The organism is Streptomyces sp. NPDC020597 (assembly GCF_044335095.1).
GTDB lineage: Bacteria > Actinomycetota > Actinomycetes > Streptomycetales > Streptomycetaceae > Streptomyces.
Genome location: NZ_JBIRUL010000003.1, coordinates 55,298 through 109,858 on the forward strand (window position 1 = coordinate 55,298; position 54,561 = coordinate 109,858).

56 protein-coding genes and 1 tRNA gene (2 of these 57 only partly in view) are annotated in these 54,561 nt (G+C 72.0%); 34 read left to right on the forward strand and 23 right to left on the reverse strand.

Annotation, left to right across the window (positions count from 1 at the left end):
- On the forward strand, positions 1-929 hold the 3' portion of the coding sequence (locus tag ACH4ZA_RS06375; RefSeq protein ID WP_319277954.1) for a folate-binding protein. It extends 37 nt beyond the left edge of the window; 929 of the gene's 966 nt are visible here — the last part of the coding sequence; the start codon falls outside the window, past its left edge; its stop codon occupies positions 927-929.
- 114 nt (positions 930-1,043) lie between these two features.
- On the opposite strand, the gene dtd is transcribed toward ACH4ZA_RS06375, so the two are convergent.
- On the reverse strand, positions 1,044-1,469 hold the full coding sequence (dtd, locus tag ACH4ZA_RS06380) for a D-aminoacyl-tRNA deacylase (protein WP_319277956.1): 426 nt from the start codon (positions 1,467-1,469) through the stop codon (positions 1,044-1,046).
- A gap of 156 nt (positions 1,470-1,625) precedes the next feature.
- Here dtd and ACH4ZA_RS06385 point away from each other — a divergent pair, with 156 nt between their 5' ends.
- The 3 genes from ACH4ZA_RS06385 (at position 1,626) to ACH4ZA_RS06395 (ending at position 4,874) form a co-directional block, all read left to right on the forward strand.
- The gene (locus ACH4ZA_RS06385; RefSeq protein ID WP_319277958.1) at positions 1,626-2,192 is read left to right on the forward strand and encodes an aerial mycelium formation protein; all 567 of its coding nucleotides are present in this window, start codon (positions 1,626-1,628) and stop codon (positions 2,190-2,192) included.
- A 178-nt stretch (positions 2,193-2,370) separates the two neighbouring features.
- On the forward strand, positions 2,371-3,633 hold the full coding sequence (locus ACH4ZA_RS06390) for a GNAT family N-acetyltransferase (protein ID WP_319277960.1): 1,263 nt from the start codon (positions 2,371-2,373) through the stop codon (positions 3,631-3,633).
- A 332-nt stretch (positions 3,634-3,965) separates the two neighbouring features.
- Positions 3,966-4,874, forward strand: a complete 909-nt coding sequence (locus ACH4ZA_RS06395; protein ID WP_398428294.1) for a winged helix-turn-helix domain-containing protein — start codon at positions 3,966-3,968, stop codon at positions 4,872-4,874.
- Here ACH4ZA_RS06395 and ACH4ZA_RS06400 read toward each other — a convergent pair.
- Positions 4,864-5,058, reverse strand: coding sequence for a hypothetical protein (locus ACH4ZA_RS06400; RefSeq protein ID WP_319277963.1), 195 nt, complete (start codon positions 5,056-5,058; stop codon positions 4,864-4,866). The genes ACH4ZA_RS06395 and ACH4ZA_RS06400 overlap by 11 nt on opposite strands.
- Before the next feature lie 208 nt (positions 5,059-5,266).
- Between ACH4ZA_RS06400 and ACH4ZA_RS06405 the strand changes: the two genes are divergently transcribed.
- The 7 genes from ACH4ZA_RS06405 to ACH4ZA_RS06435 all read left to right on the forward strand — a co-directional run bounded on the left by ACH4ZA_RS06405 (position 5,267) and on the right by ACH4ZA_RS06435 (position 14,015).
- On the forward strand, positions 5,267-6,145 hold the full coding sequence (locus ACH4ZA_RS06405; RefSeq protein ID WP_319277966.1) for a winged helix-turn-helix domain-containing protein: 879 nt from the start codon (positions 5,267-5,269) through the stop codon (positions 6,143-6,145).
- Entirely contained in the window at positions 6,145-6,891 is a 747-nt protein-coding gene (locus ACH4ZA_RS06410) for an HAD family hydrolase (protein WP_398428295.1), read from the forward strand. Before ACH4ZA_RS06405 ends, ACH4ZA_RS06410 begins: the two co-directional genes overlap by 1 nt.
- A gap of 50 nt (positions 6,892-6,941) precedes the next feature.
- Positions 6,942-7,814, forward strand: coding sequence for a winged helix-turn-helix domain-containing protein (locus tag ACH4ZA_RS06415; protein WP_398428296.1), 873 nt, complete (start codon positions 6,942-6,944; stop codon positions 7,812-7,814).
- A gap of 273 nt (positions 7,815-8,087) precedes the next feature.
- Positions 8,088-10,220 (forward strand): aminoglycoside phosphotransferase family protein, encoded by a 2,133-nt coding sequence (locus ACH4ZA_RS06420; protein ID WP_319278105.1) that lies wholly within the window; start codon positions 8,088-8,090, stop codon positions 10,218-10,220.
- A 126-nt stretch (positions 10,221-10,346) separates the two neighbouring features.
- Positions 10,347-11,195, forward strand: coding sequence for a hypothetical protein (locus ACH4ZA_RS06425; RefSeq protein ID WP_319277969.1), 849 nt, complete (start codon positions 10,347-10,349; stop codon positions 11,193-11,195).
- 43 nt (positions 11,196-11,238) lie between these two features.
- The gene (locus ACH4ZA_RS06430) at positions 11,239-11,871 is read left to right on the forward strand and encodes a helix-turn-helix domain-containing protein (protein ID WP_398428297.1); all 633 of its coding nucleotides are present in this window, start codon (positions 11,239-11,241) and stop codon (positions 11,869-11,871) included.
- 71 nt (positions 11,872-11,942) lie between these two features.
- The gene (locus ACH4ZA_RS06435; protein ID WP_398428298.1) at positions 11,943-14,015 is read left to right on the forward strand and encodes a HelD family protein; all 2,073 of its coding nucleotides are present in this window, start codon (positions 11,943-11,945) and stop codon (positions 14,013-14,015) included.
- A gap of 25 nt (positions 14,016-14,040) precedes the next feature.
- Here the strand turns inward: ACH4ZA_RS06435 and ACH4ZA_RS06440 are convergent, their stop codons facing one another.
- On the reverse strand, positions 14,041-14,517 hold the full coding sequence (locus ACH4ZA_RS06440; protein ID WP_319277976.1) for an SRPBCC family protein: 477 nt from the start codon (positions 14,515-14,517) through the stop codon (positions 14,041-14,043).
- 46 nt (positions 14,518-14,563) lie between these two features.
- Positions 14,564-15,256 carry a TetR/AcrR family transcriptional regulator gene (locus ACH4ZA_RS06445; RefSeq protein ID WP_319277978.1) on the reverse strand — a complete coding sequence of 231 codons (693 nt, stop codon included), beginning with the start codon at positions 15,254-15,256 and terminating at the stop codon, positions 14,564-14,566.
- 53 nt (positions 15,257-15,309) lie between these two features.
- Between ACH4ZA_RS06445 and ACH4ZA_RS06450 the strand changes: the two genes are divergently transcribed.
- Positions 15,310-16,428 (forward strand): NAD(P)/FAD-dependent oxidoreductase, encoded by a 1,119-nt coding sequence (locus ACH4ZA_RS06450; protein WP_319277979.1) that lies wholly within the window; start codon positions 15,310-15,312, stop codon positions 16,426-16,428.
- A 36-nt stretch (positions 16,429-16,464) separates the two neighbouring features.
- Here the strand turns inward: ACH4ZA_RS06450 and ACH4ZA_RS06455 are convergent, their stop codons facing one another.
- Positions 16,465-16,980 (reverse strand): GNAT family N-acetyltransferase, encoded by a 516-nt coding sequence (locus ACH4ZA_RS06455; protein WP_398428300.1) that lies wholly within the window; start codon positions 16,978-16,980, stop codon positions 16,465-16,467.
- A 145-nt stretch (positions 16,981-17,125) separates the two neighbouring features.
- Here ACH4ZA_RS06455 and ACH4ZA_RS06460 point away from each other — a divergent pair, with 145 nt between their 5' ends.
- From ACH4ZA_RS06460 to ACH4ZA_RS06470, 3 genes are all read left to right on the forward strand, one after another.
- Positions 17,126-17,554 carry a helix-turn-helix transcriptional regulator gene (locus ACH4ZA_RS06460; RefSeq protein WP_319277982.1) on the forward strand — a complete coding sequence of 143 codons (429 nt, stop codon included), beginning with the start codon at positions 17,126-17,128 and terminating at the stop codon, positions 17,552-17,554.
- A 131-nt stretch (positions 17,555-17,685) separates the two neighbouring features.
- Positions 17,686-18,384: a hypothetical protein gene (locus tag ACH4ZA_RS06465; protein WP_319277983.1), complete on the forward strand. Its 699-nt coding sequence runs from the start codon at positions 17,686-17,688 to the stop codon at positions 18,382-18,384.
- A gap of 181 nt (positions 18,385-18,565) precedes the next feature.
- Positions 18,566-18,901: a DUF2516 family protein gene (locus tag ACH4ZA_RS06470; protein ID WP_373430479.1), complete on the forward strand. Its 336-nt coding sequence runs from the start codon at positions 18,566-18,568 to the stop codon at positions 18,899-18,901.
- Between the two features lie 107 nt (positions 18,902-19,008).
- On the opposite strand, the gene ACH4ZA_RS06475 is transcribed toward ACH4ZA_RS06470, so the two are convergent.
- The 3 genes from ACH4ZA_RS06475 to ACH4ZA_RS06485 form a co-directional block, all read right to left on the reverse strand.
- Positions 19,009-20,574, reverse strand: a complete 1,566-nt coding sequence (locus ACH4ZA_RS06475) for a PP2C family protein-serine/threonine phosphatase (protein WP_398428302.1) — start codon at positions 20,572-20,574, stop codon at positions 19,009-19,011.
- A gap of 283 nt (positions 20,575-20,857) precedes the next feature.
- Positions 20,858-21,955, reverse strand: coding sequence for an NlpC/P60 family protein (locus tag ACH4ZA_RS06480; protein ID WP_398428303.1), 1,098 nt, complete (start codon positions 21,953-21,955; stop codon positions 20,858-20,860).
- 292 nt (positions 21,956-22,247) lie between these two features.
- Positions 22,248-23,066 (reverse strand): class I SAM-dependent methyltransferase, encoded by an 819-nt coding sequence (locus ACH4ZA_RS06485; RefSeq protein ID WP_398428305.1) that lies wholly within the window; start codon positions 23,064-23,066, stop codon positions 22,248-22,250.
- Between the two features lie 203 nt (positions 23,067-23,269).
- Between ACH4ZA_RS06485 and mshA the strand changes: the two genes are divergently transcribed.
- Together mshA and ACH4ZA_RS06495 are read left to right on the forward strand one after the other, a co-directional pair.
- Entirely contained in the window at positions 23,270-24,604 is a 1,335-nt protein-coding gene (gene mshA, locus ACH4ZA_RS06490; RefSeq protein WP_319277991.1) for a D-inositol-3-phosphate glycosyltransferase, read from the forward strand.
- Positions 24,597-25,112, forward strand: a complete 516-nt coding sequence (locus ACH4ZA_RS06495) for a YbjN domain-containing protein (protein WP_398428307.1) — start codon at positions 24,597-24,599, stop codon at positions 25,110-25,112. The genes mshA and ACH4ZA_RS06495 overlap by 8 nt, the downstream gene beginning before the upstream one ends.
- An 84-nt stretch (positions 25,113-25,196) precedes the next feature.
- On the opposite strand, the gene ACH4ZA_RS06500 is transcribed toward ACH4ZA_RS06495, so the two are convergent.
- The gene (locus ACH4ZA_RS06500) at positions 25,197-26,006 is read right to left on the reverse strand and encodes an AraC family transcriptional regulator (RefSeq protein WP_398428309.1); all 810 of its coding nucleotides are present in this window, start codon (positions 26,004-26,006) and stop codon (positions 25,197-25,199) included.
- Positions 26,007-26,055: 49 nt separating this feature from the next.
- On the opposite strand from ACH4ZA_RS06500, the gene ACH4ZA_RS06505 reads away from it, so the two are divergent.
- Positions 26,056-26,481, forward strand: coding sequence for a DUF2000 domain-containing protein (locus tag ACH4ZA_RS06505; protein WP_319277996.1), 426 nt, complete (start codon positions 26,056-26,058; stop codon positions 26,479-26,481).
- A 64-nt stretch (positions 26,482-26,545) separates the two neighbouring features.
- Here the strand turns inward: ACH4ZA_RS06505 and ACH4ZA_RS06510 are convergent, their stop codons facing one another.
- Complete coding sequence (locus ACH4ZA_RS06510) at positions 26,546-27,886, reverse strand: MDR family MFS transporter (protein WP_398428311.1); 1,341 nt, start codon at positions 27,884-27,886, stop codon at positions 26,546-26,548.
- Between the two features lie 173 nt (positions 27,887-28,059).
- Here ACH4ZA_RS06510 and ACH4ZA_RS06515 point away from each other — a divergent pair, with 173 nt between their 5' ends.
- Positions 28,060-28,821 carry a phosphoglyceromutase gene (locus ACH4ZA_RS06515; protein WP_107443310.1) on the forward strand — a complete coding sequence of 254 codons (762 nt, stop codon included), beginning with the start codon at positions 28,060-28,062 and terminating at the stop codon, positions 28,819-28,821.
- Positions 28,822-29,225: 404 nt separating this feature from the next.
- Here the strand turns inward: ACH4ZA_RS06515 and ACH4ZA_RS06520 are convergent, their stop codons facing one another.
- Positions 29,226-29,642, reverse strand: coding sequence for a hypothetical protein (locus tag ACH4ZA_RS06520; RefSeq protein ID WP_319278009.1), 417 nt, complete (start codon positions 29,640-29,642; stop codon positions 29,226-29,228).
- A gap of 472 nt (positions 29,643-30,114) precedes the next feature.
- Between ACH4ZA_RS06520 and ACH4ZA_RS06525 the strand changes: the two genes are divergently transcribed.
- On the forward strand, positions 30,115-30,282 hold the full coding sequence (locus ACH4ZA_RS06525; RefSeq protein ID WP_319278015.1) for a hypothetical protein: 168 nt from the start codon (positions 30,115-30,117) through the stop codon (positions 30,280-30,282).
- A gap of 137 nt (positions 30,283-30,419) precedes the next feature.
- Complete coding sequence (locus tag ACH4ZA_RS06530) at positions 30,420-30,608, forward strand: hypothetical protein (RefSeq protein ID WP_319278017.1); 189 nt, start codon at positions 30,420-30,422, stop codon at positions 30,606-30,608.
- A gap of 40 nt (positions 30,609-30,648) precedes the next feature.
- On the opposite strand, the gene ACH4ZA_RS06535 is transcribed toward ACH4ZA_RS06530, so the two are convergent.
- A complete protein-coding gene (locus ACH4ZA_RS06535; RefSeq protein WP_398428313.1) occupies positions 30,649-32,415 on the reverse strand; it encodes an FAD-dependent monooxygenase in 1,767 nt (588 codons plus the stop codon).
- Between the two features lie 240 nt (positions 32,416-32,655).
- Here ACH4ZA_RS06535 and ACH4ZA_RS06540 point away from each other — a divergent pair, with 240 nt between their 5' ends.
- Positions 32,656-33,501: a DUF4232 domain-containing protein gene (locus ACH4ZA_RS06540; protein ID WP_398428315.1), complete on the forward strand. Its 846-nt coding sequence runs from the start codon at positions 32,656-32,658 to the stop codon at positions 33,499-33,501.
- 22 nt (positions 33,502-33,523) lie between these two features.
- On the opposite strand, the gene ACH4ZA_RS06545 is transcribed toward ACH4ZA_RS06540, so the two are convergent.
- The 3 genes from ACH4ZA_RS06545 to phoU form a co-directional block, all read right to left on the reverse strand.
- Positions 33,524-33,772, reverse strand: coding sequence for an SCO4226 family nickel-binding protein (locus ACH4ZA_RS06545; RefSeq protein ID WP_319278021.1), 249 nt, complete (start codon positions 33,770-33,772; stop codon positions 33,524-33,526).
- 193 nt (positions 33,773-33,965) lie between these two features.
- Positions 33,966-34,124, reverse strand: coding sequence for a hypothetical protein (locus ACH4ZA_RS06550; RefSeq protein WP_199863797.1), 159 nt, complete (start codon positions 34,122-34,124; stop codon positions 33,966-33,968).
- Positions 34,125-34,301: 177 nt separating this feature from the next.
- Positions 34,302-35,015 carry a phosphate signaling complex protein PhoU gene (gene phoU / locus ACH4ZA_RS06555; protein ID WP_319278022.1) on the reverse strand — a complete coding sequence of 238 codons (714 nt, stop codon included), beginning with the start codon at positions 35,013-35,015 and terminating at the stop codon, positions 34,302-34,304.
- 255 nt (positions 35,016-35,270) lie between these two features.
- On the opposite strand from phoU, the gene ACH4ZA_RS06560 reads away from it, so the two are divergent.
- Together ACH4ZA_RS06560 and ACH4ZA_RS06565 are read left to right on the forward strand one after the other, a co-directional pair.
- Positions 35,271-36,638, forward strand: a complete 1,368-nt coding sequence (locus ACH4ZA_RS06560; protein WP_319278024.1) for an ATP-binding protein — start codon at positions 35,271-35,273, stop codon at positions 36,636-36,638.
- Positions 36,635-37,315, forward strand: a complete 681-nt coding sequence (locus ACH4ZA_RS06565) for a response regulator transcription factor (RefSeq protein ID WP_015659563.1) — start codon at positions 36,635-36,637, stop codon at positions 37,313-37,315. The genes ACH4ZA_RS06560 and ACH4ZA_RS06565 overlap by 4 nt, the downstream gene beginning before the upstream one ends.
- A 131-nt stretch (positions 37,316-37,446) precedes the next feature.
- On the opposite strand, the gene ACH4ZA_RS06570 is transcribed toward ACH4ZA_RS06565, so the two are convergent.
- Entirely contained in the window at positions 37,447-38,106 is a 660-nt protein-coding gene (locus ACH4ZA_RS06570; protein WP_398428318.1) for a DUF461 domain-containing protein, read from the reverse strand.
- 695 nt (positions 38,107-38,801) lie between these two features.
- Here ACH4ZA_RS06570 and ACH4ZA_RS06575 point away from each other — a divergent pair.
- From ACH4ZA_RS06575 to ACH4ZA_RS06600, 6 genes are all read left to right on the forward strand, one after another.
- The gene (locus ACH4ZA_RS06575; RefSeq protein ID WP_003953493.1) at positions 38,802-39,284 is read left to right on the forward strand and encodes a CarD family transcriptional regulator; all 483 of its coding nucleotides are present in this window, start codon (positions 38,802-38,804) and stop codon (positions 39,282-39,284) included.
- A gap of 327 nt (positions 39,285-39,611) precedes the next feature.
- Complete coding sequence (gene ispD / locus ACH4ZA_RS06580; RefSeq protein ID WP_319278029.1) at positions 39,612-40,364, forward strand: 2-C-methyl-D-erythritol 4-phosphate cytidylyltransferase; 753 nt, start codon at positions 39,612-39,614, stop codon at positions 40,362-40,364.
- On the forward strand, positions 40,354-40,860 hold the full coding sequence (gene ispF, locus ACH4ZA_RS06585) for a 2-C-methyl-D-erythritol 2,4-cyclodiphosphate synthase (protein WP_319278030.1): 507 nt from the start codon (positions 40,354-40,356) through the stop codon (positions 40,858-40,860). The genes ispD and ispF overlap by 11 nt, the downstream gene beginning before the upstream one ends.
- 156 nt (positions 40,861-41,016) lie before the next feature.
- Complete coding sequence (gene cysS, locus ACH4ZA_RS06590) at positions 41,017-42,417, forward strand: cysteine--tRNA ligase (RefSeq protein WP_319278032.1); 1,401 nt, start codon at positions 41,017-41,019, stop codon at positions 42,415-42,417.
- Between the two features lie 115 nt (positions 42,418-42,532).
- Positions 42,533-43,474, forward strand: coding sequence for a 23S rRNA (guanosine(2251)-2'-O)-methyltransferase RlmB (gene rlmB, locus ACH4ZA_RS06595; RefSeq protein WP_319278034.1), 942 nt, complete (start codon positions 42,533-42,535; stop codon positions 43,472-43,474).
- A gap of 160 nt (positions 43,475-43,634) precedes the next feature.
- The gene (locus ACH4ZA_RS06600) at positions 43,635-45,308 is read left to right on the forward strand and encodes a DoxX family membrane protein (protein ID WP_319278036.1); all 1,674 of its coding nucleotides are present in this window, start codon (positions 43,635-43,637) and stop codon (positions 45,306-45,308) included.
- 131 nt (positions 45,309-45,439) lie between these two features.
- On the opposite strand, the gene ACH4ZA_RS06605 is transcribed toward ACH4ZA_RS06600, so the two are convergent.
- The 3 genes from ACH4ZA_RS06605 to ACH4ZA_RS06615 all read right to left on the reverse strand — a co-directional run bounded on the left by ACH4ZA_RS06605 (position 45,440) and on the right by ACH4ZA_RS06615 (position 48,107).
- Positions 45,440-46,171, reverse strand: coding sequence for a nucleotidyltransferase family protein (locus ACH4ZA_RS06605; protein ID WP_319278038.1), 732 nt, complete (start codon positions 46,169-46,171; stop codon positions 45,440-45,442).
- A gap of 102 nt (positions 46,172-46,273) precedes the next feature.
- On the reverse strand, positions 46,274-46,744 hold the full coding sequence (locus tag ACH4ZA_RS06610) for a hypothetical protein (RefSeq protein WP_307044004.1): 471 nt from the start codon (positions 46,742-46,744) through the stop codon (positions 46,274-46,276).
- 277 nt (positions 46,745-47,021) lie between these two features.
- Positions 47,022-48,107, reverse strand: coding sequence for an ABC transporter ATP-binding protein (locus ACH4ZA_RS06615; RefSeq protein ID WP_306951086.1), 1,086 nt, complete (start codon positions 48,105-48,107; stop codon positions 47,022-47,024).
- Between the two features lie 264 nt (positions 48,108-48,371).
- Here ACH4ZA_RS06615 and ACH4ZA_RS06620 point away from each other — a divergent pair.
- A tRNA-Thr gene (locus ACH4ZA_RS06620) sits at positions 48,372-48,445 on the forward strand.
- A gap of 72 nt (positions 48,446-48,517) precedes the next feature.
- On the opposite strand, the gene ACH4ZA_RS06625 is transcribed toward ACH4ZA_RS06620, so the two are convergent.
- On the reverse strand, positions 48,518-49,408 hold the full coding sequence (locus ACH4ZA_RS06625; RefSeq protein ID WP_398428558.1) for an aminoglycoside phosphotransferase family protein: 891 nt from the start codon (positions 49,406-49,408) through the stop codon (positions 48,518-48,520).
- 10 nt (positions 49,409-49,418) lie between these two features.
- Between ACH4ZA_RS06625 and ACH4ZA_RS06630 the strand changes: the two genes are divergently transcribed.
- Positions 49,419-50,099, forward strand: coding sequence for a rhomboid-like protein (locus ACH4ZA_RS06630; protein WP_398428322.1), 681 nt, complete (start codon positions 49,419-49,421; stop codon positions 50,097-50,099).
- Positions 50,100-50,185: 86 nt separating this feature from the next.
- Positions 50,186-50,920, forward strand: coding sequence for a pentapeptide repeat-containing protein (locus ACH4ZA_RS06635; RefSeq protein WP_398428324.1), 735 nt, complete (start codon positions 50,186-50,188; stop codon positions 50,918-50,920).
- An 18-nt stretch (positions 50,921-50,938) separates the two neighbouring features.
- Here the strand turns inward: ACH4ZA_RS06635 and ACH4ZA_RS06640 are convergent, their stop codons facing one another.
- The gene (locus ACH4ZA_RS06640) at positions 50,939-51,439 is read right to left on the reverse strand and encodes a hypothetical protein (RefSeq protein ID WP_319278108.1); all 501 of its coding nucleotides are present in this window, start codon (positions 51,437-51,439) and stop codon (positions 50,939-50,941) included.
- A gap of 58 nt (positions 51,440-51,497) precedes the next feature.
- Here ACH4ZA_RS06640 and ACH4ZA_RS06645 point away from each other — a divergent pair, with 58 nt between their 5' ends.
- Positions 51,498-52,907, forward strand: a complete 1,410-nt coding sequence (locus ACH4ZA_RS06645; protein WP_398428325.1) for a M1 family metallopeptidase — start codon at positions 51,498-51,500, stop codon at positions 52,905-52,907.
- Positions 52,908-52,956: 49 nt separating this feature from the next.
- Here the strand turns inward: ACH4ZA_RS06645 and ACH4ZA_RS06650 are convergent, their stop codons facing one another.
- Both ACH4ZA_RS06650 and ACH4ZA_RS06655 read right to left on the reverse strand, forming a co-directional pair.
- Positions 52,957-53,916 (reverse strand): bifunctional GNAT family N-acetyltransferase/NUDIX hydrolase, encoded by a 960-nt coding sequence (locus ACH4ZA_RS06650; protein WP_319278047.1) that lies wholly within the window; start codon positions 53,914-53,916, stop codon positions 52,957-52,959.
- A 112-nt stretch (positions 53,917-54,028) separates the two neighbouring features.
- On the reverse strand, positions 54,029-54,561 hold the end of the coding sequence (locus ACH4ZA_RS06655) for a N,N-dimethylformamidase beta subunit family domain-containing protein (protein ID WP_319278049.1). Its footprint extends 1,063 nt past the window's final position; only the last 533 of its 1,596 coding nucleotides appear in the window; its start codon lies off the right edge, out of view — the gene reads right to left on this strand; the stop codon is at positions 54,029-54,031.

Below are 54,561 nucleotides of genomic sequence, written 5' to 3' on the forward strand. Positions count from 1 at the left end.
CCGCCGAGGGTGTGGACGAAGACGTCGCCGGTCACTACGGCGACCTGTTCCGCGAGCAGCGCGCCCTCGCCGACGGCGCCGGTTTCGTCGACCTCTCGCACCGCGGAGTCGTCGCCGTCACCGGCGAGGACCGGCTGAGCTGGCTGCACCTCCTGCTCACCCAGCACGTCACCGACCTGCCGGTCGGCCAGGCCGCCGAGGCGCTGATCCTCTCCGCGCACGGTCACATCGAGCACGCGCTGTACCTGGTCGACGACGGCACGACGGTCTGGGCGCACGTGGAGCCCGGCACCCGGGAGGCGCTGATCGCGTACCTGGAGTCGATGAAGTTCTTCTACCGCGTGGAGGTCGCCGACCGCACCGCGGACACCGCGGTCGTCCACCTGCCCGCGGGGTCGATCGCACCCGTGCCGCCGGGCGTCGTGGTCCGTGAGACCGCGTACGGCCGCGACCTCTTCCTGCCCCGGGCCGACCTGGAGTCCTACGCCGCGCAGGCCGGTCCGCCCGCCGGGATCCTGGCCCTCGAGGCGCTCCGCGTCGAACAGCACCGCCCGCGCCTCGGCTTCGAGACCGACCACCGCACCATCCCGCACGAGCTCGGCTGGATCGGAACCGCCGTGCATCTGCAGAAGGGCTGCTACCGGGGTCAGGAGACGGTCGCCCGGGTCCAGAACCTCGGCAAGCCGCCCCGCCGTCTGGTCTTCCTCCACCTCGACGGCAGCGAGGTCCACCTGCCCGCCGCGGGCACCGAACTCCGTGTCGCCGACGAGGCGCCCGACGGCCGCAAGATCGGCTTCATCACCACGTCCGCGCGCCACCACGAACTCGGGCCGGTGGCCCTGGCGCTGGTGAAGCGCAACGTCCCGGTGGACGCGCCGCTGCTGGCCGGCGCCACGGCGGCGGCACAGGAGCTCGTCGTCGAGCCGTAGGGACGACCTGCCCGACCTGCCGACCCGCCAGAATGCCCCACCGGGCCTTCCCGTCCCGGGCCTTCCCGTCCCGGACCTTCCCGTCCCGGATGTCCCCGCCCCGGAACTCCCGCCCTAGACCTCGATCAGGACCGTGAACGGGCCGTCGTTCGTCAGCGACACGCGCATCCCGGCGCCGAACCGGCCCGTCGCCACGGTGGCCCCGAGCGCGCGCAGCTGCGCCACGACCTCGTCGACGAGCGGTTCGGCGACGGGGCCCGGCGCGGCCGCGTTCCAGGTGGGCCGACGGCCCTTGCGCGCATCGCCGTACAGCGTGAACTGGCTGATCACCAGCAGCGGTGCGGCGATGTCGCTGCAGGACTTCTCGTCGTGCAGCATGCGCACCGACCAGAGCTTGCGGGCGAGCTGGGCCGCCTTCTGCGCGGTGTCGTCGTGCGTGACGCCGACCAGGACGCACAGGCCCTCGCCGCTGATCTCGCCGACCGTCTCGCCGTCCACGACGACGCTCGCGCCGTCCACCCTCTGCACCACCGCTCGCATGCGGACCATGATGCCGGGTCCCGGGCGCGGACCGGCGACTGGCCCATTTTTGATCCTTAAGCCCCTGTCTGGGGCCGTTCGGGGGGACTCGGTCACAAAGCGGCCACTTGGGGTGGCACGATGCTTTCCAAACGGTCGAGGGGACGGTTGAGGCACATGAGCACACCGAGTACCGAGCGGGCGGCGACGCAGCGTCCGCCCGCACAGCGCAGCGACAGCCCCGTGCTGCCCGTCGAACCGCCCGAGCGGAAGCTGGCCGGGCTGAGCCTGCCCGAGCTGCGCACCCTGCGCCGGGACGCCCAGCGCGACGAGGCCGACCTCAGTTACGTACGGCGGCTGTTGCAGGGCCGGATCGACATCCTGCGCGCCGAGCTGGCCCGGCGTTCGCCGACGGGCGCGGCCTCCGTGGTGGACCGGCTGCCGGAGATCCTCACCGACGCCCCGGCCCGGCACCGTTCCTCGGCGCGTCACGTCACCCTGGGCACCCCGCACAGCGAGGAGGGACGGCGGCTGGCCGCGGACATGCTGGCCGACGTCGAGCTGTCCGACCTCGACGCGCGCACGGACCTCGAGCTGGACGAGGCGATGGCCCGGCTGGTGCGCTACGAGCAGCGGGTCTCCAGCCGCCGTCAGCACCTCCAGCGGACGGCCGACGAGTCCGGCGCGGAGATCACCAGGCGGTACCGGGAAGGGGAAGCGCAGGTCGAGGACCTGCTGGTGTGAGCCCGGCGGGACGCCGCGGCGGCCCGGCGGCCGACCCCGACGGCGGTGACCGGTGGCCCGGGAGCGGTGGCCCGGTGGCGGTGCACCGGGAGCCGGCGGTGGTGCGGGAGGCGGCGGTGGTGCGGGGGCGGAGAGAAAATGCCCGCGGCGTCCGACCGTGCCTGCCTACGGTGATGTCATGACCAGCCGAGCCAACTCCTCCGTCGACACCCGTCCGATCACCGACCCCGAACTCGCCGACTGGATACGCGCCCTGAACACGGGCTTCCTGCGCCCGCCGCGCGTCACCGACCAGTTGCTGGCGGAGCGCCGCGCGGCCATCTCGGAATCCCGCACCTCGGGGGCCTTCGACGCCGGCCGCTGCGTCGCCACGTTCCGCTCCTTCCCGCAGGAGCTCACCGCCGTCGGCGGCGCCGCCGTCCCCGCCGACGCGATCTCCAACGTCACCGTCTCGCCCACGCACCGCCGCCGCGGCCTGCTCACGCGGCTGATGACCGACGACCTCGCGGCCGCGAAGGAGCGCGGGGACGTCGTGGCCACGCTCATCGCGGCCGAGTACCGCATCTACGGCCGCTACGGCTTCGGCCCGGCCACCACGACGACCGAGTGGTCGATCGACGTGCAGCGCGCCGGCCTCGACCCGCGCCGGTCGGGTCAGCCGCAGGAGGGCCGGGTCGACCTCGTCGACGGCGACGAGGTCCGCAAGACGGGCCCCGGACTGCACGAGCGGCTGCGGCGCGCCCAGCCCGGCGCCGTCAGCAGGACCGACCAGTGGTGGGACGTCCAGACCGGGGCGGCGAATCCGGCCGGCGAACCCTGGACCGAGCCCTTCTACGCGGTGTACCGCTCCCCGGACGGCGAGGTGGAGGGAATGGTCTCCTACCAGGCCGACGAGAAGTGGAGCGACGCCAAGCAGCCGCTGAACACGGCGTCGGTGAAGTGGCTGATCGCGGTGAACCCGGCCGCGGAGCGCGCCCTGTGGCACTACCTCTGCTCCATCGACTGGATCACCCGGGTGAAGTCGGGCTGGCGCTCCCCGGACGATCTGCTGCCGCTCTACCTGCCGGACCCGCGCGCGGCGGCCGTCACCACGCAGGCGGACTGGCTGTGGGTGCGCGTCCTGGACGTCGTACGGGCCCTGGAGGCGCGCACCTACGACACGGCGGGCGCGCTGGTGCTGGAGGTCGTCGACGGGGCCGGCCTGGCCGGCGGCCGCTTCCTGCTGGACGCGACCCCCGACGGGGCCTCCTGTGTGCCGACGACCCGCAGCGCCGACCTCGTTCTCGACGTCCGCGAGCTGGCGACGCTGTGGCTGGGCGACCAGTCCGCGGTGCGGCTGGCGGCCCTCGGCCGGCTCCGGGAAGAACGAGCGGGCGCCGCCCGGGGGGCCGACGCCCTGCTGCGTGCGTCCGGGCGGCCTTGGTGCCCGGACGTGTTCTGACGGCTCCTCTCGTGGGCGGTCGGTGCGGTGTGGAGCGGATCCATGGACCTGAACCCCTGGATCCGCTCATCCGTAGCTGTTCAGTTGTGGCTGTGCGTCGTTCTGAAGTTGTGGCTGAGCGGGTGCTGTTCAGTTGTGGCTGTACGTCGGCGCCGGCCGCGCGGGCTCCCGGCTCCCCTCCGGAAGGGGGCCCACCGGCCAACCGTCTAGAAGCTTGACCATGTCGATAAAGTTGGCTGCCAACTTCACTGTACTTATGTCCGCTTGGAAGCGTCCTATAACCATCTCTCTTTGAACTGCCGAAAGATGGCGAGAAGTTGTACTGTGCGGACGTGGAGCCGGAACATGCCTCCGTCAAGAGGCGCGGGGAGGCGGAGCGGCCGCAGCCGTCACACCGTGAGGTGGCCGACGAGCTGCGCACCCGGATCAGAACCGGAGTGCTGCGGCCGGGTCAGCGCATGCCCACGCAGGCCAAGCTGGCGAAGGAGTTCGGCATCGAGCGGGGCGCCGTGCGGCAGGCCCTGCGCATCCTGCAGTCGGAACGGCTCCTCACCAACGTCTCCAAGGGGAGCCCGGCGACGGTCGCGGCGCCGTCCGCCGCGGCCGGTCTCCCGGGCGGGCCCGCACCGGCGCCGCAGCCCTCGATGGTGGGGCTGCCGCCCCGCGTCACCGCGGCCTTCGCGGCGGAGCACGTCGAGGTCGACGCCCTGTGTCTGACCGCGGTCTCGCTGACGGCCGCGATCGGCGAACCGCTGCGGCAGATCCACGCGGGGCAGTTGAAACCGGCCAAGATCGACGTCCGGGTCCTGCTGCCGTCACGGGACATCGACCTCGCCTTCCCCACGCCGGTGGACGGCTCGCCCAGCGGACGCCTGCAGCGCCGCTGGCTCGCCCACCGCAACGCCCAGGGCCAGGTGCTGCGGCACAACCTGCTCACCCTGCGTTCCACGCACGGCATCGACGTGCACGTGACCTTTCGCGCGCTGCCCTTCACCCCGCCCGTCAAGCTGTACCTGCTCAACGGGACGGAGGCGTTGTTCGCGTACTACACGGTCACCCGGGGCGAGCAGACGATCGACCAGGAGCACCTGGAGCTGTACGACGCCGAGGGCACCCGGTCGCTGCTGTTCGCCTTCGAGGAGGGCGCCGGCCCGCGGGACACGACGCTGGTGGAGCAGTCCCGCCGGTGGTTCGACGCGCTGTGGGACACCATCAGCTCGGAGCTGGTGCTCACGAGCTGACGGCGGGTCCGGTGGCGAGGAGGGCGAGGATCACCGCGCCGACGGAGCTGATGGCAGGGCTCTTGGCCTTGACGCCGACGCTGAGCAGGAGCAGGCCGACGGCGCCGGTGCTGCCGTACTTCCACTGGATGATCTGTTCGACGCCGACGACGAAGGCGGCGCAGAGGAGGATGCGGACGGGCATGGGCGGGTTCCCCCCTTCGGAGGCTGGGAGACGGGGTCCCGGTTCGAGGGCCGGGATCAGGTCCGGGACCGAAGTCCGGAAGCGGGAGGCAAACCTTCCGCCAACTCGCTTGAGTTGGCAACCAACTGTGACTAGGTTGTCCCCACTTGGTGGCAACCCCTAAACAACTTTCAAACAACTCCCGTCAGATGGATGCAAGTTGTAGCGTTTGGTCGTGACCCAGGAGAACGTGGCAGTGAACGGCAGCAGCAGGCTTTCGCCGCAGGAGATCGCCGACGTCCTGCGCGAACGCATCCGCGCCGGCGAGCTCAAGGCCGGTGACCGGCTGCCCACGCAGGCCGAACTCGCTGACGAGTTCGGCGTGGAGCGCGGCGCCGTCCGCCAGGCCCTGAAGTCACTGCAGGACGACGGGCTGCTCACCAACGTGAGCAAGGGCAGCCCGCCCCGCATCGCCCAGCGGCCGTCGCCGGGCCGCGAGGAGCCCCAGCCCACGATGGTCGGTCTGGCCCCCCGGCTCACCGCCGCGTTCTCCGCGCGCCACGTGCGCGTCGACGCCGCCTGCCTGACCGCCGAGAGCCTCATCCCGGCCCTGGGCGAACCCCTGCGGCTGATCCACGGGGGGCAGCTGAAGCCCGCCCGGATCGACGTGCGCATCCTGCTGCCGTCCCGGGACATCAGCCTCGCCTTCCCGGTCCCGGTCGACGGCCGCGGGGACGACGACCCGGTCCACCAGCGCTGGCTGGCCATGCGCAACGCCCAGGGCCATGTGCTCCGGCACAACCTGCAGACCCTGCGCTCGCACGGCATCGACGTCAACATCACGTTCCGTGCGCTGCCGTTCACCCCGCCGGTCAAGCTGTACCTCCTCAACGAGGAGGAGGCGCTGATGGCGTACTACATGGTCACCCGCCGCGAGGAGGCCACCGACAGCGGAACCCTGGACATGTACGACGTGTTGGGCACCGAGTCGCTCCTCTTCTCCTTCGAGAAGGCCGCCGGTCAGCGCGACGCCGCGTTCGTGGAGGAATCCCAGAAGTGGTTCGACGCCCTCTGGGAAACCATCACGACGGACCTGACACTCTCCTAGTGACCTCTGATACGCAGCAGACTCAACAGGTGACCCCCGACACCGACGCCGAGACCGCTGATCTGCGGGAAGTGATCAGACGCGCGCGCGTCGTCCTCTGGGACTTCGACGGACCCATCTGCCGTCTCTTCGCCGGCCACTCGGCGGACGTCGTGGCCGATGGCCTGGTGGAATGGCTCGAAGGGCGGGGCCTGCACCACCTGCTGACGGACTCCGAGCGGGAGTCGCTGGACCCGCACGTCGTGCTGCGCGCCGTGGACCGCCGGCACCCCGGCAGCGACCTGGTCACCGAACTGGAGGAACGCCTCACCCAGGAAGAGCTGAAGGCCACGGCCACGGCGATGCCCACCCCCTACGCCGACCCGCTGATACGCACCCTGACGGCCCGCGGTCTGCGGTTGGCGATCACCACGAACAACTCTCCCAGAGTGGTCGCCGCCTACCTCGCGACCCGGGGTCTCACCTCGTGCTTCGCCCCCCATGTCTACGGCCGCACCCAGGAGTTGCGCCACCTCAAGCCCCACCCGCACTGCCTGAACCTCGCGCTGCGCGCCATGGGCTCGGCTCCCGGCACCGCGCTGATGATCGGCGACACCCCCTCCGACTTCCTGGCCGCGAGGGAGGCGGGCGTCCCCTTCCTCGGCTACGCGCGTAACGAACGCAAGGAGAAACTGCTCACGGGCGCGGGCGCGACACTGGTGGTGCCGTCCCTGGAACCGGTGCTGGAGGCGGTCAGGAGCGCCTGAGCCCGCTCTCCGGGAGTTTGCCGGGCGGCGGGCGGCGGTACAGGCGCGGTGTGGACACGAAGCGGGGCAGTGACGGTGGAGGCAGGGAGTTCCATCGGGTGGCCTACGACCTGCGTGCCCGCATGACGGACGGCACCTACTCGCTGCGTTCCTTCCTGCCCTCCCAGCGGGACCTGGCCGAGGAGTACGGGGTCTCCCGCGACACCGTGCAGCGCGTGCTGCGGGAACTGGCCGACGAGGGCTGGATCGAGTCCCGCCCGGGCAGCGGCTCCCGGGTGATCAAGACTCAGCGGATCCAGTCGTCGACGCCCCGAGCCACCCGGTCGCGTCATGGCGTGACACTGGGTCCGCTGCTCAGCGAGGCCTTCGAGCAGCGCCACGTCACCCTGGACGTCTACACGCTGACGTCCGAATCGCTGGACGCGCACATCAGGCTGCAGGCCGAGCGGATCCGCGGCGGCTCGATCGCCCCCGAGCGCATCGGCCTGCGCATGATCCTTCCCTCCCGCGACCTCGACCTGCCCTATCCGCGGGTCAAGGACGACAGGAACGACTACCGCCTGCGCAACCGGCTGCACGACATCACCGACCGTCACACCGACTCGCTGTGCGGGGTGCTGAGGGACCTGGCGACGGAGCGGTTCGTGCCCTCCGTCGACGTCCGGATCCGGCACGCGCCGCTGACGCCGGCCTTCAAGCTGTACCTGCTGAACGGCACGGAGGCGCTGCACGGCCCCTACGAGGTGATCCAGCGCCAGATCGAACTGGAATGCGATGAAGAGATCACCGCCCTGGACGTTCTGGGTCTCGGCGCCACCCTCACCCACCAGGTGAAAGACGCCGATCCGGATTCATCGGGCACCGTTTTCGTCGAGATGTGGCGGTCGTGGTTCGAGTCCTGGTGGAGCTTCCTCGCCGAATGACCAAGCCGCCGAACAGGGGGGTTGGGTTGCGCTAGCATGCCCGAACCGCGCGAGCAATCGCTCCCGTCCGCACGTATGAGAGGGCGAACAAGCCAGTCTCGAACGGCCTGACGCGGATGAGTGGCAACCACCCATTGTGCTCACTCGATCATCGCTCCGGCCGTGCGGCGCATCTACCGTTTGCCCTACCCATCCCTGCGCGAGTATCCGGAGCGGCCAGTGGTCGACCACCTTGTTCCCCGTCGTCGCCCAGGGGAACGAGCCGCCGTGAAGGTGCGCGGGGCTCTGTCGGAGTTTCTCGAAGCCGCCGAAGCGACCAAGGAGTCCAGCGGCCACCACAACCGCAACTACGTGCTGCCGCTGACGGAGGGTGTCGCAGCCCGGGCGGGCCGTGCCGCGGGCACACAGGTGACCGTACGCATCAGGCGCGCAGACGCGCTGCCCGTGGTGATCAGGACCTGGCAGGACGAGGGCCTGATCCTCGACGCCGTGCAGGGAGTCCTGCCCCACGCACCCGCGTGCCTGGTCAAGACGCCGGACTACTCCATCCACAGCTATGTGGAAGGCGTGCCGCTCTCGACGATCTGCGGAAACGGTAAGCCTGTCGACGCGCTGCTGATGAAGGCGCTGGCAGAGCTGCTGGCCCAGATGACCCAGGTGCGCCTGTCGGCGCTCCCGCCCCTGCCGAAATCCTGGCCCGCCAACCACAGTGACAGCCAGGCCTTCCTCAGGACTCTGGCGCGTCTCGCCGACGCGGAGATCCGCAAGCCCAACTGGCCCGAGTTCGGCGGTCTGTTCAAGGCGCTCGGCATCTCCGACGGAGCCCTGCTCCAGCTGGCCGAGCGAGTGCCGCCGATGACGCGCCGGCCGTACAGCCTGCTCCACGCGGATCTGCACCGGGACAACCTGATCGTCTCGTACGACGGCGACCCGCCGCTGGTCTGCGTCGACTGGGAGCTGGCGACCTACGGCGACCCCCTGCACGACCTGGCCACCCACCTGGTGCGCATGCAGTACCCGGATCACCAGTGGGACGAGGTGGTCGGCGCGTGGGCGGACGCCATGAGGGAATGCCGGCCCAGCGCGGTCAAGGGGCTGGCCAGGGATCTGGAGCACTACGTCGACTTCGAGCGGGCGCAGTCGGTCTACCCGGACGTGATGCGTGCCGCGCGTTCGCTGCAGGAGTCGTTCACGCAGAAGAAGCTCGACGAGGCGACCACCGAGGTACGCAGGGCTCTGCTGGCGGCGGAGAAGCCTTTGAGTCTGCGCGACGTCCCGGCGGAGAACGAGATCGAGCGGGCGCTCTTCCGGTGGCTGGCCTCGCGTGGCGCGGGGGAGGGCCTGGGGCGGAGCTGGATGCAGGCGTTCGGCTGGGCGCCGGATCCACGGCTGCCCGCGAACGCGGCCTTCCCACCGTCCGCCGTGCGGGAGGCCCTGCTCGCGGAAGGAGCCGCCCCGGCGCACCAGGTGTTCAAGGGCACCGCCCATCTCAACTCGGTGGTGCGCATCGCGGGCGCCCCGTTTCCCGTCGTCGTGCGGCGAAAACTGCGTGACGTCGAACGCCGTGAAGCGTGCTACCTGAGTGAGCACGCCGTGCTGCGCATGATCGAGGAGTCCGACGTACAGGTCGCGGCGCCGCGGGTGCTGGCTCTCGGCGAGAGCTTCTCGGGCGACCTCTTCACCATCCAGACGTACGTCGGAACCCACATCGGCCGGCCTCCCGCCCACCCGGTGAACGGTCTGCTCCCGCACGAGGCGGATGCCCTCATCGACCAGCTGGGCGAACTGGCCCGTGTGGACCACAGGTCGATGGATCCGGCTCAGGGGGACTTCGATTTCCTCGAGTGGCTGAAGGAACAACTGTGCGGCATAGTGCGGGATCTGCCGAAGGAGTCGCTGCAGCTGGCCCGCATGCTGGGGCTGCCCGACGAGCGGCGTCTGCGCGAACTGCTGTCCCGGTACCGCGTGAGCCGCAGAGACCCGGCCCTGCTGCACGGCGACCTCAACCCGTGGAACCTGGTGCGTCGTGAGGACGCCCTGGCGCTGACGATCATCGATTGGGAGATGGCCCTGGTCGGCGACCCGCTCTACGACCTGGTGAGGCACATGCATCTGACGCCCACCCGGTCGGAGATCCGCACCCGGATGTTCGGGCGGTGGGTGGCGAAACTGCCGACGCGGCACACGCGGGACTGGGAGAAGGACTGGTTGGTCTACCGCTGGGTCGAGGTCGTCCGCTCCGCGTACATCGACCTCGACCGGCTGGCGACCGGCGTGAGCCTGGACGCTCCGAACGTCCGCCGGGCCGTCGACTCCTATCCCGCCACTCTCGCGGCCGCCACCGCAATTCTCGGCCTCCCCGTCCCGGCGACCGCGAACCCCTATCTTGCCCGGGCCCTGGCCTAAGGCGACCATGGTCTGATCGAACGTCGAACACAGGTCGGACCAGGGTCAGTTGACGCCCGTCGGGCGTGAGGCGCGAGGGGGTCGGACATGTCCGCGCGGGGGAGCCGAACGACGGGTGGGGGCGGCGTGGGGGACACGCTGCGGCGCTACCAGGAACGCTTCGAGCCGACGGTCACCCGGATCCTGCTGCTCGGGATCTTCGTCACCGGCCTGACGGCCCAGTTCGTCAAGCCGGTCGGTGACGCCCTGGAGGGCAAGGCCTTTCTCGGCGGCGCCCTCCTCAGCCTGGTCGGGTACGTGCTCTACGACGCGGTGAAGGACCTGTCGACCGCGCTGCGCGTGCCCGTGCGCGGGCAGGTGAACTCGCGCGAGCTCGGCCTCTTCGTGAGCGAGGCCTTCCGCGCCCGCACGGTGGACATCGCGTTCCTCGGCTACACGGGGGAGACGCTCTACAACGAGCTGTACCACCGCCTGGAGGGGCTGCTGGAGGACCCCGGTCCCACGCGCAACGTCACCATCCGGGTGCTCATCCCCGACTTCGGGCAGTCGATGACGGTGCCGTCGAGGGTCGGGGCGCAGGGGCTCCCGGTGGACGACCCCGACTTCCGCAAACGCCTGGAAGCCAAGTGCCGCGAGTTCGACGAGACGCTGTACGGGATCGCCGAGCGACTGACGGTCCGCGGCCGCGTCACGGCCCGCTGCGAGTACCGGCTCTATCCCGGCATACCGCGGGACAAGATCTGCGTGTTCAACCGGGCGCTGGTGCTGCACGGGCTCTACGACGTCGTGGCCCGCACGGTGCTCAGCAGCGCATCCCCGGAGTACTACGACCCCAAGGGCTACCGCACGGACCTCAACGTCTGGTCCCAGGAGGGGACGGACGACGCGCGGGCCGCGATCGCCGCGTGGAACAAGCACCTCGACGACCTGTGGAGTCTGGCCGCGCCGCCCCCGTGGCGCGGTCCGGGCTCGTGACCGGCGTTCCGCACGCCGCTTCCACGCCCCGTACGCTCACGTCATGAGTGCGACCGGGCTGCGTGAGCGCAAGAGGCAGCGGATGTACAAGGCCGTGTCGGAGGTCGCCGTCCGGCTCTTCCTCGAGCGCGGTTTCGACGCGGTGTCCGTCGCCGAGGTGGCCGCCGCGGCCGAGATCTCCAAGCCGACGCTGTTCCGGTACTTCCCGACCAAGGAGGATCTGGTGTTGCACCGGATCGCCGACCACGAGGGGGAGGCGGCACGCGTCGTCGCCGCGGCGCGCGGTGAGGGGATCGCGCCGCTGGCCGCCCTGCGCCGGCACTTCCTCGACGGGCTGGCCGCCGGGGACCCCGTCACCGGCCTCAACGACCACCCGCAGGTGCGGGCCTTCTACGACCTCCTCTACGGCACCCCCTCCCTGGTCGCCAGGCTGTACGGCTACCTGGAGCGTTCCGAGGCCGCCCTCGCCGAGGCCCTGGCCGACGACCTGCCCACCGCCCTCGACGCCCGGCTGGCGGCCGGCCAGATCATCGCCGTCCGGCGGATCCTCGCCGAGGACACCTGGCGGCGGGTCGCGGCGGGCGAGCGGCTTCAGGACGTGCGGGGCGACGCGGTGGCCGCGGCGGAACGCGCCTTCGACACGCTGGAGACGGGGCTGCCGCGGCTCGCCCGGTGACCCGTGGCCGCTCAATGATCATTACCAGGTAAGAAATGTAACCGGGTAACGGTATTCGGTATCCTCGCCGTATGACGGCACCCGACCTCGACACCGCCCTGCACGCCGAACGCGCCCACCACGACGCCTGCCGTGCCGCCTTCGCCGCGATGGTCGAAGGCGCCGACCTCCAGGTCGTCACCGGCGAGGACGTCTCCGCCTCCGGCGCCGACGCCGAAGTCCTCGGCTACCGACTGCGCAGCCATGCCAAAGCCCTGCACGAACTGCCCGAAGGCCCGCTGTTCTTCGGCCGGCTCGACTTCGCGCCCGGCACGGGAGGCGCGCACGAGGGCCTCGCCCACCACATCGGGCGGCTCCGCGTCAGCGAGCACCCGGCCGCCCCGCCGCTCGTCGTCGACTGGCGCGCCCCCGTGTCCCGCGCCTTCTACCAGGCGAGCGTGCGCGACCCGCAGGGCGTGGCCGTACGGCGGCGGTTCGGCTGGGCCCTGGGCAGCCGGGGCGACTCCGCCGACCTCACGGGCCTGGAGGACGAGCGGCTTGACGGGGGCGGCGACGGCGTCGCCGGTGCCGCCGTCGGCGGGCCGGACGGCGGCATCGTCGCGCGCGAGATCGAACGCCCCCGGGTGGGCCCGATGCGGGACATCGCCGCGACCATCCAGCCCGAGCAGGACGACCTCGTACGCGGGGACCTCGCCGTATCGGTGTGCGTGCAGGGCGCACCCGGCACCGGCAAGACCGCGGTCGGCCTGCACCGGGCCGCCTACCTCCTCTACACGCACCCGCGGCGCATCCAGCGCGGCGGGCTGCTGATCCTCGGCCCCCACCGCGCCTTCCTCTCCTACATCGCCGAGGTGCTCCCCTCCCTCGGCGAGACCGGCGTCCGGCAGTCGACGCTCCAGGACGAGATCGCCGCCGGCCACCGGGCGACCGGCACGGACTCCGAGCGGACCGCCGCCGTCAAACACGACCCGCGGATGGCCGAGGTGCTGCGCCGGGCCGTGTACGGACGGGTGGCGGCCGACCGCGCCGAGGACCTGCACGTCCCCGAGGGCTCGGGCCACTGGCGGATCGCCGGCCCGGCGCTGACGGAGATCGTCGCCACCGTGCTGGCCGAGGCGCCGCCCTACGACACCGGCCGCGAGCGGGTGCGGGCCCGGATCGTGCGCCTGCTCCAGACGCAGGTGGAACGCCGCAGCGGCCCCCGCCCGGCCTCCTGGACACGCCGGATCGAACGAGCCGCGCCGGTGAGCGCCTGCGTGGAGGCGGTGTGGCCGAAGGCGCGGCCCGCGGAGGTGCTGGCCCGGCTCCTGAGCGACCCGCGGGAACTGGCCCGCGCCGCGGACGGCGTCCTGGACGCCGAGGAGCAGCGGGCCCTGCTCTGGGCGCGCCCGCCCCGCACGCCCAGGTCGGCACGCTGGTCGGCCGCCGACCTCGTCCTCCTCGACGAGATCGCCGGACTGCTGGACCATCCTCGGGGATACGGCCATGTCGTCGTCGACGAGGCGCAGGACCTCTCGCCGATGCAGTGCCGGGCCGTCGCCCGCCGGGTCCGCTTCGGCTCGCTCACGGTCCTCGGCGATCTGGCCCAGGGCACCACGGAGTGGGCCGCGTCCTCGTGGCGGGTCCAGTTGACCCACCTGGGCAAGCCGGATGCCACGATCGTGCCGCTGACCACGGGTTTCCGCGTTCCGGCCGCCGTGCTCGCCCTCGCGGGCCGGCTCCTCGACCGCCTCGGCGCCGACGTGCCCAGGGCCCGCTCGCTGCGCCGGGACGGCGAACTGCGCGTCCGGCGGGCCGACGGCGACCTTCCGGCGGCGGTCGTCGCCGCCGTCCGCGACGCGCTCGCCCGCGAGGGCTCGGTCGGCGTCATCGCCGCGGACTCCCAGGCCGACCGGATCCGCGAGGCCCTCCTCGCGTCCGGCGTCCCGGCCGCCGGCCCCGAGGACCCGCCCGCCCGGGTGACGGTGGTCCCCGCGACCGTCGTCAAGGGCCTGGAGTACGACCACGTCGTCGCCGTCGAACCGGCGGCCGTCGCGGAGTCGGAGCGCCGCGGCCTGAACCGCCTCTACGTGGTCCTCACCCGGGCGGTCTCCCGTCTGGACGTGGTGCACGAACGCGCCCTGCCGTGGGACACGGAGGAGTGATGCAGGGGTGGGGCGGGTGTGTTCGTCAGGCCGTCACGGCTCGGCTCAGCCGTAGCAGTGTGGTGCGCATGCCGGCCCGGTTGGCCGCCGCCCGGGCCTCGGGGCGGGTGCCCGTGAACAGCAGTCCGAGCAGCTCCGTGAGGCGCGCGCCGACCCCGCTGCGCAGGTCCTGCCAGTACTCGGTGACGAGGGTCCCCTCGCCCTCGGGCTCGAGGCGGTAGCCCCACAGGGCCACGGGCAGGCCGAAGGAGCTCACCCGGAACGCGAACTCGTGGGGAGCGTCGGCCACGGTGACCCGGCAGGTCGTGAACCACACCAGGGGGCCCTTGCGGTTGAACCCCACGAATCGGGTCCCTTCGCGTGCCGTCGTGCCGCGGTGCCACACGTAGAAGCATTCCGGGCTCCATCTGCCCATGTTCCGCAGACGGGACAGCGCCGCGTAGACCTTCGCGCCGGGAGCGTCGACGACGATGCTCTCCTGTATCTCCCACAGGCGTTCCACTGGGTTCCTCCGTAGAAGTGGTCGGGCCGGGGGCCGGGGCTGGGCGTCATGCCGGGGGCAGGGTGAGCTTGGCGGCCACGGCGTCGAGGACCCAGTCCAGGCCGGTCGCGAAGGACGTCCCGGCGTCCACGTCCGTGCCGTCGTGCACGGCTCTGGCCAGCGCCGGGAAGCGGCCGGTGGCCAGCATGCGCGTCACATGCGGGCCGAAGGCGCGCTGCCAGTCGTGCTTGGACAGGCCCGTGGCGCGCTCGGCCCGCAGGTTCGCGATCTCGCGCCTGATCGCGCCGGTGAAGTAGGCGCTGACGGTCTCCACGGCACGCATGACGGTGTCGACGTCGGCGAGGCCGTCGAGGGCGGCGAGCGTGGCCTCGGTCAGGGCGAGACCGTTCGGGCCGAGGGCCGGGCGGCCGCCGAGCAGGTCGGCCAGCCATTCGTGGCGCAGAGCGGCCCGCCGGGTGCGGTGGGCGAGGTCGGCCAGCGTCTCCCGCCAGTCACCGGGCTGCCCGTCGGGGAGGATCTCGGCCTGCACCGCGTCCACCATGAGGTCGAACAGCTCCTCCTTGGTGGAGATGTACCCGTACAGCCGCATCGGGCCGGCGTTCAGCCGGGCGGCGACCTTGCGCACGGACACCGCCTCCAGCCCGCCCTCGTCGGCCAGCGCCACGGCGGCGGCGACGATCCGCTCCCGGTCGAGCGGCACGGGGCGAGTCGGCGGCTCCGGCCGGTCCCACACAGTCATGGTCACACCGTACTCTTGCGATACATCGTACCGAGCCAATACGGTGTATCGGCATGAGACGACGCATCGCAGTGATCGGGAGCGGCCCCGGCGGCCTCACCCTCGCTCGTGTCCTGCACCGCCACGGTCACCCCGTCACCGTCCTCGAACGCGATGCCGGCCCCGACGCCCGCCCCCCGGGCGGCACGCTGGACCTGCACGAAGGGCTGGGCCAGCTCGCCCTGGACAAGGCGGGACTGCTGGCGGGGTTCCGGGCGCTGTCCCGTCCCGAGGGGCAGGCCATGCGCATCCTGGACCCGGCCGGGACCGTCCTGCGCGACTGGCGACCCGATCCGGACGAGCAGGCCAACCCCGAGATCGACCGGCGCCAACTCCGCGACCTGCTGCTCGGCCCCCTCGACGTCCAGTGGGGGCGGGGTGTGACGCAGGTGGCGCCGGGGGGCGGGGACGGCGCCCTGGTCCGTTTCGAGGACGGGCGGGAGGAGACCTTCGACCTCGTGGTCGGCGCCGACGGCGCCTGGTCCCGCACCCGCCCGGCGGTCTCGCCGGTGCGGCCGCACTACACCGGCATCACCACGGTCGAGACCTCCCTCGACGACGTCGACGCCCGCCATCCCGACCTCGCCCGGCTGGTCGGCGACGGCTCCATGGCCGTGTACGGGGTGAACCGCAAGCTCGTCGCCCAGCGCAACAGCGGCGGCCACGTCAAGGTGTACGCCCAGTTCCGCGCGCCGCTGGACTGGCACGCGCACCTGGACCCGGCCGACGCCGGGGCCGTGCGATCCGGCCTGCTGGCCCTGTTCGACGGCTGGGCCGCTCCCGTCCTCGACCTGCTCCGCCACGGCGCCGTCTTCGTCCACCGCCCCCTCTACGTCCTGCCCGTCTCCCACACCTGGACCCACGTCCCCGGGGTGACGCTGCTGGGCGACGCCGCCCATCTGATGCCGCCGTTGGGGGCGGGCGCGAACCTCGCGATGCTGGAGGGCGCCGAACTGGCCGAGGCCGTCGCCGCCGCCCCCGCGGATCTGGACGACGCCGTCCGCGCCTTCGAGGAACGGATGTGGGCCCGGGCCGAGAAGTGGGCGAAGATCACGACGGCCGGTCTGGAGCGTCTCGTGAGCCCGGACCCCGCTCAGGCCGTCGCCCTCTTCGACCAGGTCCAGCCCTCCTGACCGCCGGGCGCGTGAGGCGGTGAGACCTCGCTGGGCTCACCCTCGCGAGTCCGGCGGCGCGAGATCCTTGGAGTAGCGGACTTCGGGGACGGCCGTGCCGTCGACCGACCAGTCCGCCGCGCGGCCGTCCAGCACGAAGCCGCCCCGCTCGTAGAAGCGGCGGGCCCTGGTGTTGGCGGCGATCACCCAGAGCACGAGCCTGCGGAACCCGCGCTCCCGGGCGGCGGCCAGCGTCTGCTGCATCAGCGCCTTCCCGACGCCGGCGCCGAGGCGGTCGGGGGCCGCGTAGAGCGCGAGCAGTTCACCGTCCTCGGCTTCGCGGTCCTCTTCCGCGGAGGGGCCGAGTGCCGCCCAGCCGACCACGGCTCCGTCTTCCTCGGCGACGAGGTTCAGGACGCTCCCCGTGCCGCGCGCGAACATGTCACGGCGCATGCGGGCGTCCTCGGCGACCGAGAGTGCGTCGAGGTGGCCCTGCGGCACCATGCCCGGATAGGCGGCCTGCCAGCCCTTCACCCGCACCGTGGAAACGCCGCAGATGTCCTCTTCTCGCATAGGACGCACCCGTATCATGCGCCGAGCCTATCGAGGCGGGAACATCGCGTTCCCGGTCATTTCCGGTGAGGTGCGCGGAGTGGTGCGGAACACTTTTGCAAGCAGGTGCTTGCAATAGTTAGCGAGGGTGGTGCAAGGTGGAGGCATGGCATCGCTCAACGTCGGCAATCTCGGTGACTACCTGCGCGAGCAGCGGCGCAACGCGCAGCTGTCGCTCCGGCAGCTCGCCGACGCCGCCGGGGTGTCCAATCCGTATCTGAGCCAGATCGAGCGCGGGCTGCGCAAGCCGAGCGCGGAGGTGCTGCAGCAGGTCGCCAAGGCGCTGCGGATCTCCGCCGAGACGCTGTACGTGCGGGCCGGCATCCTCGACGCGGAGCGGGACCGGGACGAGGTCGAGACCCGGGCGGTCATCCTCGCCGATCCCACCCTGACCGAGGGTCAGAAGCAGGCGCTGCTCCAGATCTACGAGTCCTTCCGCAGGGAGAACGGGATCGGGAGCGACGACGGCCGCACGGACGGAGCGGGCCCGCGGGCCCACGAGAGCGACGTCGATCCGCAGCAGACGGCCGGTTGACCGGACCAGGGGACCGGCCGCACCGCTGCGGAACCGCACGACCTCGGCCGAGGACGACGTACCAGGACGTACTCGGCGCGCACGACCCACAGACGAACACAGACGAATGTGAATCCGGGAGGACCTTCACCATGGCCATCACCGACGACCTGCGCAAGACCTTCAGCGACCCGACTCCGCTCTACTTCGCCGCAGGCACCGCCGACCTGGCCCTCCAGCAGGCGAAGAAGGTGCCGGGCCTGGTGGAGCAGCTGCGCTCCGAGGCCCCGGCGCGTTTCGAGGCCGTCCGCAACACCGACCCGAAGTCCGTGCAGGAGAAGGCCAACGCCCGCGCCAAGGAGGCGACCGCCCGCGCCAAGGAGGCGACCGCCCGCGCCAAGGAGGCGCAGGAGTCCCTCCAGGCCAAGGTCACCGACTTCATCAGCACCCTCGACGGCGACATCAAGAAGATCGGCAGCACCCTCGACGCCGACCTGAAGAAGCTCGGCGAGTCCGCCCAGGACCTCGCCCTGCGCGGTGTCGGCGTCGCCGCCGAGTACGCCGTCAAGGCCCGTGAGACCTACGAGAAGGTCGCCGAGCACGGCGAGCAGGCCGTGAAGACCTGGCGCGGCGAGGCCGCCGAGGAGATCGAGGAGCTCGCGATCGCGGTCGAGCCGAACGCCGAGCCGAAGACGACGCCGAAGGCCGAGCCGGTTCAGCTGCGCACCGACGAGCCGAAGGGCGCGCCGGCCGAGGCCCGCTCCGAGACCGCCGCGGCGAAGAAGCCCGCCGCCCGGAAGGCCCCGGTGCGCAAGCCCGCCGCGAAGAAGACGACGCCGCCCGCCAAGTGAGACCGACGGCCGGGGCGGACACGGCGCAGAACGACATACGGACACGGGCCGGGCACTGACGAGGTGCCCGGCCCGTTGAACGGGTAGCGGGAGTCCGGTTGCGGGTACGGTGACCGCGTTGGACACGAGCAGGTCGGGTCCGAGACGAGACGCGTCGAATCAGGTGGTGGGCGTTGTGCTGATGGCAGGCTTCGCGGGGCTGATGTGGCTGCTCTACCTCGCCATGTTGGCTTTCGCCGTGGTGGCACTGGTGATGGCCGCGCTGTTCCGCGACGACGCGTACCGGGCCGCCGACAAGCAGAACAAGGGCTTCTGGCTGATCATCCTCGGCATCGCGGTCGCGGTGAACCTCCTGGTGCCGATGCTTTTCCTGCAGCTCGCGGGCCTGGTCGCCTCGATCGTCTTCTTCGTGGACGTCCGCCCGGCCCTCCGGCAGGTCTCGGGCGGCGGCTGGGGCCGGCGGCGCGGCGGCAGCAGCAGCGACGGCCCGTACGGCCCGTACAACGGCGGACGCTGAGCGCGACTGCGGAAGCTGAGCGCGGCGGCGGACGCCGGGTCGGCGGTGGACGCGCGCCGCGCGGACTGCGCCGGGGGTCCGGCCAGGGGCGCCGCGTCCCGGGTCGTCTACGGCACCCGGTCCAGCAGGACCACCGCGACGTCGTCCGTCAGCTCGCCCCCGTTGAGCTCACGCACCTCGCTCACCGCGGCGCGCAGCAGCGCCTCCCCGGTCAGCCCCTCGGCGAGCTGGCGGCGGATCATCTGCACCATGCCGTCCTGGCCGAGCCGTTCCCTGCCCTCGCCGATCCGCCCCTCGATGAGGCCGTCGGTGTACAGCATCAGGCTCCACTCCGCGCCCAGCTCGACCTGCATCCGTGGCCAGCGGGCGCCCGGCAGCAGACCGAGAGCGGGGCCGTTGTTCTCGTACGGCAGCAGGCGGGCGGGCCGGTCCGGGCGGGCGATCAGCGGCGCCGGGTGACCGGCCAGGCACAGGCCCGCCCGGCGGCCGTCGGGCGCGATGTCCACCGTGCACAGCGTCGCGAAGATCTCGTCGTCGTCACGCTCGTGCTCCAGCACCTGCTGCAGCGTGTTCAGCAGCTGGTCCCCGCACAGGCCCGCCAGCGTCAGCGCCCGCCAGGCGATGCGCAGCTCCACCCCGAGCGCGGCCTCGTCCGGGCCGTGTCCGCAGACGTCGCCGATCATGGCGTGCACGGTGCCGTCGGGCGTGCGGACGGTGTCGTAGAAGTCGCCGCCCAGCAGGGCGCGCGAGCGGCCGGGCCGGTAGCGGGCGGCGAACCGCAGCGGGGAGCCCTCGAGCAGCGGCGTGGGCAGCAGGCCGCGCTCCAGGCGGGCGTTCTCCTGCGCGCGCAGCTTGCCCTCGGCGAGCCTCCGCTCAGCCGTGTCGGAACGTTTCCGCTCCACCGCGTACCGGATCGCGCGGCTCAGCAGACGGCCGTCCAGCTCGTCCTTGAAAAGGTAGTCCTGCGCGCCCACGCGTACGGCTTCCGCGCCGCGCTCGGCGTCGCCGGAGGCGGTGAGGGCGAGCACGGCATGCCGGGGAGCGAGTCGCAGGACGTGCCGCAGCACGGCGAGTTCGTCGTCGCCGGCGGCTGCGGACGTGCGGCCCGGCACGGGCAGCGCGATGTCCAGCAGGATGCAGTGCACGTCGTCGGTGAGCAGCCGCTCGGCCTCGGTGAGGTTGCGGGCGGTGCGCACCCGGATCGGCCTGCCGTCCGAGTCGGGCAGGTCGCGGAAGATCGGCGCTGCGGTGGGATCGTCCTCGATCAGCAGCAGCGTGAGGGGGGTGTGCGCGGCGCCCGCACCGGTCGCGCCCGCAGCCGTACCCGGCGCGGTGATGCCGGCCACGGCGACGCCGGGCGCGCTCGCGCCTGAGGTGCTCGTGCCTGCGGTGCTCGCGCTCTGGTGGACGCCGTCCGCGGGCGGGACGCCCGGTGCTTCGTCACGGGTGTTGCGGTGCGCGCCGTCCTGGGGGCGCGGGTGGGCTCCGTCGGGCGCGTCGTGGTGCGCGCCGGAGGGGACGGCGTCGTTCGCCACCGTCGTCTCGTTGCGACAGGCTTGCTCCTCCCGGCGGCCGGCTTCTTCCTCGGAGGGGCCGCCGACTGCGGGCACGGCCTGCGCCTGACCACTTTCCACGGCCGGGATCGCTCTCTGCCGCGGTACGGGTACGGGCATGGTCTTGGGTTCCTTCCCTCCCCCCGAGGGCATGGCGGGGGCGAGGGACCTCGACCCACCGACGGGGACCATAGCGGCAGAAGGCGCCGCAACGGAATGGCGTACGGCACGCCGCTTGATCTCTGGCCCCTGTCATATGCCGCGATCCCTACCGCAGTTGGACAGGCCGGTACCCGCTCGGGGATGACGAACGTCACTTCGGCCCGGAGTCCGGCGGTCCGCGGAGGTGCCCTGGGTCACACGGGCGAGGTCGCGCGGGTGTCGGACGGGCCCTGTCCCGAGGTCACGCGTCCGGCCGGACCACCCCGAGGATCGGCATCGTGCCCGCTCCCGCGAGCGTGACGGTGCGGCCCGGGCGCGGGGCGTGGATGATCGCGCCGTCGCCCACGTACATCGCGACGTGACTGGCGTCGCTGAAGTAGATGATCAGGTCGCCGGGGCGCATGTCCTGGACGGCGACGTGCGGCAACTGCTTCCACTGCTCCTGCGAGGTGCGGGGGATCGGCCGTCCGGCGCTCTTCCAGGCCTCGGAGGTCAGACCGGAGCAGTCGAAGCTGTCCGGCCCCTCGGCGCCCCACACGTACGGCTTGCCCATCTGGGCGGTGGCGAACTGCACGGCCACCTTGCCCTGCGCGGACGCCGCGCTGTCGATCTCCTTGAGGATGCCGGTGTCCAGCCAGGCGGTCTGCGCCTTCTGCGCGATCTGTGCCTCCAGCTGCTCGAGGCGCTCCTTCTCCTTCTTCTCCAGCCGGGACTCGAGCTCCTCCGCCGCGGAGATCTGCTTCTCGATCTTCTTCTGGGCCGCAGCCTTGGCCTTGCGGCCCGCCTCCAGCTTCTGCCACTGGACGGAGGCGTCCTTGGAGTACTGCTCCAAGTCCTGCTGGACCTGCGTCAGTTGGCCGATGAGGCCCTTGGTCGCGCGCTGCCCCTGGCGGACCCGGCCCGCGCCGTCGAGGAACTCCGAGGGGTCGTCGCTCAGCATCAGCTGCGCCTCGTCGGGCAGGCCGCCCGTGCGGTACTGGGCGCGGGCGGCGGCGCCCGCGCGGTCCTTGAGCTCGTCCAGCTTCTGCCGGCCCGCGACGATCTTCTTGGCCAGCTCGACGATCTCCGCCGACTGCTTCTGCGCCGCTTCCTCGGCCGCGTTGTAGGCGTCGGTGGCCACCGCGGCGTCGTGGTAGAGCGCTTCGAGCTGGGTGCGGACGGCCTCGAGGTCCTTGGTGGTGGCGGTCGAGGGAAGCGCGGGGGCCGCCGAACTCGCCGACGGAGCAGGCTCCGGCGTGGGGCGGGGACTGGCGAACGCCACACCCGGCGCCCCCAGCACGGTGACCGCGCAGACGACGGTCACCGCTGCAGCGAGCAGGCCGCGCTTCCCCGTGCCCATACCCCGTCCCCCAAGTGTGATTAACCGTCAGTAACTTTGGCGCTCGGGGGATCGTGCCACGTCACGGCCGAAAACGACAGAGGTGACGACGGAACCGGCATGGCAGTCCTTCCCCTCCCGCCCGCCCCGACATTCGCTCTCCCCGCCTGTGTGACGAACGACTCACGGAGATCGTTCCCGGTGGTCGTCCGGTGGTCGTCCGGTGGTCGTCCGGTGGTCGTCCGGTGGTCGTCCGGCCGTGGTCCGGCGGTAGTCCGGCCGTGGTCCGGCGGTAGTCCGGCCGTGCGGACCGTCAGTTCCGCGGTGACAACGCCGCCCACCGCACCGTCACTTCGCCCTGCCGCCAGCGCGCCGGCCCGTCCGTCACCGGCCAGTCGGCCGCCAGGTCCCGCACCGAGCGCATCCACCGCTGCCGGGCGCCGTACGACGCGTACGGTGCGGCGGCCGCCCAGGCGCGGTCGAAGTCGCGCAGGAAGGCGTGCACGGGCTCGCCCGGGACGTTGCGGTGGATCAGGGCCTTGGGCAGCCGCTCCGCGAGATCCGAAGGCCGTTGCAGGGAGCCCAGCCGGGTCGCGAAGGTGACCGTGCGAGGCCCTTCCGGTCCCAGCGCCACCCACACGTGCCGGCGCCCGATCTCGTCGCAGGTCCCCTCGACGAGCAGGCCGCCGCGGAACCCGGTCGCCGCCTCGGCCGGCGCGAGCCGCGCGCACAGCCGCCGCCAGACCGCGGCGACGTCGCCCTCGTCGTACTGGCGCAGCACGTTGGCGGCGCGCACCAGGTGCGGTCGCCGGGGGACCGGGATCTCGAACCCGCCGTGCCGGAAGACCAGCCCCTCGCGCTCGTACGGCCGCGCGGCCGCCACGCGGGCCGGTTCGATCTCCACGCCCACGACCCGCGCGCGCGGGGCGACGGAGCGAAGCCGCTCCAGCAGCTCGACGGCGGTCCAGGGCGCGGCCCCGTAACCGAGGTCGACGGCGACGGGATCGGCCGCGCGGCGCAGGTCGCGGCCGTGCGTCGCGGCGATCCAGCGGTCCATGCGGCGCAGCCGGTTGGGGTTCGTCGTGCCGCGCGTGACCGTGCCCACGGGGCGGCTCGGGGCGCGGGACGTCATGCCTACGAGGGTATGCGGTGCGGTCGCGCACGCTTCCCACGCAGAACGTCATCGAACGGTTGAGCGATAGACGGTAATGGCTGGGCAAAAAACGCCGCCGTCGCGGAACACGCCGGAATGGGAATGCGCTCCTCCGGGTTGCAGCTCCGTGGAGGGCGCTCCACACCTCCTTCAGGCATGCCCGCAGCGAGGAGGACCGCCACGTGAGCTACGTCAACAAGCTCGGGCGTCGCTCCCAGACGGCTCCGCCGCGGCTCAGGCTGCACCGCCGCCCCCGTCGCGTCGCGATGCTCTCCGTGCACACCTCCCCGCTCCACCAGCCCGGCACCGGCGACGCCGGCGGCATGAACGTCTACATCGTCGAACTCGCCCAGCGCCTCGCCGCGATCAACATCGAGGTCGAGATCTTCACGCGCGCCACGACCGGCGGCCTGCCGCCCGTCGTCGAGCTGGCCCCCGGGGTCCTCGTCCGGCACGTCGACGCGGGCCCCTACGAAGGCCTCGCCAAGGAGGACCTGCCGGCCCAGCTGTGCGCCTTCACGCACGGGGTGATGCAGGCCTGGGCAGGCCACCGTCCCGGCTACTACGACCTCGTGCACTCCCACTACTGGCTCTCCGGCCACGTGGGCTGGCTGGCCGCACAGCGCTGGGGCGCCCCGCTGGTGCACGCCATGCACACCATGGCCAAGGTCAAGAACGCCAACCTGGCCGACGGCGACACCCCCGAGCCCGCCGCCCGCGTCATCGGCGAGACCCAGATCGTCGTCGCCGCGGACCGCCTCATCGCCAACACGACGGAGGAGGCCGAGGAACTCGTCCGCCACTACCAGGCCGACCCCGGCAAGGTCGCCGTCGTGCATCCCGGCGTCAACCTCGAACGCTTCCGCCCCGCGGACGGCCGTGCCGCGGCCCGGGCCCGCCTCGGCCTGCCCCAGGACGCCCTGATCCCCCTCTTCGCCGGCCGCATCCAGCCGCTGAAGGCTCCGGACGTCCTCCTGCGCGCGGTCGCCGTGCTGCTCGACGAGCGCCCCGAGCTCCGCTCCCGCATCGTCGTGCCGATCGTCGGCGGCCCCAGCGGAAGCGGCCTCGCCAAGCCTGAGGGGCTGCAGAAGCTCGCCGCGCGGCTCGGCGTCGCCGACGTCGTCCGGTTCCGGCCGCCGGTCGGCCAGGAACAGCTCGCGGACTGGTTCCGGGCGGCGTCGCTGCTGGTCGTCCCCTCCTACAGCGAGTCCTTCGGACTGGTCGCCATAGAGGCGCAGGCGGCCGGGACACCCGTCCTCGCGGCCGCGGTCGGCGGGCTCCCGGTGGCCGTCCGGGACGGCGAGACCGGCTTCCTGGTGCAGGGCCACGATCCGGCCCACTACGCGCGCGTGCTCGAGCGGTTCGCCGACGGGCCCGAACTGCCCGCCCGCATGGGCGAGGCCGCGGCCGCGCACGCCCGGTCCTTCGGCTGGGACACCGCCGCCGCCGCCACCGCGGACGTCTACGCGGCCGCGGCCCAGGCCCACCGCCGTGGCGTACGCTCCGAGCATGGGTGACGTGGAGAAGACGGCCGCGCAGGTCATCGAGGACTTCCTGAAGGACGCGGAGCTGGAGTGGGAGAGCCCGTCGCCCGGCTCGTACGTGGTCCAGCTCCCCGGCGCCCGCAAGCTCAAGACGACCGTCTCCCTCATCGTGGGCCGTCACTCCCTCTCCCTGAACGCCTTCGTCGTCCGCCATCCCGACGAGAACGAGTCCGGCGTCCACCGCTGGCTGCTGGAGCGCAACCTCAAGCTGTACGGGGTGAGTTACGCCGTCGACCAGCTCGGCGACGTCTACGTCACCGCCCGGCTGCCCCTCGCCGCGGTCACCGCCGACGAGATCGACCGCCTCATGGGCCAGGTCCTCGAAGCGGCCGACGGCGCGTTCAACACGCTGCTGGAGCTCGGGTTCGCGAGCGCCATCCGCCGGGAGTACGAGTGGCGGGTCTCCCGGGGCGAGTCGACGCGCAACCTGGACGCCTTCGCCCACCTGACCCGCCGGACGGCCGGGCCCTCGCCCGCCTGACCCGCCTGACCCGCCTGACGGCCGGGACCTGACCCGCCGGACGCCGCCGGCCGACCCGGGCGGCGGGGAGCAGGCCGCCGCCGGTCAGCGGCCGGAGGACTTCCGGCCCGCTCCGTACCGCCCCGGCGTGACCCCCACCAGCTTGCGGAAGTGCCGGGTGAGATGGGCCTGGTCGTAGAACCCGGCCGCCGCGGCGACCTCGCCCGGCGGCCGCCCGTCCAGCAGAAGCCGACGGGCCAGGTCCACCCGGCGGGCGGTGAGGTACTGGTGCGGCGCGATGCCGTACGCCCCGCTGAACGCCCGCACCAGATGCGCCGGATGGGCCCGCACCAGCCCCGCCGCCTCGTCCAGTGCCAGACCCTCGACGATCCGCTCGTCGAGCAGCTCGCGCAGGCGGCGGGCCGGGCCGGGGTCGCGGCGCGGCGGGCCGGGACGCCGCCGGTCCCGCAGATGGACCCGCAGCCGCTCGCCGATCAGGGCCAGCCTGCTGTCGGCCTCCAGCTCGTCCCCGGGCCGCGCGAGCGCGGAGTGCAGCTGCCCGACCCGCCGGCGCAGCACGGGATCGCGCAGGTCGGGCGCGTCGACGGCAGCCCCGATGAGGTTCTCGCCGAGCACACCGGCGTCCAGGTAGAGGACCCGCTTGCGGAAGCCGTCCGAGGTGACCGGCGACCCGTTGTGCGGCACGTGCGGCGGCAGCAACGAGACCGTGTCGTGCGGCGTCCCGTGCTCGTGCCGGTCCAGGTCGTAGCGGACGGCGCCGTCGTCCACGATGAGCAGCGTCCAGGCCTCGTGGACGTGCATCGGGTAGGCGTAGCCGGTGAAGTGGGCGTGGAAGACCTCCACGACGCCCCGTACCGCCGGGCGCCAGGCGGAGACCTCCTGCCGGGCTGCCATGCAAAGAACGTACAAGACGGGGACGTACGCCGATCGGCACTCTCGCTGCATGAACAGCGAACCCATCCGCTTCGACACGAAGATCGCCGTCCTGCTGCGCGAGGACCTGGAGACCTGGCAGCGGCTGAACGTCACCGCGTTCCTGGTCAGCGGACTCGGCACGGAGCTCCCCGAGGTGATCGGTGAGCCGTACGAGGACGCGGACGGCGTCCCCTGCCTGCCGATGTTCCGCCAGCCGGTGCTGGTCTTCGAGGGCACGAAGGAGACCCTGAAGTCCGCTCACGCGCGCGTGCTCTCCCGGTCCCTCCCGCGCGCGGTGTTCACGAGCGACCTCTTCGCCACAGGCAACGACCGCGACAACCGCGCGGCCGTGCGCGCCGTCCCCACCGGCGAGCTGGACCTGGTCGGGCTGGCCGTGTACGGCCCGAGGAACGCGGTGGACAAGGCGCTGAAGGGGGCCCGGATGCACTCCTGACCGCCGCACGGGCGCCGGGCATCCCCCCAGCGCCCGCGCCCGCCCGCCGGATCGGCCCCGTGCCTCAGACGGCGCCGACCTCGGGCGTTGCGGCGGCCACCGGGCTCCCAGTGGCAGGCCTCCCAGCGGCCGGGCTCCCGGTGACCGGGTTCTCCGCTGCCGGGGAGCCGCCCGTCACCGGGTCGTCGGCGGTGACGGGCTCCTCGTCCGGCAGCCGCCGCATCAGCACGGCGTACCCGGCGCCCGCCGCCGTCCCCACGACCGCGCACAGCCCCCACAGCCACTCCGCGCCGAACCGGTCGATCACGACACCCGACATCACCGGGGCGACCAGCGACGCCACCGCCCACGACAGCGTGTACATGCCCTGGTAGCGCCCGCGGCCGTGGGTGGGGGAGAGCCGGACCACGATCCCCGTCTGCGTCGGGGCGTTCACGATCTCGGCCAGCGTCCACACGCAGACGGTGAGCGCGAACACGCCGACCGACCCGGCGAAGGCGGTGAGCCCGAAGCCGTACCCCGCGAGGACCGAGGAGATCACCAGGAGCCGTCGCGGATCGCGGTGCTCGATGAACCGCGTCACGGGGATCTGCAGCACGACGATGAGCACGCCGTTCACGGCGATCGCCATGCCGTAGTCGGCCGGCGTGAACCCGGCCGCCCCCATCGCCACGGGCAGGCCCACACCGCCCTGCTGGAAGACGAGCGCCACGAGGAAGGACAACCCGACGACGCTCATGAACCGCCCGTCGCGCAGGACCGTCCCCAGCCCGACCGAGTCACCGTCGCGGACGCCCTTGTCCGGCTGCACGGGCCGCGACTCGGGCAGCTTCAGGAAGACGACGACCGCGCAGACCAGCGTCATCCCCGCCTCGAGGAGGAAGCCGGCCCGGTAGCTGACCTCGGCGATGAACCCGGCGGCCATGGAGGAGACGGCGAACCCCAGGTTGATGGCCCAGTAGTTCAGCGAGAAGGCGCGGACCCGGTCCTCCGGCCGCACGATGTCGGCCATCATCGCCTGCACGGCCGGACGGGAGGCGTTGGAGGCCATCCCGACGAGGAAGGCGACCGCGGCGATGGCGACCGGATGCTCCACGAACCCGAGCAGCGCCACGGACGCGGCGGTGGAGGTCTGCGCGACCAGCAGCGTGGGCCGCCGCCCGAGCCGGTCCGCCATGACCCCGCCGCCGAGCGACGAGACGACCCCGCCGAGCCCGTGCAGCGAGGCGACGAGTCCGGCGTAGGAGGCCGAGTAGCCGCGGTCGAGCGTCAGGTACAGCGCCATGAAGGTGGCGACGAACCCGCCGAGCCGGTTGACGAGGGTGCTGGTCCACAGCCACCAGAACTCGCGGGGCAGCCCGGAGAGCGTTTCTCGGGCGGCACGTCTCAGGACGGCGGCAGGCATGGCGGATCCCCCGGGATGTAAGCGGCGCAGGCGGTGCTCAGAACTTACGAGGGAAGCGGGGGGCGGGGCCACTCGATTAACAGAAACGGTCAATCGTCGTCGGCGTGCCCCCGGTATGTCCGCTGTATGAGCGGATGTACGACCGCACGGAGCCGTCGATTACGCTCGGACGCATGGCCGACGCACCGTACAAGCTGATCCTCCTCCGCCACGGCGAGAGCGAGTGGAACGCGAAGAACCTGTTCACCGGCTGGGTGGACGTCAACCTCAACGAGAAGGGCGAGAAGGAGGCGGTCCGCGGTGGCGAACTCCTGAAGGACGCCGACCTCCTGCCCGACGTGGTCCACACGTCCCTCCAGAAGCGCGCGATCCGCACGGCGCAGCTGGCCCTCGAATCCGCCGACCGCCACTGGATCCCGGTCCACCGCTCCTGGCGCCTGAACGAGCGCCACTACGGCGCCCTCCAGGGCAAGGACAAGGCCCAGACCCTCGCGGAGTTCGGCGAGGAGCAGTTCATGCTGTGGCGCCGCTCCTACGACACGCCCCCGCCGGCCCTCGAGGACGGCACCGAGTTCTCCCAGTCGGACGACCCGCGCTACGCGTCGATCCCGCCGGAGCTGCGCCCGCGCACGGAGTGCCTGAAGGACGTCGTCGTCCGCATGCTCCCGTACTGGTACGACGGCATCGTCCCCGACCTCCTCGCCGGCCGCACGGTCCTCGTCGCCGCCCACGGCAACTCCCTCCGCGCCCTCGTCAAGCACCTCGACGGCGTCTCGGACGCGGACATCGCGGGCCTGAACATCCCGACGGGCATCCCCCTCTCCTACGAACTCGACGCCGCCTTCAAGCCCCTCAACCCCGGCGGCACCTACCTCGACCCCGAGGCGGCCGCAGCAGCGATCGAAGCAGTCAAGAACCAGGGCAAGAAGAAGTAGGTTCTGTGATCATGCCCCTGAGCTGCGCATACGGCGCGACTCAGGGGCGTTTTCATGCTGTGGAACCTCTCTGGAGCCGCAGCCAGTGTGATCCTGGGGCCGGAGAGCCTGCCCGAGAGCCCTCCTCGTGTCCGTCGGGCGGTAGGTGGGAGTGGTTCCGGTCGCCGTCCTAGAGAGTTGGTGTATCTCGGCGTCCGCAGCGCCCTGGCGTCCACACGGCCGCATTCGCGCAGGCAGTGGGGGTGAGGAGTGTGGACGCTGGACGGCTGTAGCGTCGACGTGTCCGGGCCGCTGGTGTGCGGCCCGGCCCGGTAGGCGCGGCGGACGCTGTTTTGCGAGCCGACAAGCGTCAAGACAAGCGACAAGCGGACCAGGCCCGTGGGTCAGCCCGGACGCGGCGGGGACTACGATCTGGCGATTTCCTGCCGGAGTTGGTGGGTGAAGCGACGCAGGAGGTCTAGCGTCTCTCGGAACTCGGCCCGGCGGTCGTCCCTGCCGTCGGTGGGCCGGGTGCTCCAGACCCGACGCGCGAGAGCATCGGCGAGATCGACGGTGTCGCTGGTGCAGAGCAGGTAGAGGGCTGAGCGTGCTTCCTGCATCTGGTTCGCCAACTCGTTGGCTCCGGGACCGTCGTCACTCAGCTGTGTCTCCTTCAGGTTGTCCAGCAGCTGAACTACGGCCGTGTTGAAGCCGATCCCGGCTTTGAGCTTCTGCTCGCGGAGCCACATACGATCCTGCCGGCGCGCGGTGAACCATGAACCGAACACCGCCCCTATGAGGCCGATAGCGGCCCCGATGGCCACGGACAGGATGTTCTCCACGGTCAGCTCCCCCCGACGTACAGCACCGCCAGGCTACAGAGGCCGCCGAAGGCGCCGGACTCGACTGTCACCCTCACATGCCAAGGGTTCGGCGATCCGAACGAAATGGCCTGTCCCGGAACCCGTCTGGGACCTCCGAGGACGACCAACGACGACAGACAACGACCACCAACGACGGGCCGAACGCAGGTCGGTCGGGGTGACCAGCCCCCTGACCAGGGCCAAAAAACGGGCCCGCCAGACCCAGGGCAAGAAGAAGTAAGCAGACGCCACCATGGATCGACGACGCGGACTGCTGGTATGGCAGTGCCGGCCACAAGTTGCCCGCCGACGGTGACTGGCGCTTCTTTGCCCGGGCCCTGCCGGCCGCGACGGTGTACGAAGAGAACGCGTATACCTGGTCGGCGTTCTGCGAAATACTGGAAAGGGCCGGGCACTTACGCATCGTCGGGCAAGCAATTCAGGGGGCCTCATGAGCACTGTTCACGTACGCATCGGGGACCACCGGGCCAAGTACCACATTGACACCGACTGCCCGTCGTTGAACGGCAAGCAGGACACGTACATGGGTCGGGAGTCGATGTCCGAGGACCGGGCGAAGGAGCAAGGGCTCGCAGCCTGCCAGCGCTGCAAGAGATAGCTCGGACACTCTGCGGCGCGGTCTTCGGGGGAGGCGCACGATGCACGTGTCGAGATGGGACGGCGGGGTGCCGGTCAGAGCAGATCCGCAGTCGCCGGTCGACGGGGGCGGCGCGAGGGTGCCGGGGACGGGGGCGTGTGAGCAGGAGGCGGTATGTGGCCAGGGGAGTGCCGGGCGGTTATCGGGTGTGGGACAACCGGGGGCGTCGGTGGTGGGGCGACTTCTATGAGCTGTGCCCCGATGACCTCATCGCCGAACTCAACGGCCAGGCCGACCAGGCGCGTATCACCGCGCTGATGAAACGCTACCGGGCGCTGAAGCGATAGGCGCGCCGGGCCCCGCCCCGCCGCCCGACCGCTCCTTGCGTCACGCTTCGGTGGTGACCCGGCGGGACGTGGTGGGGGCGGAGAGGGTCGTGAAGTAGTCCGACAGGGCTGTCCTCGTGGCGGTGAGGGGAAAACGGGCCGCCAGATAGCCGTCGGGGCGGACGACGAAGCCGGTGGGGCCGTCGGGACGGTAGAGGCGGGCGAACTCGCCGGCCGTGTCGCGGTAGGCGGGCACCGGCAGGGCGTCGGGAGCGGACGGCGCGGTGTCCCCGTCGAGCACCGCCACGGTGACGGCGCCGGCGACGGCGGCGGTGTGCAGGCCCGCCTCGGCGATCGCCGCCAGGTCGGTCAGGCCCGCGCCGTACAGGAGGATCACGTGGCCCGGACGGTTCCGCAGCACGTCCAGCAGGCGCCAGGGGTAGGCGGAGGCGGGGACGGTCAGGCCGCGGCAGTCGGGGGCGCGGTCGCCGGGCTGGGGGGCGCCGGGCGGGCCGTGCGGGTCGGTGGCCAGGGGGCCGTCGCGGTAGTCGATCAGGAGCTGGGCCTCGCGCAGCAGCACGGTCCGGGGGTCGTCGGGGTCGGACTCCATGCCGCGGGTGGCGTGCCGGACCGTCCGACCGACGACCTCCTCGCCCACCGGCCGGCGCTCGGCGTCATACGTGGTCAGGAGTGCCGGACCGGCCTCGCCATGGATGACGAACGCCAGTTTCCAGGCGAGGTTGCAGGCGTCCTGGATGCCGGTGTTCATGCCCTGGGCGCCGGTGGGCGGATGGATGTGGGCGGCGTCCCCGGCGACGAAGACACGTCCTTCGCCGTAGCGGTCGACGATGCGGTGGCTGATGCGGAACACGGATGACCAGCGCAGCCGGGAGAGCACCGCGGGCCGCGGCGCGAGGCGGTCGACCACGGCCTGGAGGTGATGCAACTCCGGCGTCCGGCCGCCTTCCAGACCGTGCGCCACACCGTCGCCCTCGTCGGTGCTCCCGCCCGTGCCCGCGCCCTCGACGGCACCGGCGCCGGCACCGCCATCTCCGTCCGTCCGTGCGGACGATCCGCCGAGCGTCCCCGTGGAGAGCTCCGGCGGGACCAGCATCGACATCCGGTAGCGGCCGGCGCCCGGCAGCGGCACGCAGATCAGGGCGTCGTCCGTGGAACCGTCGGCGGCGTGGTGCAGGGAGCGGATGCCGTAGCCGTGGGGCATGTCCCAGTCTGCTTCGACGTCGCCCAGCATGTACTCCTCGGCGAAGGCCGCCCCCTCGAACGTGAGGCCCAGTCCCTTGCGCACGGTGCTGTGCGCGCCGTCGCAGCCGATCAGGTAGCCCGCCCTCAGCTCCTCCTCGGCGCCGGAGGCCGTGCGCAGGCGTGCGGTGACCCCGTCCTCGTCCTGGCTGAAGGACAGTAGTTCGGTGCCGCGTTCGATGAGCGTGCCGAGGCCGGCCACGTACTCCTCCAGCAGACGCTCGGTCTCGTACTGCGGCAGCGCGGCGAACTCGTAGGGCACCTCGGGCGGCAGCTCGAGGTCGATGCGGGACTGTTCCCGTCCGTTGACGTAGGTCAGCTGACCGCGCAGCACGGCGGCGGCTTCCAGCATCGTGCGGGCCAGGCCCATCCGGTCCCAGATCTCCAGCGTGCGCGGCTGGATGCCGACCGCCTTGGCGTACGGCAGCCGTTCCGGCAGGCGGTCGACGAGGCGGCAGCGCACACCGTGCCGGCGCAGCTCGGCGGCTGCGCTCAGCCCGACCGGGCCGGCGCCCACGATGAGGACGTCCGTCGTTCCGGCTGTCTCGGTCGTCGCGGTGCCCGCCACGGGTGCCTCCCACTGCAGTTCCCGAACAGAAACACCCCCTCGCCCCCGTCCCGTGTCCATCGTCGCCCGGCGGCCCGGGAACGGCGAGCGGGAGTCTCGTCACCGCCGCGTCACAGATCGGCGACCGGCCGAACCCGGTGGGCCGTCCCTCCCGTCTGTGCCGCTGAGCAGTGGCAGTGGCAGTAGTCGGCAGCACGGCGGGGCGAGCGCTCCCGCCGACCGAAGACCTTGGGGGACGGCATGAACGGCAGCGGCATGAACGGCGGCGGCGTCGACGACAACGGCGTGAACGGCGCGGGCGTGAACGGCGGTCGGGGGACGACCGGCAAGCGGGGCGGGGCCGCAGGCCGGGTCAGGAAGGCCGCGGCTGCCGCCGCCGTCGTCGTCTCGGCCGCCCTCGCCGTGACGGCGTGCCAGCCGACCGAGTCGCCTTCGAAGCCCGCGCAGTCGACGCCCGCGGGTTCCGCGCCCGCGACCTCCCCGTCCGCGAGCGCCGCGACGCCCACCGCGTCGCACCCCGCCGCTTCCGCGCCCCCCACCGCCTCCGCGCCCGGCGCTCCCACCGCCTCGGCCGCCACCGCCACCGACTCCGCCGCTCCCGGCGCCTCGGCGTCGGCGTCCGCGTCGGCGTCCGTGCCCGCAGCCGCCGCGGCCTGCGCCGCGAAGAACCTCGAGGTCTCCGCGTGGCAGGCCGCCGAGCGGCCGGTCGGGACCGGGACCGGAGCCGCGATCGTCCAGTTCGTCAACGTGGGCGGGAAGGCCTGCGTGCTCAAGGGGCACCCGTCCGTCGCGGGGGCCGGCAACGGCTCTCCCGAGCACAACTCCCCGCTCGCCGTCACGGCCAGCGGGCCCGCCTCGCCCGTCACGCTGGCCCCGGGCGGCAAGGCGTGGACGAAGCTGACCTTCGTGCAGGTGCACGGCGAGGCCGACGGGTACTGCAAGTCCGGCGCGGTTCCGTCGGTGTACCCGACCGTGGTGGTCGGTCTGCCGGGCTCCGGGTCGCACCAAGTTGCTCTGGACGACGGTCAGTTCGCCGAGTGCGACAACAAGGTGACCGTCACGGCCGTCTCGGCGGCCAAACCCTGACGGCCCGACCGGGCGCGCCGGCTCACACCACGAGCGGCACGGGATGGATCTCGTCCGCCATGTGACCGGTGCGCTCGTGGATGCGGAGCACGGCCTCCGCCGAGGGGGCCTCGGAGAGGCAGTACACCGTTCCGGACTCCGGGTCCGCCCAGGCGCGTTCGAAGTGCACGTTCTCCTCACCCTCGATGGCGAGGTCCGCCTGGTGGGCCTCGAGGAGCTGGTCGGCCGTGATGCCGTGCATGCCGTGGTGGACGTCCATGAAGCGGGTCATGACTGCCCGCCCCCTTCCGATCTCGCACCGGTTCCGTCTGTTCGCCCCCGCGTATCCATGCTGCGCCCGTCCGCCCACCGGGGCGACCCGGCGGCGGGCGGGTCCGGGACGCCGGGCGCGCGCACGGACGAGGGCTCCGGCGCCGGCTGTCCGGCGCCGGAGCCCTCGTCCGGCGTACGTCGCTCTGTCGTCCTCAGCCGCACTGGCAGGGGCTGCCCGACTGGCAGCCGCAGCCGCACCCGGAGCCGCAGCCGCACGCGCCGATCAGCATCAGGTTCCTGATCTCGGCGGGCTGCTCGGTCGGGTGTTCCTGGGTGGGGTCGGACGTCGGAGCGCTGGGGGACTCGGCCATGGGTTCCTCCCGGAGGCGTAGGGCCTGTGCCCATTCCATGCCCGTTCCCCTGGGCGCATCAACGGCGCACAGTGGCTTGGGCACGCCCTGAGCCGGATCCGGCACGCCCCGGCCCACGCGATGCCCCGCCGCCCCCGGGGCCGATGCCACGCCCCGCCGCGGCCGGCCCCGCCCGTCCTACGCCTCGGCGCCCGTGACGTCCGCGCCCGCCGCCGGCTGGATCTCCGGCTGCAGGTCCGGCTGGAGCTCGTCCGCGTGCTCGCCCGTCACCAGGAACACCACACGCTTCGCCACGGCCACGGCGTGGTCGGCGAACCGCTCGTAGTAGCGGCCGAGCAGGGTCACGTCGACCGCGGTCTCGATGCCGTGCTTCCACTTGTCGTCCAGCAGGTGCTGGAAGAGCGTGCGGTGCAGCAGGTCCATCTCGTCGTCGTCCTGCTCCAGCTGGAGCGCCAGGTCGACGTCCTTCGTGATGATGACCTCGGCCGCCTTCGCCATCAGGCGCTGCGCCAGCTGGCCCATCTCCAGGATGGTGGCGTGCAGGTCGTGCGGGACCGCGCGGCCAGGGAAGCGCAGCCGCGCCAGCTTCGCCACGTGCTGGGCGAGGTCGCCGGACCGCTCCAGGTCTGCCGACATCCGCAGGGACGTGACGACGATCCGCAGGTCCGTCGCCACCGGCTGCTGCCGGGCCAGCAGCGCTATGGCCCGCGCCTCCAGGTCGTGCTGCAGCTCGTCGACCCGCTGGTCGGCCTCGATCACGCTCTCGGCCAGTTTCAGATCGGAGTCGAGGATGGAGGTCGTGGCGCGTCCGATCGCCGACCCGACCAGCCGGGCCATCTCCACCAGGCTGTCGCCGATCGAGTCCAGTTCCTCGTGGTACGCGTCCCGCATCAGGGTTCCCTCTCGTACGTCGTTCTCGGGGTTCGGTTCGGGTTCGGGCTCGGGTTCGCCGGGGTCCGCTCCTCCTGAAGTCCGGGTCCTTCTCGGGCTCCGGGCCCCACGGTGCCACGGTCCGCCCCGTACGCGTCGATTTCCGTCACCCCAAATGAACCACCACTGGCTCCAAGGTGAACTCTGGGCGACGAGTGTTCGAGGTCGCACCTCCGCAGCTGTGGCCAGGACGGATGGCGTGCCTAACCTGAGGGCATGAACGTGAACGCGGCGGTCGCCGCAGCGGCAGCGATCGCCGGTGTGCTCACCGGTGTCATCGCCGTGCTGGCGTTCCGCTGGAGCGAGCGGGAGCAGAAGCGCCCCACACGCACGTCGCTGCACACGGACCCCATGCTGCCGCCCGGCGTGGACACCGTCCTGTCCGTCCTGCGGTCCTCCGCGGTCGTGCTCGACGAGGCCGACGCCGTCGTGAAGGCCAGCTCCGCCGCCTACGCCCTCGGGCTGGTACGCGGAGGACGGCTCAGCGTGGAGCCCATGCTCAAGATGGCCCGGGACACCCGGCGCGACGGGGAGATACGCCAGGTCGAGCTGGACCTCCCCCGGCGCGGGACCGGGCGCGGCGAGGCCCTGGCGGTGTCCGCCCGGGTGGCCCCGCTGGGCTCCCGGCTGGTGCTGCTCCTGGTGGAGGACCTCACCGAGGCCCGTCGCATCGAGGCGGTCCGGCGGGACTTCGTGGCGAACGTCAGCCATGAGCTGAAGACCCCGGTCGGCGCGCTCTCCCTCCTCTCCGAGGCCGTCATGGACGCCTCGGAGGACCCGGAGGCGGTGGAACGGTTCGCCGGCCGTATGCAGATCGAGGCGACCAGGCTGACCAGCCTGGTCCAGGAGCTCATCGATCTGTCGAGGGTGCAGAACGACGACCCGCTCGAGGACGCGGAGCCGGTCGGCGTGGCCGATCTCGTCGCCGAGGCCGTCGACCGCTGCCGGCACCAGGCCGGCGCCAAACAGATCACCATGGCCTCGAACGTGGGCGCGCCCGAAGGGCCCGACGCGTCCGGCGCACCGCACGACGACGCGGCCGCCGGACTGCGCGTCTGGGGCAACCGCGGCCAGCTGGCCGCCGCCCTCGGCAACCTCGTCGAGAACGCCGTCAACTACTCGCCCGCCCGCACCCGCGTCGGCATAGCCGCCCGCCGGGTGAGCGCGCCGGGCGGGGACCAGATCGAGATCGCCGTCACCGACCAGGGCATCGGCATCTCCGACAAGGACAAGGAGCGCATCTTCGAGCGTTTCTACCGCGTCGACCCGGCCCGCTCCCGCGCCACGGGCGGCACCGGCCTCGGGCTGGCGATCGTCAAGCACGTGGCCGCCTCGCACGGCGGGGAGGTCACGGTGTGGAGCGCCGAGAACCAGGGCTCCACGTTCACCCTGCGACTGCCGGAGGCGGGCACGCCCCGCGACCGTGCGGATCAGTATCCGGACCCGGACGAGGTCGACGACGTCGACGATCTCGACGACGTCACCATCCCCTCCTCCCATCCCTCGCCCCGGGCCCCGTCCCGCGCCTCATCCCCCGATTCGACCGCGTACCAGACGCTTTCCGCCCCGGAGGTCCTTCCGTGACCCGAGTGCTCGTCGTCGAGGACGAGGAGTCCTTCTCCGACGCCCTGTCCTACATGCTCCGCAAGGAGGGCTTCGAGGTCGCCGTCGCGACTACCGGGCCCGACGGACTCGACGAGTTCGAGCGCAACGGCGCCGACCTCGTGCTCCTCGACCTGATGCTGCCGGGGCTGCCCGGCACGGAGGTCTGCCGCCAGCTGCGCGGCCGCTCCAACGTCCCCGTGATCATGGTGACCGCAAAGGACAGCGAGATCGACAAGGTCGTCGGCCTGGAGATAGGGGCCGACGACTACGTCACCAAGCCCTTCTCCTCGCGCGAGCTGGTCGCCCGTATCCGGGCGGTCCTGCGCCGGCGCGGCGAGCCCGAGGAGGTGACCCCGGCGGCGCTGGAGGCCGGACCGGTCCGGATGGACGTCGACCGGCACGTGGTGACGGTCTCCGGTTCCAAGGTCGACCTCCCGCTCAAGGAGTTCGACCTGCTGGAGATGCTGCTGCGCAACGCCGGGCGCGTCCTGACCCGCATGCAGCTCATCGACCGGGTGTGGGGCGCCGACTACGTGGGCGACACCAAGACCCTCGACGTCCACGTCAAGCGGCTGCGCGCCAAGATCGAGCCGGACCCGGGCGCGCCGCGCTATCTGGTGACGGTGCGCGGCCTGGGGTACAAGTTCGAGCCGTAGGCCGTAGGCCGTGGGCCATAAGTCGGGGGCCGCGGTCCTTCGCGGACGGGCGGCGGCCTGCGGTACACGCGAGGAGGGCGGCACCCGGACCGGGTGCCGCCCTCCTCGCGTGTCCGGGGTGCGGACGGGGCTCAGTGGCCCGCTGCCGCGCTGTTCGAGGCGCTCGCGGAGGCCGAGCCGGACGGGGAGGGCGAACCGGACCCGGTGCCGCCCGCGCTCGCCGACTCCGAGGGCGACGCGGCCGCGCTCTTGGAGGGGGACGCCGAGGGGGTCGGCATCTTGCTCGGGCCCCAGCTGGAGAAGTAGCCCTCGGCCGGCACGACGAAGGCGGTCAGCTTGACCGCGCCGGTCTTGCTGAAGGTGAAGGTGAGGTTCTGCGCGTCGCCGTCCTTGACGGCCTCACGGCTGTTCGGCAGGACGGCGGAGGCGTTGTTCGCGCCGCCGATGACGACCGAGCCGTGGGCCGGGACCGTCAGCTCGCCCTTGCCCTTGGCGGGCTTGAGCTCGGCGGACTTGCCGGTGGCGTCGACGGTGATGGACTCGAGCGTCTGGGGCTCGTCGTCCGCGTTGAAGACGGTGGCGGAGATCACGGCGGGCCCGGTGGACTCCAGGTCGGGCTGGGTGATCACGACGACGTTCTGCAGTTTGATGTCGCCGACCTTGGCGGCGGCGTTGTCCGGCTTGATCTCCAGGGTCTGGGCGTCGTTTCCGGCGCCGCAGGCGGCGAGCGAGGCGATCGAGAACGCGATGGCGGAGGCGGCGAGGGCGCCGCGTCGAAGGCTGCTGCTCACGGCGGCGGCAACTCCTTGAACGCACGGGCGGCCCTCTTCCGAAAAAAGCCGCCCTAAGGGTCAGTCAGGGGCCTCAGGTTATCGAGCCGTTCCCGCGCCGCCGCACCCGACCCGCCTCTTCGGCGATCTCGGACCGGGGCGAACGCGCGGCGCGAGATCGCCGGACCCGTCCCGGTCCCGTCCCGGGCGCGTTGCGAGTGGGCCCCGTCACTTCCGTCACTCTCGTCCCAAGAGTCAGAAGCAACCCGTCAGCCACTTCGGCTTCACCGGTCGTCCGCCTGCTCGTCCGTCATTCACATAAGCGCGGTCGACGCGCACTCGCGGATTTTCCGTGAAGGAATGCGAGGCCGTCCGGGAAATTGATCACGACCCCGGCCGAAGGGCCGATGATCAATTCCGGAAACGAACGGTAACCGGCCAGGCGCTCCGAACGGAGTAGCGGAAGTCGCACGCGGGCAAGCGGACATATGTGGACGTTCGGCCGTTCGGGTGGCCCTCCGGATGCGTGTAACGTACGCGTTTCACCCCCCTCGGAGAGTGGCTCCGACCTGCGAATACCCGCTTCCTGCGACCCTCCGCAGCACGTTCCTGTTGCAGTTGTCAAGCCCCGAGATATGCCCTGACCTGCGAAAACGCCATTCAGGAACCGCAGTTTCCGTGTTACCCTGGATAGCCACGGAAGGGGTACCTGTCACATGACGTTCAAGGTTGGCGACACCGTGGTCTATCCCCATCACGGGGCCGCGCTGATCGAGGCTATCGAAACTCGCCAGATCAAAGGCGTGGACAAGACCTACTTGGTCCTGAAGGTCGCCCAGGGTGATCTGACGGTACGTGTGCCAGCGGACAATGCGGAGTTCGTCGGCGTGCGTGATGTGGTCGGTCAGGACGGGCTGGACCGGGTCTTCGAGGTGCTGCGCGCGCCGTACGCCGAGGAGCCCACGAACTGGTCGCGTCGTTACAAGGCAAATCTGGAGAAGCTCGCCTCCGGCGATGTCATCAAGGTCGCGGAAGTCGTGCGTGACCTGTGGCGTCGAGAGCGCGAGCGTGGACTCTCCGCAGGTGAGAAGCGCATGCTCGCCAAGGCTCGCCAGATCCTGGTGAGCGAGCTCGCGCTCGCGGAGAACACCAACGAGGACAAGGCGGAAGCCCTGCTCGACGAGGTTCTCGCGTCCTGACGCCGGGCCCGGACCGGTCTCGACGCACGGAAGAACACTGAACTGCCGCGGTGCCCGATGACGTATTCCCGTCGCCGGGCGCTGCGGCATGTCCGCGTCCGGACACCACCTGCACCCCTGCGCACGCCGCTTGTCATGCCCCCGGTGCGCACGCCCGACGAGTCGGCCGATCCGCCCCACGAGGGTGAAGATCCCCCGATACTTGATGTGCCGGGCCCGGGCTGCCGCCTGACCGGCGCGTCACGGAAGGGTCCGGTCAAGGCGTCGCGCCCGGCACTTCCCAGGCCATACCCACGCCAGGCCAGCACACAAACCTGACAGGAACCGATGTCTGACGATTCGCGTCCCTCCCCCGCGCCGACCCGCACCGCGGCGGTGATTCCGGCCGCCGGGCGAGGTGTCCGCCTCGGTCCGGGCGCCCCCAAGGCGCTCCGCACGCTGAGCGGCACGCCCATGCTGATCCACGCGGTGCGCGCGCTCGCCGCGTCCCGCGCGGTCTCCCTCGTCGTCGTCGTGGCCCCACCGGACGGCACGGCGGAGGTCAAGTCCCTGCTCGACGCGCACGCGCTGCCCGACCGCACGGACTTCCTGGTCGTCCCCGGCGGCGAGTCCCGCCAGGAGTCCGTGAAGCTGGGCCTGGACGCCCTGCCGCCCGGCCACGACATCGTGCTGGTCCACGACGCCGCCCGGCCCCTCGTCCCCGTCGACACGGTGGACGCCGTCATCGAAGCCGTGCGCGACGGCGCGCCGGCGGTCGTCCCCGCGCTGCCGCTCGCCGACACCGTCAAGGAGGTCCGGCCGGCCGAGACCGACGGCGACCCGGAGCCGGTCGTCGCCACGCCCGAGCGCGCCCGGCTGCGGGCCGTGCAGACCCCGCAGGGCTTCGACCGCGCCACCCTGGTCCGCGCCCACGAGACGGTCACGGAGAACGTCACCGACGACGCGAGCATGGTCGAGCAGCTGGGCCTGACGGTCGTCGTCGTCCCCGGTCACGAGGAGGCCTTCAAGGTCACCCGGCCCCTCGACCTGATCCTCGCCGAAGCGGTCCTGACCCGCAGGAGGCTCAACGATGGCTTCTGAGACGGCCTTCGGCCACGCGCCCCTCCCCCAGGTGGGCATCGGCACCGACATCCACGCCTTCGAGGAGGGCCGCGAACTGTGGTGCGCCGGCCTCAAGTGGGAGGGTGAGGGCCCCGGGCTGGCCGGACACTCCGACGCGGACGTCGTCGCACACGCCGCCTGCAACGCGCTGTTCTCCGCCGCCGGACTCGGCGACCTCGGGCAGCACTTCGGCACCGGCCGCCCCGAGTGGTCCGGAGCGTCGGGCGTCACGCTGCTCACCGAGGCGGCCCGGATCGTCCGCGAGGCCGGTTTCCGCATCGGCAACGTCGCCGTACAGGTCGTCGGACCCCGCCCCAGGATCGGCAAGCGCCGGGACGAGGCCCAGAGACTGCTGTCGGAGGCGGCGGGCGCTCCGGTCTCCGTGTCCGGGGCGACGACGGACGGGCTCGGCTTCCCGGGCCGCGGCGAGGGCCTGATGGCGGTCGCGACGGCTCTGGTCGTGCGACAGGCCTGACGTGCGCCGGGGCGAGGACGCGGGGGCCACGCCGCCACCGGCCGTCCCGCGTCCCACGGAGGGCGAGCGGCCCGGCCGGGGAGGACGCCCGCGGCCCGCGGGCGGCCTGCCCGGAGGAGGTGTCGGACATCGCCCCGCGCCCACTACCCTGGAGTGGTGACTATTCGCCTGTACGACACCAGCGCCCGGCAGATCCGTGACTTCGCCCCGCTCACACCGGGTTGTGTCTCGATCTACCTCTGTGGCGCCACCGTGCAGGCCGCCCCGCACATCGGGCACATCCGCTCGGGCCTGAACTTCGACATCATGCGCCGCTGGTTCGCCCACCGCGGCTACGACGTCACGTTCATCCGCAACGTCACCGACATCGACGACAAGATCATCGCCAAGTCGCACGACCAGGGCCGCCCCTGGTGGTCCATCGGGTACGACAACGAGCGCGCGTTCAACGACGGTTACCAGGCGCTCGGTTGCCTGCCGCCCACCTACGAACCCCGCGCCACCGGGCACGTCCCGGAGATGATCGAGATGATGCGCGGCCTCATCGAGCGCGGTCACGCCTACGAGTCGGACGGCAACGTCTACTTCGACGTGCGCTCCTTCCCGGGCTACCTGGAGCTGTCCAACCAGGACCTCGATGACCTGCGCCAGCCCTCGGGCGACGGCGAGACCGGCAAGCGCGACCAGCGCGACTTCGCGCTGTGGAAGTCCGTCAAGCCGGGGGAGCCGAGCTGGGAGACGCCGTGGGGACGCGGGCGTCCCGGCTGGCACCTCGAGTGCTCGGCGATGGCGCACAAGTACCTGGGCCCCGCCTTCGACATCCACGGCGGCGGTCTCGACCTGATCTTCCCCCACCACGAGAACGAGATCGCCCAGGCCAAGGCCTTCGGCGACGAGTTCGCGCGGTACTGGGTGCACAACGCCTGGGTCACCATGGCCGGCGAGAAGATGTCGAAGTCGCTGGGCAACAGCGTCCTCGTCTCCGAGATGGTGAAGCAGTGGCGGCCCATCGTGCTGCGCTACTACCTCGGCACGCCCCACTACCGCTCGATGATCGAGTACAGCGAGGAGGCCCTGCGCGAGGCCGAGTCGGCGTTCGCGCGGATCGAGGGCTTCGTGCAGCGCGTCGTCGAGAAGGCCGGCGGGGTCGTCGAGCCGGCCGCCGAGGTGCCGCCCGCCTTCGCCGACGCGATGGACGACGACCTCGGCGTCCCGCAGGCGCTGGCCATCGTGCACACCACGGTCCGCCAGGGGAACTCGGCGCTCGCGGCCGACGACAAGGAAGCCGCGGTGGCCCGCCTCGCCGAGGTCCGCGCCATGCTCGGCGTCCTCGGACTGGACCCGCTGGATGCCCAGTGGGCCGGCGAGGAGACCCGCGGCGAGGACCTGCACGGCGTGGTGGACAGCCTCGTACGGCTCGTGCTCGACCAGCGCGAGTCGGCCCGCGCCCGCAAGGACTGGGGGACCGCGGACGCCATCCGCGACCAGCTCGCCCAGTCCGGCCTGTCCATCGAGGACGGCCCGCAGGGTCCGCGCTGGACTCTGGGCCAGCGCTAGCACCGCGACGGGACCCTGCGGGGAAGCCCCGGTCCTTGATCGAGTGTGCCGCCCGGCCGTCCGGGCGGCACACTGCATAAGACATACGTACGAAGCTCACGGAGACGAGAGACACATGGCAGCCAACAACCGCCGCATGTCCGGCAAGAAGGGCGCGCAGGTCGGCAGTGGCGGCCAGCGGCGCAAGGGCCTCGAGGGCAGGGGTCCGACCCCGCCCGCCGAGATGCGCAAGAAGCACAAGGCGAACCGCATCGCGAACGCCAAGGCGAAGCAGGCCGCACGCCGGCCCGCGCCGCGCGGCCGCGGCGGCAAAGGCACGTCCGAGATGGTCGTCGGCCGCAACCCGGTCGTCGAGGCGCTGCGCGAGGGCGTTCCCGCGACGATCCTGTACGTCCAGCAGTACATCGACAACGACGAGCGGGTGCGCGAGGCGCTGCAGCTCGCCGGCGAGCGCGGCGGCATCCACCTCATGGAGGCCCCGCGTCCCGAGCTGGACCGGATGACCAACGGCCTCAACCACCAGGGCCTCGTCCTCCAGGTCCCGCCGTACGAGTACGCGCACCCCGAGGACCTGGTGTCCGCCGCCCACGACGGTGGCGAGGACCCGCTGATCGTCGCCCTCGACGGCGTCACCGACCCGCGCAACCTGGGCGCCGTCGTCCGCTCGGTCTCCGCCTTCGGCGGGCACGGCGTCGTGGTCCCCGAGCGCCGCGCGGCCGGGATGACGGCCGGCGCCTGGAAGACCTCCGCCGGCACGGCCGCCCGCACCCCGGTCGCCCGTGCCACCAACCTCACCCGGGCCCTCGAGGCCTACAAGAAGGCCGGCATCGCGGTGGTCGGCCTGGCCGCCGACGGCGAGCACGAGGTCGGCACGCTGAAGGCGCTGGACGGCCCGGTCGTCATCGTCGTCGGCAGCGAGGGCAAGGGGCTGTCCCGACTGGTCGGCGAGACCTGCGACTTCCGCGTCCGCATCCCGATGCCGGGCGGCGCCGAATCGCTCAACGCCGGTGTGGCGGCGGGCATCGTGCTGTACGAGGCGGCCCGCCGCAGGAGCTGACGCGTCTCGGGTGGGCTCGCCGACATGCCCGGGGAGCGCGGGAACGCGTGTCCGCGAGTTCACCCGAACGGGTTAATCCCGGCGCATAGTGCAACCTTGACGGAGTCCGGACAGATCCAGCGGGTCAAAGCAGTGTCCTAACCACACGTCACTCGGTTAGATGAGTGTGGACACCAGAACACCCCGCACACCCACGGGGGACCGCTCGTCGGGTTTCGACGACGCTCCCGCGCTGAGCATGGTGAAGGTGCCGAGCGACCCGGCGCAGATCATCGTCAGCCACGCGAGCTTCCGCGTGCAGCTGGCCGCGTCGACGCGGCGTAACCAATCCCCGCGGATCGCCCGGCACGTGAGCGCCATCGATGACACCGCGCGCATGGCCGCCGTCGGGGCGGTGCGCAGAGCGGGCTCCGCCTCCGCGGGCCGTCGGCGGGCCGTCGTCTGGAGCGGCAAGTCCGCCCCCGACGACACCGGCGCCCACCGACTGCTCCAGGCCGTGCGGGCGGGCAGCGTCGGCCACGGCGAGCCTGCCGCCGCCGACGCCGGAGCCACCCAGGTCATCCCCCGCGTCGGCGTCGACGACCGCGGATACGACGGCGACCTCGCCGCGCAGACCCTCGAGACCCCCGTCGTCGGCGCCCAGCGCCGGCCCGCCGCCGGCGAACACCGCATCCTGCCGCACATGCGCACCGTGGGCAGCGCCTACGACGAACCCGCCTACGAAGACGCCCAGTTCGAGGACTTCGCCCCGACCGGCGACGACCCCGACCCGGACCGGGCACGCGCCCCCCGCACCCGGCGGCACGCCGAAGACCCCGCCCGCCACGCGTACTTCCCGGGCCGCCGGATGAACCTCGGCGTGGTCCTCCTGCCGCTGCGCATCTTCCTCGGCTTCATCTCCGTCTACGCCGGCATGGGCAAGCTCTGCGATCCCGTCTACTTCGACGGCGGCGAGCGCGGCTCCATGGTGAAGTGGCTGAACACCCTGCACCCCTGGGAAGTCGCCGAACCCCTGCGTCAGTTCGCCCTCCACCACCCCGTCGGCTCCGGCCTCGTCATCGCCTTCCTCCAGGTCGTCGTGGGTGTCCTGACCGTCCTCGGCTGCTGGCAGCGCATCGCCGCGGTCGTCGGCGCCGGCCTCTCCGCCGCGCTCATCGTCACGGTCAGCTGGAAGACCACGCCGGTCTACGACACGCCCCACATCATCTACCTCGCCGCCTGGTCGCCGCTGATCATCGCGGGCGCTCCCGTCTACTCCATCGACGGCCGCCTCGCCGCCGGCGCCTGGCGCCGTCTCGGCCCCCGCTCCGACCTCTGGGAGCTGCGCCGTTACGTCCTGCGCCGCGGCGCCCTCGTCACCGCGATCGTCGTCGGACTGACCCTGCTGACCGGCTCCCTGCTCGGCGGCGCCGTACGCGACGCCGACCGGGTGATCGTCCCCGGCCCCGGCGAGCCCCCCCGCAACGAACTGCCCGGCTCCCCCCTGCCCGGGAAGTCCGGCACCCACAAGGCGTCCCGCAAGCCGGCCGCCTCCACCTCGCCCACCCAGGACGCCACCTCGGCCGCCCCGACGGCCGGCGCCGACAGCGAACCCTCAGAGTCGCGCGAGACCGACACCTCCGGCGTCGGCGGCGGAGCGCCCAGCCAGACCCAGGGCACCGCCGGCCAGGCCCCGCCCGAGCACTCCGCCCCGCGGGAGCAGGCCCCCAGCACCAGCTCCGGCCCCAGCTCGGGCGGCTCCACCAGCAGCTCCGGCGGCTCGGACGGCGGCTCGAACGGCGGCGGCTCCACCTCCTCCGGCCAGCCCGGCCTCGTCGGTGGCCTCCTCGGATAGACCGACCGGCCCCCGGGAGGCCTTCCGCAGGCCTCCCGGAGAACACGAAAGGGTGCCGTGCGCTCACCGCGCACGGCACCCTTGTCGGCATCCCGGGGCCTTCCAACCTCGCGGCCGGCCCCCTCGGATTCTCAGCGGCCCAGCGTCGCCAGCTCCTTCGCCGCCTCCGTCAGATCCTTCGCGGTGTCGATCGCCCGCCAGTACGCCCCCTGCGGAATCGGGAAACCCGCCAGCCGCCGCTCACGCGCCAGATGGGGGAACGTCGTGCGCTCGTGGTCGCCGCGCTCGGGCAGCAGCCCGGCGAACGCCGGCGAGAAGACGTACACGCCCGCGTTGATCTCATACGTCGTCGGCGGCGCCTCGATGAAGTCCGTGATGTGGCCGAAGCCGTCCGTCTGCACCGCACCCCACGGAATGCGCGGGCGCGCCAGGGCCAGCGTCGCTATCGCATCGCGCTCGGCGTGGAAGTCGGCCATCTCGCGCAGCGAGAAGCGGGTCCAGATGTCACCGTTCGTGGCGTACCAGGGCCGGTCGGGACGGGGGAGCCGGGCGGCCGCGTACTTCAGGCCGCCGCCGCGGCCCAGCGGCTCGGTCTCCACGACGGTGGTGACGTTCACGGGCAGATCGGCTGTCTTCAGCCAGTCCTGCAGCACCTCGGCGAGATGCCCGCAGGAGACGACGACGTCCGTCACGCCCTCCTCGGCGAGCCAGACGAGCTGATGGCCGATGATCGGCGTCCCCGTGCCGGGGATCTCGACCATCGGCTTGGGCCGGTCGTCGGTGTAGGGACGCAGCCGTGACCCCTGGCCACCGGCCAGGATGACGGCTTGCGTGGGACGGGACGCGGCGTGCGGATCGGTCATGACCGCACTGTACGTGCCGCCCGCGCACAGGCAGGCGTGCGGCTCCCCCGGCGGGAGGGGAGCCGCACGGTCCGGAACGGGCGCCGGGCGCCCGGCGGCCCCTCAGCCGCGCGCCGCCAGCACGCCCGACGCGAAGGCCGTGTCGCACACCGGGCGCGAGTACGACTGCGCCCGGGACGGCCCGTACATACGGACCGCGGCGCGGCCCAGCGCGCGGGCGATGGACGAACAGTGCCGCGCCAACGACGGCTTGCCGTTCACGGCGGCCTGGAGATGGGTCAGGGCGACGCCCGGATCCTTCTCCTGGAGCTCGGACAGCAACTGGTCGCGCAACACGTCCTGCGGGGCCTTGGCGGCCTTCCGCGAGGACTGGTGCACGGCGGAGACGTCGGAGGCGGTGAGCACCGAATCCGAGGGGTTCCCCGACCAGTTGACCCGGGTGACCGCGAGGGTCCCGGAGAGCACCATGACGACGGGCAGGACGAGAGCGAGCGAGCGGCCGATCCGGCGGGCTGGGCCGCCCCGGCCGCTGCGCGTGCGCTGGGTGGTGGAGTGGTTCGCGGAGTGCTTCACGCGTGAGAGGGTAGCGTGCAGTAATGAGCCCGCGACAATGAGTCACCCGTACGGGGGATGGAGCTGTGCTCCTTTTCGGGTAAGGCGTTGACGGCGGCATATCGAAATGTCCGCTGTGCCGGGGATTCTGCGCGCACGGAAAAAAGGCCCCGCAGCAGGCTGCGGGGCCTTTTTCACCGGCCAGGGTGAAACGCCGGAGTTTAATCAGGCGTCTTTCACCGTCGTCGGACTCGCGCAGGTCCGTCGGTCGGTCCGTGGGCCCCTCCGGTGGGACCGGTCAGTCCGACAGGCGGGCGCCCGTCGACGTGGAGAACACGTGGGTCTCGCCCGCGCGCGGGACGACGTGCAGCGTGCTGCCCTTCTCCGGGACGTCACGGCCGCCGACGCGCACGACGAGGTCCTTCGTCTCGTCGCCCACCTGGGCGCTGCCGTAGACGAAGGCGTCCGAGCCGAGCTCCTCGACCACGTTCACCGTGACCGCGAGACCCTTCTCGACGCCGGTGGCCACGTCGAAGTGCTCCGGACGGACGCCCACCGTGACCGTCTTGTCGGTGGCGGCGGCCAGCGCGTCACGCTGCACCGGCACCACCGAGTTGCCGAACTTCACGCCGCCGTCCGTGATCGGCACCTCGACGAGGTTCATCGCGGGCGAACCGATGAAGCCGGCCACGAACAGGTTCGCGGGCTTGTCGTACATGTTGCGAGGGGTGTCGACCTGCTGGAGCAGGCCGTCCTTCAGCACCGCCACACGGTCGCCCATCGTCAGGGCCTCGACCTGGTCGTGGGTGACGTACACGGTGGTGATGCCGAGGCGGCGCTGCAGCGACGCGATCTGCGTACGCGTCGACACACGGAGCTTGGCGTCCAGGTTCGACAGCGGCTCGTCCATGAGGAACACCTGCGGCTCGCGCACGATGGCGCGGCCCATCGCCACACGCTGGCGCTGACCGCCGGAGAGCGCCTTCGGCTTGCGGTCCAGGTACTCGGTCAGGTCGAGGATCTTCGCCGCCTCCTCGACCTTCTGCCGGATCTCCGCCTTGTTCACGCCGGCGATCTTCAGCGCGAAACCCATGTTGTCGGCGACCGACATGTGCGGGTACAGCGCGTAGTTCTGGAACACCATGGCGATGTCCCGGTCCTTCGGCGGCAGGTGGGTGACGTCGCGGTCGCCGATGCGGATCGCGCCGCCGTTGACGTCCTCGAGCCCCGCGAGCATGCGGAGCGAGGTGGACTTGCCGCAACCGGACGGGCCGACCAGGACGAGGAACTCGCCGTCCGCGATGTCGATCTCGAGCGCGTCGACGGCGGGCTTCGTGGAGCCCGGGTAAATCCGGGTCGCCTTGTCGAACGTAACAGTGGCCATGGCTCAGAGGCCCCCTTCTACCGGCAGGAACGTGCCGGACGATCCGTTGTAGGAAGGTGGTTGGTGTAGTCCACATGAGCGAACTGGGTCAGGACGCTACCTCGCGTTCGCCGGATCTGTCAGTACCCGAAGGCATGTGAACTTCGCGGAAATTCTCGGACGTGGCAGCACCGCACCGGCGCGGAGGGCGGAAGCCCGTGGCCTTCGGAAACGGGGGCTGTGTACAGTGGAGCCGCCCTCGCGCGCGGTGTCGCCGCGCGCGGTGCCTCCTTAGCTCAGCTGGCCAGAGCGCCGCACTTGTAATGCGTAGGTCGTCGGTTCGAATCCGACAGGGGGCTCTGTGAAAGCCCAGGTCAGGATGTTTCTGACCTGGGCTTTTCGTGCTCCTGGCTGTCCGGGTGGTGCTGCCTTCAGATGCGCAGCAGGCGGGCGGTCTCCAGCCTTCTCGGGTCCGGGGGGCGGGTGTCCGCGATCTCCCAGAGGCAGTCCTGGAGGACGCGGGCGAGGGTCCAGGCGCGGGCCCGGTCGCGGTCGAGGCCGAGGGTGGCGGTCAGCGCGTCGAAGCGCCAGTGCACGTCCGCCGGGTCGTAGCGGTCGACGATGGCGGGCAGGAGTTCGAAGCCGGGGTCGCCGGCGAGGGGCTTGGGGTCGATGGCGAGCCAGCGGGCTCGGTCGGCGGCGAGGACGTTCTCGTAGTGCAGGTCCCAGTGCAGGAGCCGGTCGCCCGGTTCGGCGACGACCTCGCTCAGGGCGGCCGCGCAGTCGGCGATCAGGCGGCGGTCTGCCCGGTCGGGGACGTGTTCCAGGGCGCGGGGGGTCTGTTCCAGCATGGCGTGGGCGATGTCGTCCAGGCGGCGCATGTGCTCGGGGGCGGCCAGGGCCGTCAGGTGGGTCAGCAGGTCGGCGATGACGAGGACCGCCTCGTGGACGTCGTCGAGGTGGGACAGCATGCGGGTGGGGTCGAGGCGTTCGAGGAGCATCGTGCCGGTGGGTTCGTCGTGCCGGAGGAGGCGGACGGCGTGGTCGCCGTTCCAGAGGCGCAGGGCGACGGGTTCGCCGGCGCTCTCCTCGTCGAGGATCTGCAGTTTGAGGACGGCGTTGGCGCCGTCGGCGGTGGTGACGGGGAGGACGAGGGCGCTCACGCCGTGCATGGACGGGCCGTCGAGCCTTAGCTGCCAGCGGTCGAGGAAGCTCTGTGCGAGGTCCGGGAGGGCGGTGATGAAGGCGTGGCCTGCCGGGCCGTTGTACTTCACCTGTTCTGCGGCGAGTGCGGCGGGAACGTCGATCACCTCGGGGACGATACTGGGCCGGGTGAGCGGGCTCAGGGGGTTTTCCGGGGTCGGCCGGGCGGTGTGGGCGTACGTCCGCAGTGCGCCCGGCACGTATGTGTGGCTGGCGGTCCTGTTCGTCACGACGGTGGCGTTGCACCGTATGTCCCCGGAGTTCGAGCAGGAGTTCCTGCGGCAGCGGTCGACGAACATCCATGAGCTGTCGCGGCATCCGGTGCGGGTGCTGGTGGCGAGCGCGATGTGGATCGACGGGGGATTCTGGGCGCCGTACGCGGTGCTGTACACGGTGTTCCACGCCCGGGTGGAGCGCTGGCTGGGGACGGCGCGGTGGCTGGCGGTGTGTGCGGCGGCTCATGTGCTGGCGACGCTGGTCAGCGAGGGGGCGCTGGCGGTGGCGATCCAGGAGGGGGTGGCCCCGCCGTCGTCGGCGGAGACCCTGGACGTCGGGGTGAGTTATGCGTTGTCGGGTGTGGTGGCGGTGCTGTTCCACGGGATTCGGTCGCCGTGGCGGTATGCGTACCTCGTGGTGGTTCTGGTCTTCTACGGTCTTCCGCTGGCGGAGGGGCCGACGTTCACGGACTTCGGTCATTTCGTGTCCGTGTTGATCGGGCTGGCGTGTTTTCCGCTGGTCAGGGGGCGGGGAAGGGCGCGGGACCCGAAGCGGACGGCGGAGGTGCGACCGGGGGGCGGGGCCGGGGGATGAGGACGACCTTGCCGGTGGTTCGGCGGATTTCGCGTCGGGGTCAGGGGGCGGCGGCGGTTGTCAGTGGCGGGGTGCAGCATGGGGGCATGGCGAGGACGGGTTCAGGTACAGGTGCGGGCGTGCGCTCGGGCGCGGCGGCGAGAGGCGGGGCCGGGGGCAGGGGGGCCGGCGTGGTGAAGGGTGCACGGCGGCCGGAGGTGCGGCTGCCGGCGCTCGAGCCGTTCGCGGACGGGGAGCTGGAGCCGGACGGGGACTACGACGGCGTGGCGTTCCATGAGCTGGATCTGGCGGGGCAGGACGGCGGGGGCGCCCGGTTCATGGACTGTGCGGTGACGGGGTGCGCGCTGGACGAGACGCGGTTGCGCAAGGCCCGGGTCCTGGACTCCGTCCTCACCGGCCTGCGCGGCGTCGGCACGGATCTGGCGGAGGCGACGCTGCGTGACGTGGAGGTGCGCGACGCCCGTCTGGGCGGTGCGCAGCTGTACGGGGCGGTGCTGGAGCGGGTGGTGGTGCGCGGCGGCAAGATCGACTATCTGAATCTGCGTCAGGCGCGTTTGCGGGACGTCGTCTTCGAGGGGTGCGTCCTGGTCGAGCCGGATTTCGGGGGTGCGCGTCTGGAGCGTGTCGAGTTCGTCGACTGTGCGGTGAAGGCCGCCGACTTCACGGCGGCGACGCTGACCGACGTGGATCTGCGGGGGGCGGTGGAGCTGGGCATCGCCGGCGGTGTGGGCCGGCTGTCGGGCGCGGTGATCAGCGCGGCCCAGCTGCTGGATCTGGCTCCGGTGCTGGCGGGTGAGCTGGGGATCAGGGTGGAGGGCTGACGGGAGGTGCGGCGGGGGTCATGCGACGCGGGGGAAGCGTGCCTGGAGCGTCCAGACGGCCGGGTTCTCGCCGAGGTCGTCGTGCAGGTCGATCAGGTCGGCGAGCAGGTCGTGCAGGAAGTCGCGGGCTTCGCGGCGGAGTTCGGCGTGCGAGAAGGTCAGCGGGGGTTCCTCGGCCGGCATCCAGTCGGCCTCGACGTCCACCCATCCGAAGCGGCGTTCGAAGAGCATGCGGTCGGTGGACTCGGTGAAGTCCAGTTCGGCGTGCTGCGGGCGGGAGGCACGGGAGCCCGCCGGGTCCTGGTCGATCTGCTCGACGATGTCGCACAGGGCCCACGCGAAGTCCAGTACCGGCACCCATCCCCAGGCTGTGGACACCTCGCGGTCCGCCTTGGTGTCGGCGAGGTAGACGTCCCCGCAGAACAGGTCGTGGCGCAGGGCGCGGACGTCCGCGCGCCGGTAGTCCGTCTGCGGGGGGTCCGGGAAGCGGTTGGAGAGGGCGTAGCCGATGTCGAGCACGTAGGCGATGGTGTCACGGCCCCGTGTCCCCGCCGGACGTCCCCATAGGATGACTGACATGTCCAGAACCGTGAGGTGTATTCCGGGTGTGGCCGGGTTACTGGCCTGCAGCCTGGTCCTGGCCGGGTGCGTCGGCGGTTCGGGGGGCGGCTCCGAGGGCGCCCCGGGCGTGGGCGACCCGTACTTCCCGAAGGCGGGCAACGGCGGCTACGACGTCTCCCACTACGGCCTCACGCTCGCCTACGACCCGGGCGGCGGCGGCCGGCTGACCGGCTCCGCCGTGATCACCGCCCGAGCCACCCGGGATCTCTCCGCGTTCCGCCTGGACTTCGCGGGCATGGACGTGGCGGCGGTGACCGTCGAGGGCGCGACGGCCGGCTTCCGGCGGGACGGCCAGGAGCTGACCGTGCGCCCTTCGGACTCCCTGGCCGAGGGCGAGACCTTCGAGGTTGCGGTCCGCTATTCCGGCAGCCCGCGCACGATCACCGATCCCGACGGTTCGAAGGAGGGCTGGCTGCGCACCGAGGACGGGGCCCTGGCCCTCGGTGAGCCGGTCGGCTCGATGGCCTGGTTCCCGGGCGATCACCACCCGTCCGACAAGGCAACCTACGACATCGCCGTCACCGTCCCGGAGGGGCTGACGGCCGTCTCGAACGGGGAGTTGCGAAGCCGGCGGGCGGCGGGCGGCGGGCGTACGACGTTCTCCTGGCGGACCGCCGAGCCGATGGCGAGCTATCTGGCGACGGTCGCGATCGGCGTCTACACGGTGACCGCTTCCACGACCGAGGACGGTCTGCCGGTGTACGTCGCGGTCGACCCGACGCAGGCGGCGGCCGGCCGCGAGGTGCTGGCCCGGCTGCCCGAGGTGATGGAGTGGGCGCAGGACAACTTCGGCCCGTACCCCTTCTCGTCGGCCGGGGCGATCGTCGACCGCCCCGAGGACGCCGGGTACGCGCTGGAGACCCAGAACCGTCCCGTCTACCCGGGCGCCCCCGACCTGCCGACGTTGGTGCACGAGACCGCCCACCAGTGGTTCGGCGACTCCGTGACGCCGAAGAGCTGGCAGGACATGTGGCTCAACGAGGGGTTCGCGACCTACGCGGAGTGGCTGTGGGCGGAGGACGAGGGCGGCGCCACGGCGGAGCAGACGTTCACCGGGCTCTACGACCACGGCGTCGAGCGGTACGCGAACCTGTGGGACTTCCCGCCCGCGAAGCCGACGAGCGCCGCCCAGGTCTCCGAGGCGCCGGTCTACCAGCGTGGCGCGATGGTGCTGCACCGCATCCGGCAGACGGTCGGCGACGACGCCTTCTACGACATCGTGCAGGGCTGGGCCGCCGCCCACCGGCACGGGAACGCCGACACGCACGCCTTCACGGCGTACGTCGAGAAGGCGGCGCCGGACGCGGACTTCGACGACATCTGGGCGGACTGGCTGTACGGGAAGGGCAAACCCGAGCTCCCTTGAGGCCTCTTCGTCGTCCGTTTCCGTTCACCCTGCCGGGACGCCGTCGCGGTCAGCCCGTGCGGTGCGTCGCCTCGTGTTCGTCGAGCAGCCGCGCGAGGTCGGACGGCCATACCGGCTCGGCGAGCGCACGCAGTTCCTGCCGGGTCCACCAGCGCCAGGTGAGGATGCCGTCGGCGGCGTGGGCGGCGGCCAGGTCGGGGCCGGCGGGTTCGCGGTGCGGGCCGGGGGTGACGTAGATGTGCTCGTGCTGGTGGACGAGGACGTCGAAGCGGGTGAAGAAGTGTTCCCAGGTGCACAGGAGGGGCCCGGGCTCCAGGTCGTCCCAGCCGGTCTCCTCGCGCAGCTCGCGCCGGGCGCCCTCGCGGGGCGACTCGCCTTCCTCGATTCCGCCGCCGGGCAGGGCCCAGTGCGGGCCGACGTCGGGGTTGACGTACCGGAAGAGGAGGACGGAGCCGTCGGGGTCGACGACGGCGACGCGGGCGGCTCGGCGCGAGCGGGGCAGCGGCTTGCGCAGCACGGCGCAGGGGCGCCCGTGTTGCAGATCCGGGCGGTGGCCGATCACCTCGTACCCGAGGGCCGTCCAGAACGCGAGGCCCTTGGGGTTGGCGTCGAGCACGGCGAGCCGGACGCCGTTGCGGCCGTCCGCCCGGAACCGTTCCTCGATCTGCTCGGCGATCCGGCGGCCGTGTCCCTGTCCGTGCGCTGCCGCGTCGACCATCAGCAGGCCGATCCAGGGGTCCGGGTCGGCGGGGTCGGGGTGCCGGGCCAGGGTGACGACCACCCCGACGAGTCTTCCGCCGCTACGGGCCAGCAGCACCTCCACCCCTTCGGTCGCCGCCTGTTCCGCGAGCGCCGCCGCCACCTGCTCGGGCCGGATGTCGAGCGGGTCCGGGAAGTCGCCGCTGAGAGCCTGGAACTCGCGGTTGGAGGCGTAGAGGGCGGTGAGTTCGGTGAGGAGGGGGCCCGGGATGTCGTGGCCGGCGGCCAGGGGGAGGGCAGTCAGGATCATGGGCCGCAGGGTAGGCCCGCCGGCCGATCGGACCCCGGCCATTTTCCGGAGCCCGAACGTTTCCAGAGTCCGGTCGATCAGGCCCGGTCGATCAGATCCCGGTCCCGGCCGATCACACTCCGACCGATTCCTCTCCGCCCTGCCCGCGCGAGAGCAGCATCCGCTCGAGGAGGTTGCGTGTCGCGCGCTCGACGCGCGGGTCGTGGTGGTCCTCGTCCTGGAGGGCGAGGGGCCAGAAGAAGGTGCCGGCGGCGAAGACCAGGGTGCCGTCCTCGTGTTCGGTGAGGCCGGTGTTCTGGATGCGCCGCTTGTGTCCGCTGCCCTTGGCGGACTTGTAGCGGTAGGGGGACTCCGAGAGCAGGGTGCGGGTGGCGCCCTTCGGTGACGGCATCCTGCTGTCGTAGCCGTCCGCCTCGACTGCCACGAGGTGGGCGATCTCCTCGCCGTCCTTGAGCCCGGTGCCCTCCCAGAACCAGTGGTCCGGCCGGCGGACGACCAGGGGCGCGGGTTTGGCCAGGATGCCGTTGTACTGGACGCCCAGCACGCCCTGTTCGGCGCGTCCGCACTTCTTGCCGTGCTTGTCCTCCAGGTCGCGCCAGCGCTCGGTGGGGCCGTTCGCGTCGGGGGACGGGTCCGGGGCGGTCT

Coding starts and splice junctions, on each gene's coding strand:
- ACH4ZA_RS06445 (WP_319277978.1), bottom strand. CDS start 15,256: ATGACTGTGTGGGACCGGCCGGAGCCGCCGACTCGCCCCGTGCCGCTC.
- dtd (WP_319277956.1), bottom strand. CDS start 1,469: ATGCGAGCGGTGGTGCAGAGGGTGGACGGCGCGAGCGTCGTCGTGGAC.
- ACH4ZA_RS06635 (WP_398428324.1), top strand. CDS start 50,186: ATGGCGAGGACGGGTTCAGGTACAGGTGCGGGCGTGCGCTCGGGCGCG.
- ACH4ZA_RS06450 (WP_319277979.1), top strand. CDS start 15,310: ATGAGACGACGCATCGCAGTGATCGGGAGCGGCCCCGGCGGCCTCACC.
- ACH4ZA_RS06645 (WP_398428325.1), top strand. CDS start 51,498: ATGTCCAGAACCGTGAGGTGTATTCCGGGTGTGGCCGGGTTACTGGCC.
- ACH4ZA_RS06465 (WP_319277983.1), top strand. CDS start 17,686: ATGGCCATCACCGACGACCTGCGCAAGACCTTCAGCGACCCGACTCCG.
- ACH4ZA_RS06560 (WP_319278024.1), top strand. CDS start 35,271: ATGAACGTGAACGCGGCGGTCGCCGCAGCGGCAGCGATCGCCGGTGTG.
- ACH4ZA_RS06575 (WP_003953493.1), top strand. CDS start 38,802: ATGACGTTCAAGGTTGGCGACACCGTGGTCTATCCCCATCACGGGGCC.
- ACH4ZA_RS06510 (WP_398428311.1), bottom strand. CDS start 27,886: ATGCCTGCCGCCGTCCTGAGACGTGCCGCCCGAGAAACGCTCTCCGGG.
- ispF (WP_319278030.1), top strand. CDS start 40,354: ATGGCTTCTGAGACGGCCTTCGGCCACGCGCCCCTCCCCCAGGTGGGC.
- ACH4ZA_RS06545 (WP_319278021.1), bottom strand. CDS start 33,772: ATGACCCGCTTCATGGACGTCCACCACGGCATGCACGGCATCACGGCC.
- ACH4ZA_RS06390 (WP_319277960.1), top strand. CDS start 2,371: ATGACCAGCCGAGCCAACTCCTCCGTCGACACCCGTCCGATCACCGAC.
- ACH4ZA_RS06480 (WP_398428303.1), bottom strand. CDS start 21,955: ATGGGCACGGGGAAGCGCGGCCTGCTCGCTGCAGCGGTGACCGTCGTC.
- ACH4ZA_RS06470 (WP_373430479.1), top strand. CDS start 18,566: ATGGCAGGCTTCGCGGGGCTGATGTGGCTGCTCTACCTCGCCATGTTG.
- ACH4ZA_RS06385 (WP_319277958.1), top strand. CDS start 1,626: ATGAGCACACCGAGTACCGAGCGGGCGGCGACGCAGCGTCCGCCCGCA.
- ACH4ZA_RS06550 (WP_199863797.1), bottom strand. CDS start 34,124: ATGGCCGAGTCCCCCAGCGCTCCGACGTCCGACCCCACCCAGGAACAC.
- rlmB (WP_319278034.1), top strand. CDS start 42,533: ATGGCAGCCAACAACCGCCGCATGTCCGGCAAGAAGGGCGCGCAGGTC.
- ACH4ZA_RS06615 (WP_306951086.1), bottom strand. CDS start 48,107: ATGGCCACTGTTACGTTCGACAAGGCGACCCGGATTTACCCGGGCTCC.
- ACH4ZA_RS06455 (WP_398428300.1), bottom strand. CDS start 16,980: ATGCGAGAAGAGGACATCTGCGGCGTTTCCACGGTGCGGGTGAAGGGC.
- ACH4ZA_RS06605 (WP_319278038.1), bottom strand. CDS start 46,171: ATGACCGATCCGCACGCCGCGTCCCGTCCCACGCAAGCCGTCATCCTG.
- ACH4ZA_RS06460 (WP_319277982.1), top strand. CDS start 17,126: ATGGCATCGCTCAACGTCGGCAATCTCGGTGACTACCTGCGCGAGCAG.
- ACH4ZA_RS06430 (WP_398428297.1), top strand. CDS start 11,239: ATGAGTGCGACCGGGCTGCGTGAGCGCAAGAGGCAGCGGATGTACAAG.
- ACH4ZA_RS06650 (WP_319278047.1), bottom strand. CDS start 53,916: ATGATCCTGACTGCCCTCCCCCTGGCCGCCGGCCACGACATCCCGGGC.
- ACH4ZA_RS06525 (WP_319278015.1), top strand. CDS start 30,115: ATGAGCACTGTTCACGTACGCATCGGGGACCACCGGGCCAAGTACCAC.
- ACH4ZA_RS06500 (WP_398428309.1), bottom strand. CDS start 26,006: ATGGCAGCCCGGCAGGAGGTCTCCGCCTGGCGCCCGGCGGTACGGGGC.
- ACH4ZA_RS06515 (WP_107443310.1), top strand. CDS start 28,060: ATGGCCGACGCACCGTACAAGCTGATCCTCCTCCGCCACGGCGAGAGC.
- phoU (WP_319278022.1), bottom strand. CDS start 35,015: ATGCGGGACGCGTACCACGAGGAACTGGACTCGATCGGCGACAGCCTG.
- ispD (WP_319278029.1), top strand. CDS start 39,612: ATGTCTGACGATTCGCGTCCCTCCCCCGCGCCGACCCGCACCGCGGCG.
- ACH4ZA_RS06475 (WP_398428302.1), bottom strand. CDS start 20,574: ATGCCCGTACCCGTACCGCGGCAGAGAGCGATCCCGGCCGTGGAAAGT.
- ACH4ZA_RS06495 (WP_398428307.1), top strand. CDS start 24,597: ATGGGTGACGTGGAGAAGACGGCCGCGCAGGTCATCGAGGACTTCCTG.
- ACH4ZA_RS06485 (WP_398428305.1), bottom strand. CDS start 23,066: ATGACGTCCCGCGCCCCGAGCCGCCCCGTGGGCACGGTCACGCGCGGC.
- ACH4ZA_RS06435 (WP_398428298.1), top strand. CDS start 11,943: ATGACGGCACCCGACCTCGACACCGCCCTGCACGCCGAACGCGCCCAC.
- ACH4ZA_RS06505 (WP_319277996.1), top strand. CDS start 26,056: ATGAACAGCGAACCCATCCGCTTCGACACGAAGATCGCCGTCCTGCTG.
- ACH4ZA_RS06600 (WP_319278036.1), top strand. CDS start 43,635: ATGAGTGTGGACACCAGAACACCCCGCACACCCACGGGGGACCGCTCG.
- ACH4ZA_RS06400 (WP_319277963.1), bottom strand. CDS start 5,058: ATGCCCGTCCGCATCCTCCTCTGCGCCGCCTTCGTCGTCGGCGTCGAA.
- ACH4ZA_RS06540 (WP_398428315.1), top strand. CDS start 32,656: ATGAACGGCAGCGGCATGAACGGCGGCGGCGTCGACGACAACGGCGTG.